The organism is Nonomuraea antri (assembly GCF_013283785.1).
Lineage (GTDB): Bacteria > Actinomycetota > Actinomycetes > Streptosporangiales > Streptosporangiaceae > Nonomuraea > Nonomuraea antri.
Window position 1 is genome coordinate 1 of the sequence record NZ_JABCPZ010000006.1, and the last position, 56,335, is coordinate 56,335.

Below are 56,335 nucleotides of genomic sequence, written 5' to 3' on the forward strand. Positions count from 1 at the left end.
GGGCGGGTCGCCGAGCTGGCCGCCGTCGAGACGCTGCTGGACGACGTCGCCGCGGGCGCGCCCGGCTTCGTGCTGATCACCGGCGAGCCGGGCATCGGCAAGACCCGGCTGGCCGAGGAGGCCGTCGCGCGCGCCCAGGCCCGCGGCTTCCTGGTCGCCGTCGGCCGGTGCGCCGCCGTCGAGGGCGCGCCCGCGTTCTGGCCGTGGACCACGCTCATGGAACGCCTGCTCGGCGAGCTGCCCGAGCTGCCCGCCGAGCTGCGGGAGGACCTGCCGGGCTCGGGCGCGGGCGCCGTGGCCGACCCGGCGGGCGCGCGTTTTCGCGCCTACCAGGCGACCGCCCGGGTGCTGGCGGCCGCCGCAGCGCGCGGTCCCGTCGTGCTCGTGCTCGACGACCTGCACTGGGCCGACCGCTCGTCGCTGCGCCTGCTCGGCTACCTCGCCGAGACGCTGGCCGAGGGCCCGATCCTGATCCTGGGGACGGCCAGGGAGACGTCCGCGGACAGCGCGCTGGCCGACGCCTTCGCCGCCCTGTCGCGCCGCCACGCGCTGCGGCTGGCGCTGACCGGTCTCGACCTGGCGGAACTGGTGGCGCTCGTCCCGGCCGAGATGGCCGCGCCGGAGATCCTGCGGGTGCTGCGCGACCGTACCGACGGCAACCCGTTCTTCGTGGCGGAGCTGGTCCGCTTCATGGCGGCGGGCGCCGACCCGCGCGGCGCGCTGCCGCTGGGCGTCAGGGACGTGGTGCTCGGCCGGGTGGCCCGCCTGCCCGACGTCACCGGCGAGGTGCTGCGCGCGGCGGCGGTGGCCGGGCGCGAGTTCGAGGCCGCCGTGATCGCCGAGGCGGCGGGACTGTCGCTGGACGACACGCTCGACCGGCTCGAACCCGCCCTTCGTGCCTCGATCCTGGCCGAAGGCCGTCCTGGACGGCTGCGCTTCACGCACGCCCTGGTGCAGGAGGCGCTGGCCGACGCCGTCGCGCCGATGCGCAGGGCCAGGCTGCACGCCGCGGTCGCGGCGGCGGTGGAGGGACGCGGCGCGGGACCCGCGTCCGACCGGCTGGCCACCGCCGCGCACCACTGGCTGCTCGCCGTGCCGGCGGGACACGCGCGGCGCGCCTGGCAGGCCGCCGCGGCCGCGGCCAGGCAGGCCGGCCGGCTGCGCGCCCACGACGTCGCCGCCGGGCTGCTGACCAGCGCGGTCGAGGTCGCCGACGGCGATCCGGACCTGAGCCGCGCCGAACGCGCCGACCTGCTGCTCGCGCTGGCCGACGCGCTGCTCGGCGCGGGCGACCCGGCCGGGCAGGTGCGGGCGCTGGAACAGGCCAGGCTGGTGGCACGCGAGGCGGGCGACCGGCGCAGGCTGATCGCCGCCGCCACCGGGTACGGCGGCAGGATCGTCCACCCCTGGTCACCGCTCGGACACTACGACCCCGAGCTGACCCGCGACCTGCGCGACCTGGCCGCGCGGCCCGATCTCGGCGACGCGGAACGCGCCAGGGTGCTCGGCCGCCTGGCCACCGCGGCCTACCACCGCCCAGGCGACACCTCGGCCGACTGTGAGCGGCTGAGCCGCGAGTCCGTCGAGCACGCCAGGCGCTGCGCGGACCCCGAACTGCTCGGCTGGGCGCTGAGCACGCGCTACGTCGCCCTGCTCGGCCCCGACACGCTCGGCGAACGGGTGACGGCGGCCGAGGAGATGGTGCGGGTCGGCCGCGAGTCCGGCGACGACGAGATCCTCACCGTGGGCCTGACCTACCTGGGCGCCGCGCTGCTCGAAGCCGACCCGTCCCCGCGCGCGCCCGCCCTGCTGGACGAGGCGGGCACGCTGGCGGAACGGCTGCGCGTGCCGTTCGTGGGCGTGATGATCGGCTGGCTCAGGCTCGGCGTCGCCCTGCTCACCGGCGACAGGCCGGCGGCCGAGCGGCTGTTCCGCACCACCGCCGAGCAGCACCGGCTGACCTCGATGTGGGGCGCGGAGGAGAACGTCCTGGGCGGGCTGCTGCTGATGGCCCTGTACGACCTGCGGCACGGCAGGCTGGACCCGGAGGTGGTCGCCGGCTTCCAGTCCTACGGCGGCGACGCGGGCAGCAGCCGGTGGGCGGCGCCGTTCCTGGTCGCGCTGGGCCGCGAGGAGGAGGCGCTCGCGCTGATCGGCCCGTGGCCCGGCCCGGACTCGGTGCCGCGCGACTTCCTCTGGCCGCACCAGGTGGCCCTGCTCGCCGACATCTGGTCGGGCCTGGGCGACCGGCGCGCCTGCGCCGACCTGTACGCCATGATCCTCCCGTACGCCGGCCGCATGTCCCTGGCGGGGCTCGGCTTCCCGCTGTGGCCGCTCAGCCGTTCGCTGGCCGGGCTGGCCAAGGCGCTCGGCGACCTGGACGCGGCCGTGGAGCACGGCGAGCACGCGCTCGCCTCGTGCGTCGCGCTCGGCGCGGACAGCCTGATCACGCTGGTCGCCGCGGAGACCGCCGAGTCCAGACGGCTGCGCGGCGGCCCGGACGACGCCGCCCGCGCCGCCGCGCTGGACCTGCTGTCCGCCGAGGCCGCCGCCCGGGTGGCGGCCAGGTCCGCTCACTCGGGGTGGTTGCCCGAGGCCGCGCCCGCGTCGAACGGCGTCGTGACGCCCTCGTAGGCCAGGTGGAAGGTCATGCCCAGCGCGGCGTGGCCCAGGTCGTGGCAGTGCGACATCCACAGGCCGGGATTGTCCGCCCGCAGCGCGACCACCCACACCTCGCCGGGTGCGACGTCGAAGGTGTCCATCCAGAGCGGCCCGGTGGCGGGCCGGCCGTCGCGTGAGAGCACCAGCACGTGGTGGCCGTGCGGGTGCATCGGGTGGGTGTCCTTGCCCCGGTTCACCACGGTGATCTTGATGAGCTCGCCCTCGCGTACGACGGGGGTGACGATGTCCGGCCACACCTGACCGTTGACCGTGTGCGCCAGCCTGGGGACGCCGTCGAGCAGGGTGAGCCGACGGTCGAGCACCCAGGTGATCTCCCGGTCGAAGTCGGCGGGCTGCGGCTGCGGCTTCCCTCCGTAGGCGGTGATGTCGAGCAGCGGCCCGGTGGCGGGCGGCGGCGTCGCGGGCGGCGGCGCGGCGGACGCCGGACCCGGTGACAGCAGCAGGCCGGGGGCGGCGCGGCCGTCCACCGACAGCAGCACGGGACCGGGCGGCATGGTGAAGGTCAGGTCGTAGCGGCCGCCCGCGGCCAGCCGCAGCCGCTGGCCGCTCAGCGGGCCGGGGTCGCTCAGCTCACCGCCGTCCACCGCCGCCAGCCGGTACGTCACCCCGCTCAGCCCCAGCGTGGCGGGCACGTTGTCGGTGGCTGCGATCCGCAGCCTGACCGGGGTGCCCGGGGCCACCTGGAGCCCGGCCTGGCCGTCGGCGGGCGGACGGTCGTCCACGGCGAGAGTGGGCACGCCGCCGAGCGTGTGCAGGGCGACCGTGTGATCGGCGCCCGGCGGCCGGCCGGTGGGCGGATCGACGACCAGCATCCCGAACAGCCCCATCCGCACCGCCGGGTCGGACATGTCGTGACTGTGGTACCAGTAGCTGCCCTGCTGCGCAGCCCGGAAGCGGTAGACGTGCTCGCCGCCCGGCCGTACGGCGTCCTGGGTCACCCCGGCCACGCCGTCGTCGCCCGCCGGGACGTGGTAGCCGTGCCAGTGCAGGGTGACGGCCAGGCCGGGCATGCGGTTGCGCAGGCGTACCTCGATCAGCTCGCCCTGCCTGACGCGGAGCGTGGGGCCGGGGACCCGGCCGTCGAACGTCCAGGCGGGCACCGCGCGTCCTGAGGTCAGCGTGACGGTGGCGGGCCTGGCGGTCAGCGTGAAGCGGCGCACCGGGCCGCCGGACGCGGGCTCGCGCAGCGCGGTCACCGGCACCTGCCGTCCCTGGGCGGCGGCCGGGGTCGCGTGGTGTGTGCCCAGGTTGAGCCGGTCGGGCAGGCGGCTCGACCACATGGACACACCTGCCCAGACCACACCGAAGCAGAGCAGAAACGTCCCACCGGCGACAGCCAACCGCCGGGAACCCGGGACGCGGCCGGTCAAGACGGGCCCGGTGAGCACGGCGGCCACGGCGACCAGCCCGACGACCACGCCCACCGGCAGCGGGCTGATCGGATAGGTCCCGATCAGCGACAGCGACACGCCGCCCAGCCCGCCGTAACCGGCGACCAGCACCGGCCAAGCCATGACGGGACCGACCGCGGGTCGTCCGGGCGCACCCACCTCGGCCGGCGCGGGCCGTCCGGGCAGGCTAGTCCTGACCAGCGCGGGCAGGGTGATCGCCGCCGCGACCAGCCCCGGCAGCGCCACCAGCGGCACGGCCACCAGCAGCCGGTCGGCGGCGAACCACCAGCCGTGGCCGGCCAGGGCCACGCCCAGCGCCACCCGGGCCGCCGTCACCAGCACGGCGGCCCCGACCAGCGCCGCCGCCACCCGCGCGGTCCGCGGCGCGTGGTCGCGTGCCGCGCGGAAGGCGGCCACCCCCGCCGCCGGCCAGCAGCAGGCCACCCCGGCGAGCGCCAGGTTGTCCAGCGTCAGCAACCGGGCGACGACCTGGCTCAACGCCCCGACCCCAGCCGATCGCCCGCCACCGGCCCGGCATCCGCCACCGGCCCGGCATCCGCCGTCCTGACCAGGGCCCCAGCCGCGCGGAACGCGGCGATCACCGCCCACAGCAGCACCAGCCCGAGCAGCGCGTGGAACCCGAAGACCACGTTGCTGCCCGTCGTGGTCACCCCGGGAACGTCGGCCAGCAGGTCGGCCAGCGGGAACACCGCGAAGAGCTGCGCCACCACCACCCCGAGCGGGACGAGCGCGAGCCCGACGAGCCTGCCGCCCGCCCTGGCCAGGCCCGCGACGACGGCGACCACCACGGACAGGATCGGGATCACCATGGTCCCGTTGATGATGTGCGGCACGATGGGGCCGGTCATGGGCGCCGGCTGCGGCCGGTGGAACGCGCCGAACGTGGCCAGGTAGAACTGCACCACGACCGCCGCGACCTGCAGGGCGGCGAGTACGTACAGGGTCTTGCGCACCGGAGTTCCCTCCTTCTCGGGACAGGGCGTTCACGATGCGCCTGCGGGCTTGGCGCGGGCTTGGAACGGCCGCCAAGCGAAACCCAAACGGGCGCGGCGAGTGTGGGGGCGAAGGAAAGGAGGGGACCTGCGATGGCAGACGTCCCGCAGATCCGGCTTCCCGGCCAGGCCGCCGCCGCCCCCGGGCCGCTGGACATGACCAACATGTACTTGGCACACCACGGCTTCCGCCGCGACCTCGGCCGCCTGGTCACCGCCGTGTGCGAGGTGAGCCCGCGCGACCGCGACAGGATCGACCGGCTCAGGAAGCAACTCGCCTGGGTGCTGTTCGTCCTGCACCATCACCACCGGGCCGAGGACCTGACGGTCTGGCCGCTGCTGCGGGCGCGGGCCGCCGAGGCCGCCGAGGTCATGGACGCGATGGAGGCCGAGCACGCCGAGGCGGCCAAGTGGATCGCGGAGTGCGAGAGCGCGTTCGCGGCCTTCGCCCGGGAGCCGTCGGAGCCGGGCCGGGCCGAGCTGGCCACCGCGCTGCGCGCGCTCGCCGACACGGTCGGAGCGCACCTGGCCCACGAGGAGACGATGGCGATCCCGCTCATGCAGGCCCACATCTCCGCCGCCGAGGACGCGCGGGGCCACCGCGACATCCAGCGCCAGTACGGCCCCAGGCAGATGTTCACGCTGCTCGGCTGGCTGATCGACGGCCTGCCCGACGACGCCGCCGACCGCCTGCGCAGCCAGGCCCCGCCCCCGATGCGGCTGCTGGCCGCCGTCGCCGGGTTCTGCTACCGGCGGCGTACGTCCGGGCTGTGGTCCTGACCCGGCCCCCGATCGGACGGGTCAGGACCAGGCGGGTCAGGACCAGTTGGTGATGCGGCGCAGCCCGTACTCGACCGGGCCGTGGCGGTGGCGGCGCAGCCACAGCGCGCTGAACGTCGCCAGCACCGCGTAGATCACCGCCGCCACCCCCATCACCGCGATCGGCGAGAGCCGGCCCGCCAGCGCCAGCCCGTACCCGGTGAAGACCAGGCAGGAGAGCACCGACTGCCCGATGTAGTTGGAGGCGGCCATGTGCCCGGCGGGGGCGAGCACGCGCGCCACCGCGGGGACGCGCCTGACCAGCCGCACCAGCGTCGCCACGTACGCGGCGGCCAGCAGCAGCGAGGTGAGCGTGTTCACGGCCAGTCCGAGCGTTTCCAGCGCGCCGGAGGAGCCCGACGTCCAGGCGAAGAAGATCCCGCTGGGGATGCCGACGCCGAACCCCACCCACTGCACCCTGGACAGCGACCGCGGCTCCTCCAGCAGCCGCGACTTGCCCGCCGCCAGGCCGAACAGGAACATGGCCAGCGCCGTCGGACCCTGGAAGAGCCAGATCATGGCCACGAGCTGCGGATAGAGCTCCGTCTGCAGTCGCAGGAAGTCCAGCGGGCCGGCCGTGGCCAGGTCGAGTGCCCTGGCGGCGGCCGCGGTGTCGACCGGCGGGACCTGTCCGGCGGCCGGGTCGAGCAGGCTCAGCCCGGCCAGCGCCAGCCAGAGCAGCGTCAGCAGGCCGATGATCACCGATCCGACGATGACGGCCGTGCGCGGCTTGATGTTCCTGAACAGCAGCAGCACCAGGCCGAGCGCCGCGTACAGGGTCAGGATGTCGCCGATCCAGAACAGGAACCCGTGCAGCAGGCCGATCGCGAGCAGCGCCAGGCAGCGGCGCACGGTACGCGCCCGCACGCTCGCCCCGGCCCGCTCGGCGGCCCGCATCTGCAGCGTGAACGAGTAACCGAACAGGAAGGAGAAGATGACGTAGAACTTGGTCAGCACGAAAGCCGTGATGCCGAACGCGACGGGGCCGTCCGAGATGGGCGACTGGCCCACCACGGCGTGCCCGGGGTCGGCGAGGAACCCGATGTTGGCGACGAGGATGCCCGCCAGCGCGAACCCGCGAACCGCGTCGACCTCCACGACACGGGCCGTGGAAGGGGGCGGGGAGACCGTCAGTGACATGTCTCCGACGCTAGGCAGCGGCCCGGTGACGCCACATCGAACCTTGGTCTATCCGGGCTCGACCAAAGGCCCGTCAAAGCCTCGTGCTGCCTACGCGTGCAGGGTTTGGGCGTGCCGGAACACGCCGCCGGGGTCGTGGGCCGCCTTCAGCCGCCGCAGTCTCGGCAGGTTGCCGCCGTAGTAGGCGCGCGCCCAGTCGGTCAGGTCGGCGTCCGGGTAGTTGGGGTAGACGCCGCCGGCCCACGGCGACAGGTGTGCCCAGGAGCGGCGCAGCCACGCGTGCGCGTCCAGCCTGCGCTCGTCGGCGGCCCGGAATCCCACCTGCACGGACTGCTTGAGCAGGAAGCGCGGCCCGCGATGGACGAACGCTGTCGCGTCGGGCGCGACCCGGCCGATGGCACCGCCCCACGGGACGAACTCCAGGTCCCTGATCTCGCCGTAGACGCGGTCGGCGGCCAGCCGGTGCAGCAGGTCCTCGATCGCCGCGCGGGGCAGCGGCCGGTCGAAGAAGGCCGACTTGTTCAGCCGCAGCCCGGGCCGCTCGCCCGGCGGCAGCTCCGTAACCGCGCCCGCGCCGCCGTCGGCGTAGTCGTGGTGACAGGCGGCCGCGGCGCCCTCCAGCCGGGTGAACTCGAGCCTGTCCCGGCCGAGCCCGGCCAGGTCGGCGAGCTCGGCCACCAGCTTCGCCGCCGCCTCCGCCGGGCCGGCGACGACGCCGAAGAGCACCGCGTAGGGCGGTTCGTCCGGTTCGTCGCCGACGACGACCGCGATCTCCAGGTTGACCTCGTCCGGCGCGTCCGGGGCCCAGTGCTGCCAGGCGTCGACGAGATCGGCGGCCCGGTCGTACCCGCAGATCGCCCGCACGGCCGTGATCGGCACGACGGGCCTGGTACGCAGGGTGATCTCGGTGACCACGCCGAAGTTGCCCGCGCCCGCGCCGCGCAGCGCCCACAGCAGGTCGTCGTCCGCGTCCGCGCACCTGCCGTCGGCCAGGACCACCCGGGCGGCGAGCAGGTGGTCGGCGCCGAGCCCGTACAGGCGGCTGAGCACGCCGTATCCGCCGCCGAGCACCGCGCCGGTGACCCCGACCGTCGGGCACCAGCCGCAGGGGACCAGGCGTCCTTGCTCGGCCAGGCGCGCGGCCAGCTCGCCGACCCGCACACCGGGGCCCACCCGGACGCTGTCCCGGCCGATCTCGATCGTCCTCATCGCGCCGAGGTCCACGAGCAGTCCGGAGGTGGAGGAGTGCTCGGCGAAGCTGTGGCCGCCGCCGCGCAGGGCGAACGGCAGGCAGCGGGCGCCCGCCAGCGCCAGCGCGCCGACCACGTCCGCCTCCGAGTCGCAGCACGCCACGGCGACGGGCAGCTCCTCGACGAGCGTGCCGCGAAAGGCCTTGCGCCGCTCCTGGTAGCCCGGCTCGCCCGGTCGGATCAGCTTCATCGGCGCTCCGATTCGCCGGTCTGCAGTGCGTACAGCTCGGCGTAGCGGCCGCGCAGCGCCAGCAACTCCTCGTGGGTGCCTTCCTCGGCGATGCGCCCGCGATGCAGCAGGCAGATGCGGTCGGCGTGCCTGACGCTGGTCAGCCGGTGGGTGATGAGCAGCACCGTACGCTCTCCGGCGATCTTCCGCAGCGTCTCGTAGACGGCGTACTCGGCCTTGGCGTCCAGCGGGGCGGTCGGCTCGTCCCAGATCAGCACCGGGCCGTCGCGGAAGAGGCCGCGGGCCACGGCCAGGCGCTGCCACTGGCCCGCCGACAGCTCGTGGCCGCCTCTGAACTGCTTGGACAGCAGCGTCTGCCAGCCCGAAGGCAGGTCGGCGACCAGATCGTCGGCCGCCGCCAGCACCGCCGCCGCGCGCAGCGCCCGATCCTCCGGGTCGTGCCGGTCGTGACGCCCCATGCGGACGTTGGTCCTGGCGTCGTGCGGCCAGCGGACCGGGTGCTGCGGCACCAGGACCACCCGGTCGGCCAGCGAGTCGGGGTCGAGCTCGCCGGTGTCCAGGCCGTCCCAGCGGACGCTGCCGCTGGTCGGCCGGTAGAGCCCGGCCAGCACCCTGGCCAGGGTGGTCTTGCCCGAGCCGTTCTCGCCGACCAGCGCGATCGTCTGGCCCGCGTGGATGGTCAGGTCGATCTCCCGCAGCGCCGGGCCGGGGCTGCCGGGGTAGGTGAAGGTCACGCCGTGCAGGGTGATGCGTTCCGGGGAGCGCGGCGCCGCCGTCCCGCCGGCCGGTCGGCCCCTGGACGCGGCGTCGGCCAGGAAGTCGTGGTAGTCGGCCACGTACAGGGACTGCTCGAACAGCTGGTTGGCGGCCTGGGCGAGCTGACGCAGCGCCGCCGCGGCGACCCGGACGGCGATCACCGCGGTGCCCGCCGCGGCCGCCGCGATCCAGCCGGCGTGCAGCATCAGCCCGAGCACGGTGAGCACCCCGGTCAGGGCCAGGCCGCCGGCCGCGCGCCCGGCGAGGCCGACGCGTGCCATGGACAGCCCGACCCTGGTCTCCTCACGCCGCAGCACGTCGGCCGCCTGGCGGTACTCGGCCAGCACGTACGGCTCGGCCTGGCAGGCCCGCAGCTCGCCGGCCGGTTCGCGTTCTGTGGCCAGCCCGCCGAGCAGGTCCACCCGCCGGTTCAGCGTGACCATGCTGCGCATGCCCGCGTAGCCGAGCCTGGCCGCCTTCAGCACCGCCCACGCCTCCGGCACCACCCCGGCCAGCAGCAACGGGACGAGCAGCGGATGCAGCACGGCCAGCCCGGCGGCCGCCGCAATCACCCCGCAGGCCGCGCCGAGCAGGTCGATGACGTTGCCGACCGCGCGGTCGAGGTGGAACAGGCCCCGGTCGCGGGCCCGGTGCAGGCCGTCGTAGAAGTCCACGTCGTCGAAGTCGGCCAGTTGCACGCCGAGCGCGGCGGCGAACAGCCGTTCCTCGGCCGCCCGGCGCAACGCCGGCTCAAGCCGGGCCCTGGCCAGCTCCACCGCCCCGGTGGCCGCGCCGCGCACCGCCACGATCGCGGCCAGCAGCACCAGGTCGGGCAGCGCCGCCACGAGCTGTTCCGGCGCCGCGCCCGAGGCCAGCAGCTCGTCCAGCACCGACGTGGTGGCCAGCAGCCCACCGGCGGTGGCCAGGCCCGCCGCGACCTGGAGCGCCAGGACGGTCAGCGCCGACCACCGCCCGCACTCCCACACCAGCCGCAACACCGGCGCCATCAGCGCGGGCAACCGCCGCAGCGAGCGCCGGGGACCGTCCTGCCTGTCCAGATGCCAGTACGGAGTGGCCAGCTCCTCCTCCGCCTCCACGTCGCTCACTCCAGGTCCGGCAGCAGGACGGAAGGCAGCCGGCAGTCCGGGTGCATGCGCAGCAACTGGTAGGCCACGCCGCCCAGGCCGGGCAGCAGGCCGGGGGCGAAGGCGTCCCTGGCCAGGCCGCTGACCGGGCCGTTGGCTTCGAGGCTGCCCAGGATGTGCGCGGCCATCCGGTCATGCTCGACCGGTGCGACCCCGGCCGCGCGGGCGTGCTCGATCACCTCCCAGGAGCCGAGGTCGCCGTGGCAGAGCGTGTGGTTCCAGCCGGTGCCGTCGGCCCAGCAGGACGCGGCGGCCCGCTTCAGCCTGTCGCGCCAGACCTTGCCGTCTTCCGCGTGGGCCAGCTGGTCGGCGGCGACGATCCCGACCCCGCCGGCGCCGTGGCACCAGGCGGCGGCGGTCAAGCCGTCGCCGCGCAGGTCCACCCAGCCGTGCTGGTCCTGGTCGTAGAGCGTGTCCTCGTAGGCGAACGCCGACTCGGCCAGCCGCCGGAACTCCGGTCGAGCCGAAGCCGGGGTCGCGGTCTGTTCCGCGGCTGCCAGCCGTGACAGCGCCCAGCCGATGCCGGTCGCGCCGTGCGCCAGCCCGCCGAGGCCCTGCGGGAAACGCGGGCTGGGCCAGCAGACCCCGCCGGGCCGGTACTCGGCCAGCCCCGCCAGCCGGGTGCCGATCGAGCCCGCCAGCTCGGCCCACCGCGCTTCGCCGGCGCACTCGCCCAGCCGCAGCAGCGGGACGATCGCCCCGGCCATGCCGGAGAGCAGGTCGTAGCCGTCGTCGGCGTCGATCGCGTCGGGGAGCAGCCCGGCCAGCGCGCGGGCGCGTTCCAGCGCCTCGTCCCCGGCCGCGCCGAGCGCCCGCAGTTGCAGCCAGCCCCACACCTGGGAGGCGATCCCGAGGTAGGCGCCGGGCGGTTCAGGCCGCGTCCTGATGTCCTCGCGCCGCTTGTCCGCGTCGCTGTCCTCCATGCGGCGGATGGTGGTCAGTACCGCCCGCAGGAGTCCGGGCAGCTCGTCGATCGGCTCGGCCCGGCCCGCCTCGACCTCCTGGAGGTAGCCGGTCAGCAGGATCGCCACGCCGTGCGCGCCGCCGTACAGGTCGGCGGCCAGCGGTTGCACGGCCCAGCCGGTCGGACTCAGCACCGGGGTGATCCAGGTGACCGTGCCGTCCGCGCCGCGTACCGCGCTGTCCAGCACGCCGCGCAGGACCCCGGCCGCCGCCGCCCGCCGCCGGGGCTCCAGATCCTCGGTCCGGATCAGCCCGGGGGAGAGCTGCGCGTCCTCCGGCATCCAGCCCTCGTTGAGGTACGCGCTGACCAGGGCAGCCTGCGCCACCCGGCGATCCAGGCCGTGGTCACGGGCGCGCCAGCGCGACACCGCGTCGGCGATCAGGTCGAGCTCGGGCCCGCACCGCGTGTCGCCCGGGCCGCGCAGCACGCCGACGCGCGGCGTGGTGTCGAACATCGGGATGTCGCCGTGGCACAGCTCGTCCACCTCGGCGGCGATGACGGCCGCGTCGCCGGGCGCGCCCGGCACGTTCTGCGACATCCTGGCCAGCAGCGCGGCGGCCTTCGCCCGGGCCGGCGCCTCGTCGTGCAGCGCGACCGGGTGCCAGAGCATGCGGCTCAGCTCGGCGTACGACTCGGTGGAGCGCAGCACCGCGCGCACCGGGCAGTCGGCGAACGGCGCGAGCAGCGGCTCCAGCTTGCCCGACCGGTCCAGCTCGGTCAGGCGGCCGTCGAGCTCGTCGAACCCGGCGATGATCACGTCCCAGTAGCTGCCGAGCACCGGCTCGGGGCTGGGATGGTTGGCGGCGGGCGGCAGTTCCACCCGTTCGGTGCCCATGCGCGGGCTGTCGGTGCCCGCGTCGAGCACCACCGGCAGCTCCACCTCCGGCTGCTGGCCGGGCAGCGCGCCGACGGCCGAGACGTCCACGCCCCGCCAGCCCAGCGCCACCCCGCGCCCGGGGAGCAGCCCGGTACGCATCACGGACGTGTCCACCAGCTCCACCGCCAGGTCGACGGCCTGGCCGTAGCCGGAGGGCCGCGCGGTGGCGTGCGGGGTGAACAGGCTCTCGCAGTCGACGACCACCGGGTGCGGCCCGGCCGCGATGAGGTTCTCCGCGTGCAGGTCGCTGCCGCCGAGCAGGCGCATCAGCGCCAGCCAGTGGCCCATGCCCCGGTAGAACGCGCGCAGCTCTGTGGCGTCGGCGCAGTGGCGGTGCTCGATGTGCTCGGCCCAGCCGTAGCCGTCCCTGGTCACCACGGCGGGCACGCGCATGGTGGATTCGCCCAGGTGGGGCAGCAGTTCGGTGAGCGCGGCGTCCACGGCCAGCGAGCGCGGCTTGTAGACGACCCGGCCGTCGGCGGCGTGCAGCGAGATGACGGTCTGCCCGCCCCGGTGACTGTCCCCTGCGCCGAACTCGACGCGTTCGAGCTCGCCTTCGGGAGCTCCGGGCAGGACGGTCATCGCCCGCCGATCGGCGGCGAACCGCTCGGCGAAGTGGCCGGCGGCCGTGCAGCGGTGGGCGATCAGCGTCGTGAGCCTGTCCACCATGCCCGGGTACGGCCCGTTCATGGCGTCCCAGAAGGCGGGCTCCGCCACGCTCCGCTTCCACTCCTCCCACCGGGCGGCGGGGTCGGCGGCGGTCAGGCGGCCGGAGATCCTGGCGGCGTTCAGTTCTAGCACCAGCACTCTGGTGATCTTGCGGCGGACGTCCTCGTCGACGGATCGGGCGGCGCCGGCCAATATCACGGCGCGCTCGGCCGCGGCGAGGCCGGTGAGCGCCCCCAGCCGGGCCTCCAGGTCGGCCAGGGCCGGTCCGATCAGTGGGTCCAGCGGAGGGTCGAACTCACCGGCCATGTGCTTCCGTCCCGGCTCAGCAGCAGTAACGGGTGCGGGAGGCCGAGCAGGCGGTTCCGCACTTGCCTGAGTAGCCGGGTCCGGTCATCGTGATCTCGGACTCGATGTACATGCCGGGCAGCAGCGGGCCCACCGGGCTGTCCGGCTCGTCGCCGGCCCTCCAGGCGGCGATGATCTCCTCGGCCCTCTCGAGGGTGACGGTCATGCTTGCTCCCTTCTCGGACTTGGCGTCATCGTGCGATGGGGGCTTCATGACCGGTAGCCGCCATAACTGCGCACTTGACAGGACATTCCGGATATGAGACAGACAGGCGTGATCACCCTTTCTGTAGTCGACGATGACCGGATGCTCATCGAAGGCCTGGCCGCCTGGCTGGCCGGGGTACCCGACATCCGGCTGACCGGCCGCGCCGCCACCGTCGCCGAACTGCTCGAAACCGAGCGGTCACCGGCCGACGTGGTGCTGCTCGACCTGCTGCTCGCCGACCGCTCCGACCCCGTGCAGAACGTCCGCACCCTGGTCGGACGAGGCCGGCGCGTACTGGTCGTGAGCGTGGTGACCTCGGGCGACGTGGCCAGGCAGATGATCGACGCGGGCGCCGGCGGATACCTCACCAAGGACCACGACCTGGCCGCGCTCGTGGCCAAGGTGCGGGAGGTGGCGAAGGAGGAAGTGGCCATCTCCCGCGAACTGGCGCTCGGCTGGCTGGCCGACCGCGACGGCGACCGTCCCGTCCTGTCCCCGCAGGAGCGGGCGGTGCTGCTCGCCTACGCCTCCGGCATGACGCTCACCGCGGCCGCCCGCAGCGCCGGGGTGCAGCCGGGAACCGCCAAGAACTACCTCGAACGGGTCAAGGACAAGTACCGCAAGGCGGGACGTCCGGCGTACACGAAGCTGGAGCTCGCCACCCGTGTCAGAGAGGACGGCCTGGCCACGTGAGCTCCACGCACACGCCTTCACCCGGCGCCGTGATGACCTCCGCGCCGCCGCCCACCTCGCGCAGCCGACCGACCACGGAGGAGCGCAGCCCGTAGCCCGGCTCGACCCGGGCGGGGTCGAAGCCCTTGCCGCGGTCGACCACCCGGACGGTGATCACGCCGTCCACGGCGACGGCGGTCAGCCAGGCCTCCCGCTCACCGGAGTGCCTGGCCACGTTGTTGAGCGCCTCCGCGCAGGCCTCGGCCATGGCCATCGCCACCTCGGCGGGCGGGCCGCCGTGCCTTGCCCCGTGCGAGGCTTCGGGCGGATCGGCGGTCGAGACCGCGGGCGAGTCTTCGCCCGGGAGTGCCTCGGCGGCGTAGTGCACGCACAGGCCCAGCCCGGCCGCCCTGGCCACGGCCCTGGCCAGGCCGTTGCTCAGCCCGGTCGCCGGGCCTGCCGCGTCCTGCCTGATCAGCGTGCGCACGTAGGCCGCGTCGGCCGCGCACCTGCGCCGGACCTCCTCCGTATGGTGATCGAGCCCGCCGCGCGCGATCGCGGTCAGCGTGGCCAGCACGGTGTCGTGCAACTGCCGGTAGTGCGCCAGCCTGGCCTGCTCGGCGACGCGCTCGGCGACCCGTTCCGCCTCGGCCGCCAGCCGCTGCTCGGCCAGCCGGTCCAGGCGCGTGGCCTGGGCGGCCAGGTAGCGGCGGATGAAGAACACGATCACCGCGAACCACACGTAGCTGTTGAGCCGCACGGCCAGCTCCAGCCCGGCGGGGAAGCGCTCGCCCAGGTCGCCGGCGTGCGCGATCGCGTAGACCCCGACGGGCGGCAGCAGCGCGGTGATCTGGATCGGCCGCTCGCACACCGCGCCGATCAACGCCCCGGTCGCCAGCAGGGCGTGCGAGGACCAGTTCGTTATGCACGAGGTCGACGCGGGCACGCAGACGTCGGTCACCCCGATCATGAACACGCAGGTGGCCAGGACGTCGATCAACACGGCCCTGATGGGGAACCAGCCGCGCCGCGCGACCCAGTGGAACAGCACCACGTTCCAGGCCAGGGCCAGCGTGAGCAGCACCGCGTTGCGCGCCGGGGAGGAGAAGAGCACTTCGTGCGAGAACAGGCTCGCGCACGCCGGCAGCAGGTAGCTGAGCCGCTGCAACAGCAGCAGCATGGCGACGAATCTGCGTACCCGCTCGCCGCTCGGCATGGAGGCCAGGAACAGCGGATCGCGCCACCCGAGCGAGCCCCGCCCGCGCGGTGCGGGCTGCTCGGCGGGGTTGTGCCCGGGTGATGGCTGCATGTGAAGCGACGCCCTTCTACGGAGCCGGCTTCAAAGATCCACCGTGGCCGGTGGGGATCTCAAGGGCAGGCCGGATACGGACGTCCGAGTTCCCGCAATAGCGTCCGCTCCCTGCCCCCGGCATGCCGCCGTTCGATCAGGACGTGATCAGTGCGCTCAGGATGTGATCAGTGCACTCCGGACGCGATCAGTGCTCAGTGCACTCCGGTGAGCGCGAAGAACTCCTGCCTGGTGGCCGGGTCGTCGCGGTGCAGGCCGAGCAGCGCGGAGGTGACCGTACGGGCGCCGGCGGCCCGTACCCCGCGCAGCGACATGCACAGGTGCTCGGCCTCGAGCACCACCGCGACGCCCTTGGCGTGCAGGTTGCGCTGCAGGCAGTCGGCGACCTGCTGGGTCAGCCGCTCCTGGACGTGCAGGCCGCGCGCGTAGTGCTCGACCACCCTGGCCAGCTTCGACAGCCCGACGATCCGCTCGGCCGGCAAATAGCCGATGTGCGCCACGCCGTGGAACGGCAGCAGGTGGTGCTCGCACAGCGAGCGGAACGGCACGTCGCGGACGAGGACCAACTCGTCGTAGCCGCCCTCGTTCGGGAAGGTGGTGAGGGTGAACGGTTCGGGTTCGAGCAGTTCGGCGAACGCGCCGGCGACCCGTCTTGGGGTGTCGCGCAGGTGCGGGGACTCCACGTCCTGCCCGAGCGCGGCCAGCAGGCGGCGTACGGCGTCGGCGGCGGCGTCCAGGTCGATCGGCGCGACCTCGCGCGCCAGCCGCAGATGCGGCACCCGATGGGCTTCCGCATGAGCCACCCGATCGGCCGCCACCCGATCGGCCGCCACCCGATCGGCCGCCACCCGATCGGCCGCCGCCAGTTCGGCGGCGATCAGGTGGTGGTCCGCTTCCGCGCGCGGGTTCGCCGTGTCCACGTGCCGGTTCACCGCGATCCCGGACGGTGGGCGGCGGCGGCCAGACGCGCCAGGCAGAGCGCGCCGAGCAGCAGCCCGAAGTCGCGCAGCGCCACGTCGTAGAAGTTCCCGAGCAGCAGCAGGTTGACGATGATGCCGCCGAGCCAGGCGGCCACGAGGTAGCCGCCGAACCTGGGCAGCACCGCCACCACCAGCCCGGCGACGATCTCGATGACCCCGACGGCCAGCATGGCCTGGTGCGCGGTGCCGGGGACGATGCCGTCGATGGCCGGGGCGAGGTACTGGTCCCAGTCGGTGAGCATCCCGGCGAACTTGTCGAGCCCGAACAGGATCGGGGCGACGGTGAACCCGATGCGCAGGAGCCAGAACCCCTGCAGGGCCGGGTCGGCCTTCACCTGCTCCAGCGACGGGACGGATCTTGATACGGCGTTTCCTGCCATGACGACTCCTTCTAACGGATACAAATCTTGACGTTAGAACTGAGGTCGCATTTCGTCAATACATGTGTCCGTTAGAATGGGAGCGTCATCAGGAACCGGGAGGCAAGCGATGTCCGAGGCGTCCGACGACCGCGACGCGTCCGCCGCCGACGCTTGTGCCACCGATGCGTTCGCCGCCGACGTGGCGAGCGTCGCGGCGCTGAGCGAGCCCGTGCGCCAGGCGCTCTACGCCTACGTGGTGGCTCAGGAATACCCGGTGAGCAGGGAGAACGCGGCCGAGGGCGTAGGGGTCGCGCATCACGTCGCGAAGTTCAACCTCGACAAGCTGGTCGCCGAGGGGCTGCTCGACGTGGAGTACAGCAGGCCGCCCGGCCGGGGCGGGCCAGGCGCCGGGCGTCCGGCCAAGATGTATCGGCGGGCCGCGCGCGACATCGCGGTCACCCTGCCCGAGCGCCGCTACGACCTCGCCGGCCAGGTGCTGGCGGAGGCGGTCACCATCGCCGCCCGCGACGACGTGCCCGTCCAGGCCGCGCTCAGCACGGCCGCCAGGTCCGCAGGCCACCGCATCGGCGAAACCGCCGCCGCCCGCCGGGAGGCCGCTCCTGATCGCGAGGTCGGTACGCGGCAGGCCGTGGCCGACACGCTGGCCCGTCACGGTTACGAGCCGCGCGCCGGACACGAGGGTCTCGTCCTGGCCAACTGCCCCTTCCACCGGCTGGCCCAGAGCTACACCGAACTCGTCTGCGGCATGAACCTCGACCTGATCGACGGCGTCATCGAGCGCCTGTGCCCGGGCAGTCTGCGCGCCCGGCTGAACCCCGGCCCAGGCCGATGCTGCGTCACCATCGACGGCGAGGTCTCAAGCCCGAACGCACCCGGTGCCCTCGAACTCGGCCTCCAGGGGAGCGTAGGTGACCCGCAGGCAGACGTAGTTTCCGGCGGCAGGTCCCGACCAGACGAGCACCGGCACGTCGACGAACCCTGAGCCGGTGCAGCCGGGGCTCGACAACGTGTACCCGGCGCCGCTCGGCACGGCCGTGGCGATGAGGCAGAGATAGCCTGGCGCCGCCTGCGCGGGCGACGCCAGGACCGAGCCGGCCAGCAGGGCCGCACCGGCGATCGCGGCGAAGCGTTTGACGGTCATGTGCTGGACGGTACGAGCCGCCCCCGCCTGCTCCTAGATGCCGCCTGTCACCACCGGCTGTGGATTTCCCACACCGGTGTCACCGCCTACGGCAGGTTCAGCTCGTAGACCTTGACGGCCATCGGCCCCGCCGGGTCGTAGACGACCCGGACCGCCAGCCGGCCCTTGCCCAGCAGCTTCCACAGGTCGATGGGGTAGCACTTGACCGCGCCGAAGCCCTTCTTGGTGTACTTGTCGTGCGGGTAGCCGGCCGCCCGCTTGCCGCACTTCTTGTTGATCTGGCGGAAGTCGAGCCCCTCCGTGTAGTCGATCTTGATGGGCTTGCCGGTCTTCTTGCCCAGGTCCCAGCCCGGCAGCCCGCTCTCGCCGATCTCGCCGAGCGTCGCCTTGTGCGGGGTGAGGATCATCGCGGAGTTGCCGGACTTCTTTGCCCATCCGTACACCGTCTTGAGCCCGGCGGTGGCGTGCGTGCTCGCGGCGGTGGCGTGCGTGCCCGCGGCGGTGCCGGTGGTCGCCTGGGCGGCGGGAGCGAGGGCCGAGGCCGCCAGGAGGGTGGCGGAGGCCATTCCGATCAGTTTGCGGATCATAGATCCGGATCGTCCCATGAACCGTGCTTCCGAGGGGATCACGGATGGAACGTTCCCCGCCTCGGGCGCACCCGGGGGCTCAGCTCGCCCGGCAGTACACGTGCGTACCGGGTTCCCGTTCCGCGCGAGCCAGGTCGGCGAGACTCCGCAGGATGAGCGCGGCGGCGTCCGGCTCGATCGCGATTCCGTCGGCGGACTTCTCCTCGGCCCACCACGACGCCAGCGCGCGCACCTCGGGATCGGTCGCCGCGGCGAGGGCCTCCACCAGGGCGTCGGAGAGCAGGAAGACCGCCGCCCCCGCGTCGTTCTCCGCGACGACCTCGGGGAGATCGCGCTCCACGAGCGACTCGAACGACACCCCCGTGAGGCGGGCCTGCCAGTCCAGCAGCGCCTCCTCGGCGTCGAAGTTCCCGAAGGAGAGTGCGCGCGAGGACGCGTCAGGGTCGTGGGTGAGCGCGTCGGCGGCCCGCTCGTCCCGTGCTGCGAAGAACGTGACGATACTGCTCATCCGGCTCTCCATCTGGACGTGAGCACACCTGCCGCGGATCTCGATCTTATTGGGCGTTCTGATCCGTGGACTGGTCCATGACGTAGATGGTCGCGCCGCCCGGGTCCTGGTAGGTGGCCTGGAAGCCGCCGGGGATCTCCGTGGGGGCTTCGAGCACGGCCAGTGCCTGCGGGCGAGCGGCGTGGAAGTCCTCGACGCTGTCGACGATGAACACCGGCCCGACCGGCGCCTCGGGGTCGTGGGCGTCGAGCATGATCTGCACGTCGGTGCCCGGAAGTGCGAGCGCGACGGTCGTGTCACCCTCGCGCCAGTTCTCGGTGAAGCCGAGGCCGTCGCGGTAGAGAGCGAGCGAGGCCTTCAGGTCGGAGGTGGGGACGAACAGGAACTCGAGCTTCACGGCACATCCTTCCGGTCGTAACTGGATTTACCCAGAGCATAACGGCATTATGTACGGGTGCGCGAATGGATTCCGGTTTCGACATCCCCAAGAGGCAGGCTCGTGCTCGCCGCGGCCAAGGAGTTCGGGGCACGCCCGTTCGACGAGGTGACGGTCGCCGAGCTGGCGGCGGCCGCGAAGGTCACCACGGGGGCGCTCTACCACCACTTCGGCAGCAAGCTCGGGCTGTACACCGTCGTGCGCGAGGACGTCGAACGGCGGCTGCTGGACCGGATGGAAGGCGCCATGGCCGCCACGGGACCGGGGCCGGACCACTCGGCGGCCGTGACGTCCGCCCTGCTGGTCGGGCTGGACTTCGCGGTGCGCGAGAACTTCCTGCGCATCCTGGGAGAGCCGCCGCAGGACACCGAGCCCGACCGGCTGGCCGAGCTGCTCGAACGCAGCGCCGCCCCGTCCTCGGCTTCGACGCCGCCGCTGCTCGGGCGGCTGCTCGCGGCGGCCTGGCGCGCGGCGTTGACGGCGGTGGCGGAAGGCGCGGAGCCGGCACACGCCCGCGCCGCCCTCGCCGCCTTCCGCCTCCACACGCTCTGACCTGCCCGATACCGCCGCGCGTCGTCCCACGCCGGTTCGTCCGGGCGGCCGGTCACGTCCTGTGCGGCGGCGGGGGTCGCCGCCCCGGTCAGCAGCGCGGCCGCCGGCGCCGCGACTCCGACGCGCCGTATGGCCCTGGGGTACAGGTGTTCATGATTCCTCGATTCGCTGTCGTGCTCGGGTCGGGGCGTCTCGGGTCAGGCGGCGTCGATGGCTTCAGTGATTTTGCGTGCCATCTCGGTGGCGGTGGGGTTGGGGTTGCCCTGGCCGGCGGCTTCGATGGCGATGAGGATGGTGCGGCGGAAGTTGTCGGCCTCGTCCGGGGCCTGCTGCTTGAGCAGGCCCACGGACTCGGTCAGGGCCGGCAGCACCAGGTCGGCCAGCTCGGCGACCGTCTTGCCCCACTTCACGCCCTTGGGCGCCTTGGCCAGCACGTGCCCGACCGCGCCGGTCGCGGACATCAGCGCGATGGAGCCCTCGGTGGCGGCCTTGTGGGCCGAGTTCCCGGCGCTGGCGGCGGAGATCAGGGAGACGGCGCCCCACGCGGCGGTGCGGAGGGTGAGCTTGTCCTGGTCGGTGAGGGCGATGGCGGTGATCATGTGATGCTCTCCTTCGATCGTCATGACGAGCGGTCGCCCGGCCGGCCTCGTGGCCGCCTTCGTTCAACCGCTCACATCACTTACGATCTCCGGGCGCTCTGATACGCGGCCGTCGCCGTACTGACGCGGCCGCTGACACGAGTGGCGTGACATCAGCGCGCGAGGGAGTCGGGTTCCGGGCGGGCATCACGTCGAACGGCGCCGCGCGCCCAGGTGCGAGCCCGACTGACGGCCGCCCCGGTGGACGCCGCGTCAGCGGGACTCGCCGGCTCCGCGACCCGCCGCCCGGCGTCGGCGGCGGTGTCGGATCACGATCGCGGCCACGGTGAACAGCACCAGGATCGCGAGCAGCGCCCAGGAGAACCGTCCCAGAAGCCGCTCCAGATGAGTGGCCGACGCCCCGGCGAACGCGCCCAGGCCGACGTACACCCCCGACCACAACAACGAGCCCGTCAGCGAGGCGGGGAGGAACCGCCGGTACGGCACCCGCGCCGCCCCGGCGGCGGCGGGCGTGAGCGTGCGGACGATCGGAATCAGCCGGGTGACGAACACCGCCGCCGCGCCGTGTCGGTGGAGCGCGGCGGTCGCGCGATCCCAGTGACGCACGCCGAGCCGGCGCACCACCCGGGTGTCGCGCATGCGACCGGCGTACCTGCGGCCGAGGCCGTAGCCGACGTGGTCGCCGGCCGTCACCCCCAGCGCCACGATCAGCAGCATGGCGGCGAACCGCACGGGGGTCGTGGCGGCGACCCCGAGCAGCAGCACCCCGGTCTCTCCCGGGACGACCGAGCCCACCCCCAACCCGGACTCGGCGAACGCCATGACCCCGGCCACCAGCCCGAGCAGGGGGAAGGGCAGGTCGCCCAAGGCCCGAACGCCGTCAATGATCCAGTCCACCCCGTACCCCCCGGCTTCACATGATCCCAGCAGCCTGGCGGAACCGGGACAAATGTCAGTTACGTGGTCCGAGGAACAGGCCGCCACTGGCGTCGACGACCTGGCCGGTGATCCAGCGGGCGGCGTCGGAGGCGAGGAACGCGACCACGTCGGCGACGTCGCCGTCCTCGCCGAGGCGGTCGAGCGCCGTCGATCCGGCGATGAAGTCGGCCAGGCCCGGCGCCTCGAAGACGGCGGCGTTGGCGGGAGTCCGGGTGGCGCCGGGGGCGACCGCGTTCACCGTGATCCCCCTGACCCCGAGCTCGTTGGCCAGGGTCAGGCTCATGGTCTCGATCGCGCCCTTGGTCATGGCGAAGGACGTCTGGGCGGGGTTGGCCATGCGGGTCGCGACGGACGAGATCGTGATGATCCGGCCGCCGTCGCGCAGCAGCGGCAACGCTCGCTGGATGATGAAGTACGGCGCCCGCACGTTCACCGCGAAGAGGTGGTCGAACTCGGCCCGGGTCGTGACTCCCAGCGGGCCGGCGGGCTGCGCGGCCGCGTTGTTGACGACGATGTCGAGCGGCCGTCCGGCCAGGCCCGACTCGACGCCCGCGAAGAGCTTCTCGACGTCGCCGTCCGTGCCCAGCTCCGCCTGGACGGCGAAGGCGGTTCCGCCGCCGCGCTCGATCTCGGCGACCGTGGAAGCCGCGCCGTCCTCGTCCGTGCCGAAGTGCACGATCACCGTCGCCCCCGCAGCTGCCAGCCGGGTCGCGATCGCCCGGCCGATGCCGCGCGACGCGCCGGTCACCAGGGCCGTCCTGCCGATCAGATCGCTCATGTCGCCTGCTCCCATCTGTTAGTGACTACCAACTTGGTAGTCTCTATCAAGGTGGTAGTGTCTACCACATGCCTGATCAGCACTCAACCCTGCGAGCGCGCCGACGAGCCCAGACACAGCGGGCGATCCAGGCGCACGCGATACGGCTGTTCAGCGAGCGCGGTTACGACACCACGACCATGAACGACGTCGCCGAGGCCGCCGGGGTGTCACCCATGACCGTCTACCGGCACTTCCCCACCAAGGAGGACCTCGTCCTGGTCGATCAGGTCGGTGCGCTCATCGCCGAGCGGATCGCCGCCTCGCCCGCGGATCGGCCCCTGGTCCGGCGCATCGGCGGCGCGCTCGTCGACGTGGCAGCCGCTCTGACCGGCGACGGCATGGCGGCGGATCGGGAGTTCCTGCTCGTCCGCCTGCGGCTCATGATCTCGACGCCCGCCCTGCGCGCCAAGCACCTGGACAACCAGTACGCACTCCAGCAGGCCATCGTCGGCGCCCTGGGGGACGAGGCCGCCGATCCCGATACGGCGTTCCAGGCCGAGGCGGCGGCCAGCGCCTGCCTGGCCGCCCTGCACACGGCGCTGGTGCGCTGGGCCGCGGACGACGGGCGGAGCGACCTGCCGCACCTGATCGGCACGGCGCTCATGGCCGTCTTCGGCGACGACGTCGTCGGCCGCCCGTGATGTCGGTAATGACCATGGAATGCCGGTGCGCTTCGCTAAGCTCTCCAACGGCAAGGCTGTAGCGCAGAGGTCGTCGCGCCTTACAGCGGGTTGGAGGACGTCGGTTCGAATCCGACCAGCCTTGCCCCGAATCGTGGGGGTGTGGATGCCGTTCGTCGAGCCCGGCCCGGCCGTGGCGCCGCCGGCCGGCTCGGGAGCCCGCCCCGACCTGGCCGAGATCGAGACGTGCCTGCGGGTGCTGGCCCAGGCCCGCGCGGCCGATCCGGCCGACGCCCGATGGGCCGACGTGCACGAGGCGGCGGCGCAGCTGTACCGGGCGGGGAAGAAGACCAGGAAGGCGGCGCGGCACGCCGAGCGCAGGCGGCACGACCACGAGGCCACGGCGGCGTCGGCGCGTTACCGGGAGCAGGACCCGGCCCCCGTCCCGGAGGCGGCGTCCACGGACCGCCGGGATCCGGCGGGTGTCGCGGAGGCGGCATCGACGGGCCTGCTGATGGGCACGCGACGCTGTTACGTCTGCAAGTCCGCCTACCAGCGGGTCCATCCGGACTACCACCTGCTGTGCCCGGAGTGCGCCGAGGAGAACCTGGCCCGCCGGCACGCCCGCTGCGATCTGCGCGGCCGCCGTGCGGTCGTGACCGGAGGGCGGGTGAAGATCGGCTTCCAGCTCGCGCTGAAGCTGCTGCGCGACGGTGCGGACGTCCTGGTCACCACCCGCTTCCCCCGGGATGCCGCCCGCCGGCTCGCGGCCGTGCCCGACGCCGGGGACTGGCTGGACCGGGTGCACGTCCACGGGGTCGACCTGCTCGACCTGGCGGCCGTCGCGGGGCTGCTGGAGTCCGTCCAGCGGCGGTTCGGCCATCTCGACATCCTGGTCAACAACGCGGCCCAGACGATCCGCAGGCCCGCCGCCTACCACCGGGAGGTACGCGCCGCCGAGCGCGTGCCGTTGAAAGGCCTGGCGACCCGGATCGACGTATCAGACCTGACGGCCGTGCCCGCCGCCGGCGCGCGGCTGGAGCTCGCGCCCGCGGACGACACCCGCCGGGCCGTCCAGCGGCGGGACGCCGTGGAGGCGCTGTTCCCCGCAGGCCGGACCGACGAGACCGGCCAGCCGCTGGACCTGCGCGACCGCAACAGCTGGAGCCTACGGCTGCACGAGGTCGACCCGGCAGAATGGCTGGAGGTCCAGCTGGTGAACTCGTTCGCGCCGTTCCTGCTGACGTCCAGGCTGCGCGGTTCGCTGGAGGCCTCGCCGTGGCCGGACCGGTACGTCGTGCAGGTCTCGGCGATGGAAGGCAGCTTCTCCCGCGCGCAGAAGACCGTCCGCCACCCGCACACCAACATGGCCAAGGCCGCACTGAACATGCTGACCCGCACCGCCGCCGCCGACTACGCGGCCTCGGGCATCCACATGAACAGCGTCGACACCGGCTGGGTCACCGACGAACGCCCGCATCCCGACAAGAGCGCGCAACGCGAGGCGGGGTTCCGGCCGCCGCTGGACGTCATCGACGGCGCCGCCCGCGTCTACGACCCGATCGTGCGCGGCGTGGGCGGCGACCGGGTGTCCGGCCTGTTCTTGAAGGACTACCGACCGGTGGATTGGTGATGATGGAGCCGACGCCCGTACGCTGCCCCGCGATCGAGCACGCCGACGTGCCGCCGGCCGCTCTCGCGGACCTGGATCCGCTGGTCGCCCGGCTGGCCGCGGCGACCCCGGTGGCGGCCGACGAGACCTTCCCGCTGGGCACCCTGCGGCCGGACGGCCGGGTCGACCTGTGCAAGCAGGGCCTCGGACCGGCCGGCACGGCCCGGCTGCTCCCGGCCGCGGTGGCCTCGCCGCACGCCGTCCACCTGCTGCTGGGCACGAACGCCATCGGGAACGACGGCGCCAGGACCATCGCCGACGCGCTCGTTCCCGGCCACCGCGTGCGGACCCTCTACCTCGGCTGCAACCGCATCGCCGCGGCAGGCGCCGCGGCGCTCGCCGACCGGCTGGCCACGGACACCACCGTGCGCGCCGTGTGGCTCAAACGGAACCCGGTGGGCGACGACGGAGTTCGCGCACTCGCCGCGATGTTGCGCCGCAACACCACGATCCGCACGCTCGACCTGGTCAACACCGGGCTCACGCGGGAAGGGCTGCACGCGCTGCTGACGGTGCTCGCCGAGCGGCCGAACCCGGTAGAACGGCTGTTCCTGGGCGGCAACGGGCTGGGCGCGGAGTCCGGCGACCTGCTGGCCGCGCTGATCAGCGACGCCGGGGTGCGCGAGCTCTACCTCCCGGCCAACCACCTCGGCGACGCCGGTGCGGCCAGGCTCGCGGCCGTGGCCGACCCGGCCCGGCCGGTGCGCCTGGGCCTCGGCGGCAACGGCATCGGACCGGCGGGCGCCCGCGCGCTGGCCGGCGCGCTCGGCGGCATCGAGGCACTCGATCTCGGACGTCCGCCGTCGGAGCGCAGCCTCGGCGCGCCCGCCAACGAAACCGGCGACACGGGCGCGGCCGCGCTGGCCGAGGCCCTGCCCGGCAGCCCGCTCCGACGGCTGGAACTGCGCAGGACCGGGATCACCGGCCGTGGCGCCAAGGCCCTGCTGGCCGCCATCCCCGACGACACCCGGCTGGAATACGTCGGGCTCGGCCCCGGCGTGCCCCGCCGGACGAAGCGGGCGCTGGCGCCGCGGCTCCGTCCCGCCGACCGGACACATCCGGACCTGCACGCGATCGGCAGCCTCTACCGATGAGCGCGACGCCCCCACCGGCTCGACCGGCGTCCGATTCGTACCCGCCGCACGAGGCGGCGCGGTTACGGCGGATCCGGCGGTACGCGGTGCCACCGTGGATGATCGACCGGGCGACCGAGCGACGGCTCGCCGGTGACTGGCGTGGCGCCTGCGCCGCCGCGAACGTCGACGTCACCTTCGACCTGGCCGACCTCGCGAACAGCCATGGCGACGCCGTCGCCGCGGCGATCGAGGACGACCTGCGCCACTTCGCCCCGGACCTGCTGCGCTGGCACCTGCCCCGGCTGGACCGGGGACGCATCACGATCGTGCCCGACCAGGTGATTCTCCTGGGACGGCCGGGCGACGATCCGGACGCGCCCTGCCTGTACCTCCGGACGCCCCGCTGGATGGCCCACGGCCCGCAGCGGCTGCGGCTGCAGGTGGGAGAGGTCCATCGCCAGGAGATCTATCTGGAGACCGACTGGACCTACAGCGCGTTCTGGCGCAACGTCGTCCAGGACTGGAGTTCCTCGCGTCACCTGTGGGACGCGCGCCATACCGGTGAGCTGCGAGAACGCTGCGGCGGAGACAAGGCGCGGGCGCCGTTCCTGCACGGCGACGGCACCCCGCGCGGTGCGGGCGAGCTGCCCGCGGCCGACCCGGGACACGGCGACCCGGCGGCGTTCGCCGAGTGGGTCACGCTGCTGCACGAACGCGGCGAGGTCGAAGCGGCGTTCGCGGCCGCCGGCATCGAGCTGGACACCGCGCTCGTCGCGGTCGAGCCCTACTACGAGCTGGAACCCCTCGATCCGCGCGACGTGCTCGCGCGGATGCCCATCGACGTGGCCCGGCTGGCGTCGGAGGTCCGCCGCCTCGCGGCCGCGACGGGAACCGGCCGTTTCTGGCTGCCCTACCGGCAGTACGCGGCGATCCTCTTCGAGACCGACGGCCCCGATTCCGAGACCGGCGGGCCCGGTTTCGAGCCCGGCGGCCCCGATGCGGGGTTGCGCGTGCGGTTCGTCGAGTTCGAGATGGGCACGGAGCCGGCGGACCTGGTGCTCCCCGAGGCGTGCTGGCGCCGCCTGCCCGACCTCGACCTGCTGCGCGACGGCCACCCGCCGGAGCGGCTGCATCCGCTCGTCCACGAGGCGCTGTTCCCGGACCGGGCCCTGGACGAGGCTCCCCCGGACGAACCGGAACCCCCGCGGCCGGTCCGGGTCCGCTGCCGCGGCGAGTGGCACGAGGTGTCCTTCCGCGACGGCGTCCTGCACATTCCGCACAGCGAGCAGGAGCAGCAGCGGGAGAGCGCCATGCGGGTGTTCGGCGGCGCGATCGCCGGTTGCTTCGCCGCGCGGCACGCCTGGACGTCAGGAACAGGACGGCTGCCCAAAGCCCTGCGCCAGCAGCGAAGCGAGCTGTTCACCCGGGCGCAGCACGGCGACCTGCCCGGAGTCCTGCGGCTGCTGGACGCCGGCCTGGACCCGCGCGTCCGTGACGACCGGCAGCGCACCCTGCTCCACCTGCTGCACCTGCTCGACCCCGGCGTCGACCCGAGCGTGCGCGGCACTCTGCGGCAGGAGGCGGCGCACCGGCTGCGCCACCTCGGCCACGACGGCCTGCTCGGCCGGCTGCTGGCGGCGGGCCTGGACATCGACGCCACGGACGAGAGCCGGCGCACGCCGCTGTTCGCCGCGATCTGCGGAGACGGCTCGGTGGCGCTCATCGAGGCGCTGCTCACCGCGGGGGCCAGGATCGACCTCTGCGGTGAGATCCACGACGAGCCCGTCTCGCTGCACCGCCTGATCAGCTGGCTCGAACGCGACGACCTGCACTTCATCGTCGACCGGATCGAACGCGAGCATCCGGAGCTCGCCGAGGAAGAGTGAACGCCGCCGGCGCGCCCGCTGAACGAAACGCCGTCAGCGCACCCGCTGCGCGACGGGGAAGGACGAGCGACACGTGAACATCACCGACGAGGACTCCGCGCCGGATCCGCTGGCGACGGCCGACGAGCTGGTGCGGCGGCTCGCCGCCCAGCGAGCCGAGCCGGCCGCGAACCCGCAGCTGGAGGCGCTGTCGCTCGCGGTGTCCGCGAACCTGCCCGTGTTGTTGTGGGGCGAGCCGGGCATCGGCAAGTCCGCCGCGCTCCAGCAACTGGCCGCCGGGCTCCGCGTCCCGCTGGAGACGGTGATCGCGAGCGTGCACGAGCCGTCCGACTTCGCCGGCCTGCCGATCATCGGCGACGACCCGGCCACCACCGGGGTGCCGATGGCCCCGCCGGACTGGGCGGTGCGGCTGACCTCGGCCGGGCGCGGCGTGGTGTTCTTCGACGAGCTGTCCTCCGCTCCGCCCGCCGTCCAGGCGGCGCTGCTGCGGGTCGTGCTCGAACGCCGGGTCGGCAGCCTGCCGCTCCCCGAGCAGGTGCGGGTGGTCGCCGCCGCCAACCCGCCGTCCAGCGCCGCCGACGGCTGGCACCTCAGCCCGCCGCTCGCGAACCGGTTCGTCCACCTGCAGTGGACGCACGACCCGCGGACGGTCGCCCGCGGCATGGCGGGAACCTGGCCGGCCGTGCGGTTGCCGCTGATCGACCCGGCCCGGATGTCCAGCGCGGTCGCCCGGGCCCGCGGGGTGGTCTCCGGGTTCCTCACCGCCCGGCCCGGCCTGGCCCACCACCTGCCCGGCGACGCGGAGGGCCGGGGTCGCGCCTGGCCGTCGCCGCGTACCTGGGAGATGGCGCTGCGCCTGCTGGCGGTCGGGTACGCCGCCGACGCCGACCAGAAGGCGGTCGCCGCGGCGGTGATCGGCGCGGTGGGCGACGGCGCGGGGCTCGAACTGCTGAACTACCTCGAACAGCTCGACCTGCCCGACCCGGACCGGGTGCTGGCCAACCCGGACGCCTTCGCCCTGCCGAAGCGCGGCGACCGGCAGCTCGCCTTCCTGACGGCCGTCGTCTCGGCGGTGCAGAGCGACCCCACCAGGCGGCGCTGGGAGGCCGGCTGGACGGTGCTGGCCAAGGCGGTCGACGCGGGCGTACCCGACGTCGCGGCCCGGGCCGCCGCGGATCTCGCGGCGCTGCGCGACACCGACTGGCCGGTGCCGAGCGGCATCGACGCGTTCCTCGACCTGCTCCAGCTCTCCGGCGCGCTGCCCGGCGCCCACTGATCGCTCATGGCCGAATTCGACCAGGTCAAGCTGCTCGCTGCGCGGTACCGGGCGGCGAGCGACCGGCCGTACCTGGCCGCGGCGCTCTACTCCCTGACGGTCGTGCCGACCGGCGCCGTGTCGACGATGGCGGTCGACCGGCACTGGCGGTGCTACGTGTCACCGGAGTTCGTCGCCGCGACGTCCGTGCCGGAGCTCGCGGGCGTGTGGATCCACGAGCTGGCTCACGTGCTGCGCGACCACCACGGACGCGCCGACCGGCTCACGGCCGCCGACCAGCGCGACCGGTTGCGCGTGAACGTCGCCCAGGACTGCGAGATCAACGACGACCTGCTCGCCGACGGGCTGACCCTGCCGGAAGGCCGGGTGGAGCCGGCTGCCTTCGGGCTGGCGACCGGACGGCTGTTCGAGGAGTATCTCCTGGGACTGCCGCCGTTCACCCGCGGCTCCGACTGCGGCTCTGGCGCGCACGGCGTACCTGGCGATTGGGAGATCGCCGGAGAGCGCGGGCCGGGCGGCGTCAGCACGGTCGAGGCCGAGGCGCTGCGCCGGCACACCGCCGAGGCGATGCGCGCGCACCGGCGCAACCGCGGCAGCCTCCCGGCCGGCTGGCAACGCTGGGCGGAGCAGATCCTGGAGCCCACGGTCGACTGGCGTCGCGTGCTCGCCGGCGCCGTGCGTGAGGCGGTCGCCTGGGCCGCAGGGGCGGTCGACTACACCTACCACCGCCCGTCGCGCCGCACCGGCGCGCTGCGCGGCGTCGTGCTGCCCAGCCTGCGCCGTCCGGTGCCGGCCGTCGCGATCGTCGTCGACACCTCGGGCTCCATGGGCGAGGACGACCTCGCCGAGGCGCTCGCCGAGGTCACCGGGGTGCTGCGGGCCGTGGGCGTCGGCGGCAACCGGGTCAGCGTGCTGGCCTGCGACGCGGACGTGCACACCGCCGCCCGGGTGACGTCCGCGCAGCAGGTGAACCTGGCCGGCGGGGGCGGCACCGACATGCGGGTCGGCATCAGGGCCGCACTCGCCCTGCCGGAACGGCCCGGCGTGGTGATCGTGCTGACCGACGGCCACACGCCGTGGCCGGAGGCGCCGTCGTCGGCCCGCGTCATCGCCGCGCTCATCGGCACCGCCCCGCCGGCCCCGCCCGCCTGGGTCGAGGCCGTCAGGGTGGGCGCCGGGTGACCGCCGTACGTCAGGCCAGGTCGAGAACCGGGATCAGCTGCTCCTCCTCGTACGTCAGATGCGCTTCCAGCTCGTCGACCAGCCGTTCGACCTCGGCCCGCACCTTCAGTGGATCGTCACCGGACAGGGCCTGCCGCAACTCGTCCAGGAGCACGGTGATGCGCTCGTGCTCCTCGGCCAGCCGGCGCAGGGTGGGCGCGAGCGCGGGATGCCGCTCGGCCAGGTCGGGGAACAGCATGACGTCCTCGCCCGTGTGGTGATGGTGCAGCCCCTGGCAGACGGTCAGGCAGTTGATCCTGAGCTGCGCGCCCAGGCCCGGCCGTCCGGAATCGGACAGCTCCTTGCGGATCAGCGCGAGCTCGCGGCGGAAGCCGTCGTGCACCAGCTTGAGGTACGCGCCGCCGGACGGCGCGTTGTCACGGGGCGGACCTGTGACGCGAAGCGCGACGACCGGGGTGGTGCCGGCCCGGTGGTCGTCCCGGTAGTCGGCCCGGTCGGGGTCGCCTTCCGCGGCGCGGGCGAGCACCGCGTCACGCTCGGCGCCGGCCAGGACCTCGGCCTCGACGTCGAAGACGAGGACGCCGGTCTCGACGGTGGCCTGCGGCTCGGCCCGCAGATCGTGGTACCAGGCCGGCGCTTGCGCCGCTTCGGAGATGACCAGCATGCGCTCGACGCCGTCGGGCAGGTAGGCGAGCGCGGTCGTGCGCGGCTCGCCCGAGGCGGCGTCCGTGGTGGTGAGCAGGAGCAGTCTCGTGCCCTCGAACCGGCCGCCGACCTGGCCGTGGCCGGCGCGGAACTCCTCGATGACGTGCTGGGTGAAATCCATTCTTCTCCATGGGTGGGTTCCTGCATTTCGGTACCGAATGGAGAAGAAGACGGCGGGCCGCGGGCCCGCTCGGCGATCAAGCGCCGGCCGGGTGACTCTCTCGTGCGTGGCCCAAGGCCGACCCGGCAGTCACGCAGGTGACGCTACTTCATCACGATATTCACCGTAAAGGGCTTGCGGAATCGCGGCTTCGACCCGCCGTCGAGCTGCTGATCGGCGGACCCGCGCGGCCAGGGACGAGCCCGGCTCCCGGCAAGGGTGCCTGCCGGGCATCTTCGTGTCGCGCAAGCCCACGCCGCTGCAGGAGGGCGAGAGTCGGCTGCGCTGGGCGGCCGAGGCGGGCGACGCCGAGGCCGCGCGGTCACTGCGCGGCGCTCCCGACGATCCCGGCGCTCCCGACGAGCCCGGCGCCCCGGGATGGCGGTGGCGGCTCGGACAACGGCGGCTCGCCCGATCCGGCCGGCCGGGCGCCCGGCAGCTGGTGACACACCGCCGCCCCCCGAAAGCAGCGGTTACGGTCGATTCATGAGGATCATCGCCGTAGAGGACCATTGGCCCGAGTACGGAACGATCGTCGTCAGGGACACTTCCGACGTCGATCCGGCCTCCAGATCCCTGCCCGGGCTGCCCCTGCTCGACGAGCACGCCGTGGAAACGCAGCCCGCAGGAACGATCGCCAAGGCAGGCGACGGATGGTTACAGGCGTCGGCTCGCGACGCGCGCCATCAGGTGCGCCTGGAACTGCACAACGGCCCTCCCGCTCAGGACGAGCCCTGGCACGACGTGGTCGAGACCCCGTATCACGCAAACACCGGCTCCGTGATGCTGACCACCGTGGACCACAGCGAAAGCTACGCCGATCGGCCGCTCCGGCTCGGCGCACCGGGCATGTACCGGGTCCGCGTCTCCTGCCGCAGGACCCCGCCGGAGACTTTCGGGTTCGAGGCGTCGGCGGGCGACCTCTGGCGGATGCAGTTCTGGGCGGCCCCCGGCCCCCCTCGGCCGCCCCGGTGGCTCGCGCGGAGCAGGCCCGCGGTCCAGCCTGGACGCACCGGTTGGGAGTCCGTTCTCGGGCTCGCGGGCAAGGAGGTGCTGCATGCCGTACTGGTCGCGGCGGCCGCCGGTGACGCCACCGAGGAACGGATCGCCGCCACCTATCAGCCCTGGTCCAGCAGTTCCGGCGACTGGAGCGCCCCGCTCTTCGAGGACGTCTCGGAATACGCCCGCCAACTGGGCGTGCCCGCACCGGCCACGCGGCGGGACCTGCTCCCGCTCCTGGCGGCGGCCGGCCTCGTGATCGCCGAGACCACCGAGGACGTGACCCGCTACCGCCCCGCAGAAAATCCCCCGCGGGTGGAGGAGGTGTTGCGCCTGCCGGACGAGCAGGTGACCATGATCCGGCGTCAGGACGCGTTCAGCCGCTACACCTCATTCACCGCCGACCTGGCCGCCGTGGCGGCGTGGAGCCCGGGCTGCACCGTCTCGGCGACGCCGGAAGAGCTCGCCCAGCAGCTCCTGGCGACGGAGGAGGAGATTCACGGGGCGATCCGCTACGGCGTCGAACGTGGACTACTGCGCAGCGACTCCGGTGATGAGGGCACGTTCACGGTGCTGCCACGTCTTCCGCCGCAACCCGAGGTGGGCAGGAGAGTCTGAAGCCGGGCAGATCATAGCCGGAGATTTCGAGCGGCATCGGCTTCCAGGGCCGCCAGGCGGGCGCGAGCGCCGGTCAGCAGGTCGGCGTGCTCGATGTCGTCAGGACGTTCGGCGGCGACGGCCTCGTACAGCGCGACCTTGCGGCGGGCCAGGCCCAGCTCGGCGGCGCGCCGCTGGTACTCGGCTGGCTGCGCGCCTTCCTGAGCGCGCAGCAGGTCGGTGGCCTCGGCGACGAGCGCGGCCTGTTCGGCGATGGTCGGCTCCGCGTGGCCGGGCGGCGGCTGGCCGGGCTCGGCGGTCCGGCGGGGGCCGGGGGTCCGCGGGGATCCGGCGGAGGGCCGGTCGCCCGGCTCGGGCGGCGGGTGCAGGAAGCGGTTCAGGCGGGCCAGGGCGGCGTCCGGATCGGCGAGCTCGCCGATCTGGTCGAAGGCGCGTTCGGGGATCAGCCAGGCCATCAGCGCCGCCCGGCGGAAGACGGTCTCGGCCGCGCCGTAGCGTTCGTGCGCGGCCTGCTTGCTGATCTCGCCGAGCTGTTCGCCGATCATCTCCCAGGACGTGCCGGCGAGACGTTCGGCGATGACGGCGTTGCGGAGAATGCCACGGGCCTGTTCGAGCAGCCGCCAGGCCGCCCCGGCCAGCTCGCCCGGCCGGTGGGCGGCCGGCTCGCCCGGCTGGTGGATGGCCTGTTCGCCTGGCTGGTGGGCGGCCAGCCTGCCGCGCGCGACCAGGGCGCGGTAGCCGTCTGAGGCGTCGGCGGCCTCGTGGGCGACTGCCAGCCGGGCCAGCGCGGCCCGGGACAGGGTGTGCTTTCCGGCCTCACTCATGCGTCAAGCGTCCCCTGACGACTCCGGGCCGTCAAGGAAATCCTGACGACTCGGACCGGCGTGTGCGTGCCCTGCGCGCCCCTGAGCGCAGGGACCGCGCGGCTCGTTGACCAGGGAGATGCCGGGGGTGTCCGCGTCGCGAGGACGGCGGTGCCGAGCGACGTGCCGGCTAGCTCTTCTTCACCGAAGGAAGCAGGTCCGTCCATTCAGTGGTCACGGAGATGTACTCGTCGGACCACGCCACGTCTCCGTCGCCGGCCAGAACCAGGTTCGCGCGGACCACCCGGGCGGTGTCGGGATCGACGACCAGCTCGATGGGCTTGCTCCCGCCGTCGGGGTCGGGCAGGCGCAGGTGCTGGCCGCCGTCGACCGGGCCCTCGTTCTCCACTCCGGGCGTCGCGGCGAGCGCCTTGAACGCCGCCGCACGGACGTCCGAGGGCGCCGGCAGCTCCGTGATCAGCGCGAGCAGGGGATGGGTGGGGACACCTCGCTGCTCGGAGGTGGTCATGTCCCTCTTGTCGCCCTTGCGGTCGATGATCCACTTCTTCAGCGCCTCCGGATCCGTCGGCAGCTTTTCGAGCTCTTCGAAGCTGACCTTGGCGCCCTTGAGACGGAGCGTCTTCCAGTCCGCCACGACGGCGTCCGGGGCGTCCCCCGGCTCGCCCCTGGACCAGCGCTTGCCGTCGCGCCTGGTCCAGCTCTCGATCGGGGGGATCTCCGTCTTCGACCACCGGGTGGTGACGTGCCAGTACGTCCCCGAGCCCTGGGGCGTGCGTTCCGCGCTGACGGCGGCCATGAGCAGGACCTCCTTGCCCGTGAACCGCTCCGTCGCGGCAGGCGCGCGGTCGTTCGCGGGCATCCCGGTGGCGAGCACGACCGCGGCGGCGGCCCCCGCGGCGATCAGGGCGCCTGCCGGGATGAACCAGTGCATTCGAGACCGCGACCGCGACCGGGCCCGGTGCAGGAGTCGGGCCCTGCTGCGCTCGGCCGCCCCTGCGGACGGACCCGGCTTGGCCAGCAGGGCGGCGATGTCGTCGAGGTCGTTCATCGGGTCGTCTCCTTGTCGATGATGGCGTGGATCTTGGCGCGGGCCCGGCTGAGCCGCGAGCCCACCGTGCCGATGGAGATGCCGAGTGCCTGGGCGATCTCCTCGTAGCTGAGCTGGCCCAGGGCCAGAAGCAGCAGCACGTCGCGCTCGCCGCCGTTCAGCGAGGCGAGGGCCCTGGCCAGGTGCGGCTGCATGCGCTGGGCGGCCACGGACGTGACCACCCGGTTCTCGTGTCCTTCCACGACCGGGACGGGATCCAGCCGGGCCAGCGCCTTGTAGTGGCGGGCCTCCTTGCGGCGATGCCTGGCGACCAGGTTCGTGGCGAAGCCGAACAGCCAGGGCCGCAGACCTCCCCTCTCCGGGTCGAACCGGTCGCGACGGTCGAACGCCAGCAGGAACGTCTCCGCGGTGATGTCCTCGGCCACCTGCGTGTCCAGGCGACCCTCCACATACCGGTAAATGTCGTGGAAATACCGGTCATGCACGGCGGTGAACAGCTCAGGGTCGCGCCGGTAGCCGGCGACCAGCTCGGCATCGGTCACCCGCTCGCTCACGTCGGCGGTCACGTGGCCGTCTCCGTCATGAGTGCGCCTTCCTCGTGGTCAGTGCTTTCTCCCATACTTCGCCGAAGGCCCGGCCCTTCTTCCCGGCGTCACGCCACGGCCCGGCTCGCGTCTCCTACGACGGGAAATGTCATGGTGTAGTACGGCGTTTACTCAGCGTGGCGGCTCGGGTAGGGCAGTCATCGACTGCCGAGGCGGGTTCATGACCAGGGGTGATGGTGGCCGCTCAACGGGGTGCGCCGCCGTCCCTACCTGGTGCGCCGGACGATGAGAGGAAACCGCATGCTCGATCGGCTCGCCGGTCTCGGCGCCACCGTACCTGAGCCGCCGGATCATGATCTGCCCGCCTCGGTGAGGATGAGCTGATGCCGTCCGCGGAACGCCCCGAAGGCGGCCTGCGCAGCCAGGCCTGGTGGGACAACGCGGGCAATCCGGAGATGACGGCGCTCTACCTCGAACGTTTTCTCAACTTCGGGCTGACCCCGTCCGAACTCCGGTCCGGCCGGCCGATCATCGGCATCGCCCAGACGGGCAGCGACCTCGTCCCCTGCAACCGTCACCACCTCGCACTCGCCGACCGGGTCAGGGACGGCATCCGCGACGCCGGCGGCGTCCCCATGGAGTTCCCCGTCCACCCGTTGCAGGAGACCGGCAAGCGGCCGACCGCCGCGCTGGACCGCAACCTCGCCTACCTCGGCCTGGTCGAGGTGCTCTACGGGTATCCGCTCGACGGGGTCGTCCTGACGACGGGCTGCGACAAGACCACCCCGGCGTGCCTGGCCGCGGCGGCGACGGTGAACATCCCGGCGATCGTCCTGTCCGGCGGGCCCATGCTCAACGGCTACCACCAGGGCGAGCGGATGGCCGCCTCGGGCTCGGGGCTGGTGATCTGGCAGTCGAAGCGGCTGCTGGCCACCGGGAAGATCGACTACAACGAGTTCATGGCGCGCGTGTGCGCCTCCGCGCCCAGCATCGGCCACTGCAACACCATGGGCACCGCGCTGTCGATGAACTGCCTGGCCGAAGCGCTGGGCATGTCGCTGCCCGGCTGCGCGGCGATTCCCGCCCCGTACCGCAGGCGGGCGCAACTGGCCTACGAGACGGGCCGCCGCGCGGTGGAACTCGTCGACGAGGGCCTCACGCCGCGCGCGATCATGACGATGCGGGCCTTCGAGAACGCGATCGTGGTCGCCTCGGCCATCGCCGCGTCCACCAACGTGCCCATCCACGTCAACGCCATCGCCAGGCACGCCGGGGTGCCGCTGACCATCCAGGACTGGCAGCGGGCCGGAGCCGACGTCCCGGTGCTGACCGACGTCGCCCCGGCCGGGAAGTTCCTCGGCGAGGACTTCTACCGCGCCGGCGGCGTGCCCGCCGTCATGCGGTCGCTGCTGGCGGCGGGGCGGCTGCACGGCGACGTCGTGACCGTCTCCGGCCGCACCGTGGCCGAGAACTTGGCCGACGCACCGCCCGCGGACCCGGAGGTCATCCGTCCCTACGACGACCCCGTGGCCGCGCGCGGCGGGCTGCTCATCATGACGGGCAACCTGTTCGACTCCGCGGTCATGAAGACCTCCGTGCTCACCGACGACGTCCGCGGCGTCGCGGACTACCGCGCCGTCGTCTTCGACGGGCCCGAGGACTACCACGCCCGCATCAACGATCCCGACCTCGGCCTGGACGAGGACTGCATCCTCGTCATCCGCTACACCGGGCCGATCGGCTACCCGGGATCGGCCGAGGTGGTGAACATGGAGGTGCCCGCCTCGCTGCTCCGGCTGGGCATCACGACGTTGCCCACGCTCGGCGACGGCCGCCAGAGCGGCACCTCGGACGCGCCGTCCATTCTCAACGCCAGCCCGGAGGCCGCGGCCGGCGGCAATCTCGCCATCCTGCGCACCGGTGACCGCATCCGCATCGACCTCGACCAGGCGCGCGTCGACGTCCTGCTGCCGGAGGAGGAGATCGCCGCGCGCTGGGCCCGGCACACGCCGCAGGTCTTCGATAACCAGACGCCGTGGCAGGAGATCTACTGCGCCACGGTCGGCCAGCTGGACAGCGGCGGCTGCCTGGAACTCGCCCTGGCATACCAGGACATCGTGCACACCAAAGGGATGCCCCGTGACTCGCACTGACCCCAGAGGCGTCATCATGATCGCCGATTCCGACTTCGGCGAGGTGGACCTCGAACGCGAGATCGTCGAGGACGCCGGATTCGAGCTGCTCGCCGCCCAGTGCAAGAGCGAGGACGAGGTGATCGAGAAGGGCCGGGACGTCGACGGCGTCCTGACCCAGTACGCCCGGATCGGCTCACGCGCCATCGACGCGTTCACCCGGTGCCGGGTGATCGCCCGCTACGGCACGGGCGTGGACATCGTCGACGTCGAGGCCGCGACCAGGCGGGGCATCCAGGTCACGAACGCGCCGAACGAGTGGTGCGCCGAGGAGGTGGCCGACCACGCCGTCGCGCTCTGGCTGGCCGCCGCACGCAAGATCTGCGCCTACGACCGGGCGACCCGGCAGGGCGTGTGGCGGTGGCAGAGCGGCGAGCCGATCCAGCGGCTGCGCGGGCGGGTGTTCGGGCTGCTGTCGTTCGGCGCCATCGCCCAGCTCATCGCCGAACGGGTACGGGCGTTCGGCGTCGAGGTGTGGGCGCACGACCCGTTCCTCGACGAGTCCGAGCTGCGGTCGCGCGACGTGCTGCCGGTCTCCTTCGACCGGCTCGTGGAAGGCGCCGACTACCTGGTGATCCAGGCGCCGCTCACCCCCGAGACCCACCACACCTTCGACCGGGCGACGCTGCGCAGGATGAAGCCGTCCGCCGTCCTCGTCAATACCGCGCGCGGCCCGATCGTGGCGGACGCGGCGCTGCACGAGGCGCTCACCGAGGGCTGGATCGCCGGCGCCGCACTGGACGACCTGGAAGAGGAGCCCGCGAAGCAGCGCGACTGGCGCCCGCGCAACCCGCTGTTCACGCTGCCCAACGTGATCGTCACCCCGCACGCCGCCTACTACTCCGAGGAGGCGGTCGCGACGGTGCGGCGCGTCGCGGCGGAGGAGGCCGTCCGGGTCCTGACCGGGCAGGGCGCCCGGTACCCGGTCAATTCCGTACCGCCGCGCTGACCGCCGAGGTCGGCGTGGGCGGCGTCGGCGGTCAGGTAGCCGGATCGCCGTCGTGGTGGCGGCAATCGGCTTCCCAGCGAGCGAGCCGTTCCGCGATCCAGGCGTCGTCGTGCACCTGACGTCCGGTGCCGCCATGCCGTACGACGCCGGGTCTCTCCGGATCATGTGTCAGGTCGAACCCGTGGAGATGTTGCAGAGCCGCGCGGACCATCGGTTCGCGGCCGTCGGCCAGCGCCTGCCGGCGTTCCCGCACGTCCGGACGAGTCGGGGGGACGGCGGCGGCGTGCCCGGCTCGGCCGGCGCCGGTCTCTGCCCGGTCCATCACACTCCGATCATGCCTCACCTGCGGTGAACCGCTCCCGATAGGCCGCGGGCGTGACGCCGAAACGTTCCCTGAACAGCCGGTGGAACGTCTCGACCGAGCCGAGCCCGACCGCGTTCGCGATGGCCTTGAGCCCGTTGCCGGTGTGGACGAGCTGCCGCGCGGCGGCGTCGAGCCGGACCGACTCCACGTACTGCGCGGGCGTCACCCCGACCTGCTGACGGAACAGCCGCGAGAAGTGCCGGACGCTGAGGTTCGTCCGGCGGGCGAGCGCGTCGTTGGACAGGTCCTCGGTGAGATGTCCGGGAATCCACGCCTGCAGGCGGGCGACCTGGGCGTCCGTGGCCGACGGGTACGCCAGGAGCTCGCTGAACTGGCTCTGGCCACCCGGCCGCCGCATGTACATGACGAGCCACCGGGCGACCCGGCGGGCCAGCTCGGCATGGTGGTCGTGGGCGACCAGGGCGAGCGCGAGGTCTATCCCGGTGGACACGCCCGCCGACGTCCAGACGTGCTCGTCCCGCACGTAGATCGCGTCGGGCTCGACGCGCACCTCGGGATGCTCGGCGGCGAGCTGGGCCGCCGTGGCCCAGTGCGTCGTCGCCCGGCGTCCGTCGAGCAGCCCGGCGGCGGCCAGCAGGTGCGCTCCCGCGCAGACCGATGCGATGCGCGCCGCGTCCCGCGCGGCGCGGGCGGCCAGCCACCCCACGAGCGGCTCGGCGACCAGCGCCTGCACCCCGCCCGCGCCGAACCTCAGGCCACCCGGCACGACGAGGGTCCCGATCTCGCGCGGCAGGTCCTCCCACGCGACGTCGGCCGCGATCGAGGCGCCCCCGGCGCAACGAACGAGCCCGGCCCGGGGACCGGCGACCAGGGTCCTGTAGCCGGGCGGGTCGCCGTTGAGCAGGCGGTCGGCGGTGGAGAACACCTCGAGCGGACCGGCGACGTCGAGGAGCTCCACGCCGTCGTAGACGGTGATCACGACGAGGTGCGCGGCGGCCATGCCGCCCACCTTCGCAGGACCGCTGACCTGTCCGCAACGACAGGAACATGTCAGATCCGGACGCGACTGCCAGCCATGGGCTGGATGCGACTGCGATGCCGCAGCCATGCGCTGGACGTGATGGCGCAGCCATGGCCGGACGTGATGGCGGTGCCGCAGCCGTGGGTGGACGTGACTGCGGTGCCGCAGCCATGGGCTGGACGTGACTGTGGTTCCGCAGTCGCGTCCGGACATGATGGCGGTGCCCCGGCCATGGCCGGATCTGACATACCCGCGTCCTTGCAGACACAATTCGTGCCGCCGACGATGGTGACCGTTCAACTCCTCCGAAGAACGGACCCACCGATGATCCCCGCGATCCCGCAGACGCCCACGAGCCGGGCGGCCGCCGACCTCGCCGCCGAGGCCGCCCCCGGCTACCTGCTCAACCACAGCTACCGCACCTACCTGTTCGGCCGATGCCTCGTCCCCGAGCCCGACGTCGACGAGGATGCGGCCTTCGTCGCCGCAATGATCCACGACCTCGGCCTCACCGACGCCCACGCCGGCGAGAGCGAGTTCGACCGCGTCGGCGCCGACCTCGCCTGCCGCTTCCTCGAAGGACGCGGATGGGACCGCGAACGCATCCACCTGGTCGAGGAGGCGATCCTGCGGCACACCAACCTGGTGGCCGAGCAGGTGCCGCTGTTCCGGCTGATCCAGGCGGGCGCGGCCGTCGACGTCGCCGGACTCGGCCGGGAAGGGCTCGCGCCGGACGATCTCGCCGGAATCTTGAACGCCTACCCGCGGCTCGACTTCGTGTCGAGGATGCGCAAGAGCTTCCTCGACGAGGTCCACCGGCATCCGGACGGCGCCTTCGCCCACCTCGAACGGGTCGCCGCGCTCTCCGACCGGTTCGCCGGCAACCCGATCGACGCTCCGACCTCTTGAGCCCTCACCGGTTGGGGCGCGTCAGTACTGACTCAGACGTCATCGATAGGGGTCGAGATGATCGCAGGGACCGATCAGGGCGGCCCCGGCATAACGGGCAGGGGACAGGTGGACGCCCGTGACCCGTTCGGCAAGCGCGAGAGCCCGGGAGACGGCGTCGCCGGGTAACTCGGGCAGTTCGCCGTCGACATCCATGCCGAGGACTTCGATCTCCGCCTGCAGCCGGTCGGGATCGGAACCACTCCGCTCGGGATAGCCGTAGAGATCGAACGTCGTGATCAGCTCGCCGTCGACGCAGTAGGTGAAACCGTCGTCGTCCGAGGTCGCGAACACCGAGGCCGCGACCGTGCCCACGGACAGCCGGTCGGCCTGGTCGTGGACGATCCCCGCCCAGCCGACTTCGATCAGCACGGTCCCCGCATCGGTGCCGTAGGCGGCGACACCGAACCCGGACTCACCCAGCGGGCCAGGGGTGATGCCGAGCCGCCGCAGCGCGTCCTCGGGGGACAGGCCCCGTACGAAGCCGACGTAAAGCCACGTGTCATCGGCATCATCGGTGAACTCCCGGTAGAGCCACTCGTAGGTCGTCGCCGTCGCGCCGCTCATCCACGTGCCTTCCCTGTCGGTCTCCTTGGTGATCCTGACAGAAAGGACCGACAACGCCGCCCGATGTGGCAGCGGCGAAAGCCACACCAGGACCAGTCAGCCGGTGCGGCGAGCAGCCACCTTCCGGGATGAGTCCGACGGACCAGCGACGAACAGCGGCGGCAGCAGTACCTGGCAGGGTGGTGGTGCGTGGGAAATGGGCGGATTGCGGCGCATGTGGGCTAGTCGTTCTGCGTGGCCTCGCGGAGTCGCGCCACGGCGAGCTGGGCCGCGGTCCTGGTCAGCGTGGGGTCGAATTCACCCACGTTGCCATCGTGCTCCAGCGCGATCACGACGTTCCCGACCCGGATGATCACGATGTCGATCGCGACCATCATGCCCGACATGTCGGCATCCGGCTCCAGCTTGCTGCTCGCGAGCCCGCTGCGGAACTTGATGCCATAAGCACCGTCACCGAGCCCACCGATCGACAGCTTGCGAATGATCTCCCTGGAAGCGCTGGTCTTGATCGTTGTCTTGCGGCAATGCCGGACCACGGCCTTGGCCGCACGTTCCAGGGCGGCGAGCTCCCGTGAGGTGCCGCTCACGATGTACTCGCTGATCCCCTCCCATCTGTCCGTGTGCTTCAGCGCCGTCGAGACCTTGGTCCGATAGACCGGGACGAGATCCTTGACGGCCCTGGCACAGGGTTTCGTGTGGGCGAATTCAGGGCGCTGAAGCCCTCTGGTGCGAAATCCGCGGCGGGCGAACTCTTCTCCGAGGTCATCGGGTGCGAGAAGGGCCCAAAAAGATCTACAAAATTTCCTGTCACACCTTTTCGCTTCGGGACTCTTGGCATTCGTACGGGCCAGTCGACGACTGCCCGACCGAGCCCGGAACAGGCGAAAAGGAGACATTCATGACCATTGGGTCAGTAGTCGAGGCGTTAACCGCTAGCCTCATTTCGGACATTCTTCTTTCGGTTCTCTGGTGGTTCGCCAGCCGGCAGACAGATTTCCGTAGAAGCCGCCGTAAAAGGCGATCCTCCTGCATGCTGAAGCGAGGGAGGCGAAACGATGTCTGAATCGGAGATCTTCGACCGCCGCGACGAAGGAATCGACGAACTGCAGCGATACGTGCAGAAGATCATCCGGCGCAGGCTCCCGGACTTCCCGGACGACATCGACGACCTCGCGCGCGAGGTGCTGGTCGCCGTCCGCGCCCGCCTCGCGGCCGGCGCCACGATCGTTAACGTACGAGGCTACGCTGCGGCGAGCGCGCGGAACGAGTGTGCTTCGTTCCTGAAAAAGAAGGAACAAGAACGAAAGGCGCGGCCCGTCTCCGCCTGGCCCCCTGTCGCGACAGAGGGCTCCGATGCCCTCGACGTCCTCGACCGTGCCATCGATCCAGGAGAGCGGGTGCATGCCGGCCACACGCGGAAACGGACGGAAGAGGCGCTGCTCCTCCTGCCGGAGGACGTCGAGAAGGAGGCTCGGGCGGCGTTCGCGAAGGAGCTCGAGGGTCTGTCGTCCGCGCCGCGGCGCACGGTCAACGAGCGCCAGGCCCGAAGCCGGCTGAAATGGCCGATCAGGGCCGCTGCGCGCGTTCTGCTTCACGTCGAGCTGGACGGCAAGGTCAGCGTCGACGGCGAGACCACCTGCGCTGGATTCAAGAAGATCGTCTCCTGCGCACACGGTCAGCGCCTCGCCGCTCAGGACGGCCGCCTGTCAGTCGATCACTTGAAGGAGGTCGTCAAGCACTTCCGGCAGTGTCCGTGCTCGGCGCTGGAAGTGAAACGCATCCGCGAGGGCATGCGGGACAGCACGTTCCTGGTCATAGCCGGTGCCGCCGACGAGATCACCGACGAGTTCGAACTGGTCAGCTCCGAAGGACGCCTGCCGCGGCCCCGGCCGCCGCGTTCTCGTCCTGCTCGACATCCGGCTCGCGCCACTCAGCGGCGGCTGGGTACCCGGCCGGTGCGCGGGCGCTCGTACAAGGGGCAAGCCCTGACGTTTTGGACGCTGCTGTTCATGCTGGCTGCCGTGCTGCTGACGGTTCAGCCGCAGGCGAGGGAACTGGCGTCCGCGCTGTTCCCCTCCCTGCCCGGTGAGCGACCTGCGGCGGCCGGGCAGGAGGGGCAGAAGAGGAAGACCGGGCCGGGGAGATCTCGTAAGAAAGGCGACCCTCCCGTTGCGACCAAGCGGCCAGGGAAGTCGAGTGTCAAGCGGCCCAAGGATCGGCAGCCGGCCGCGAACGTCCATGAACAGCCCGAACAGGCACAACCCGAACTAGCACAGCCTGAACAGGCGCAACCCGAGCTAGCACAGCCTGAACAGGCGCAACCCGAGGAGGCGCAGCCTGAACAGGCACAGCCCGAGCAGGCGCAGCCCGAAAAGAAGCCCGAAGTGGTGGAGGCCCAGCCGGTGCTGCCGGAGCAACAACCGCAAAGCCAGCCGGTGGTCGCCACCCCCACCTACACGCTGACCACCCGTGTGACCGGCACCGACGCCTACCTCGTCGTCAGGGCCGATGGCAAGAAGCTGGGCATCTGCGCACAATCCGGCAACGCCGTCCAGGAATGCTCGTGGCAGGTGGCCAAGGACACGAAGGTGACGCTGACCGCCCCCGCCCACACCACGGAGTGGAGGCAGGGCCCCTGCTCAGGGCAAGCCTTGACGTGCGGCTTCACCATGAGCGTGGCGACGCTGGCCGAGGTGTACCTCTCCGTCCCGGGCTGAGCACCTGCCGAGGACGTCACGGCCCTGGCTCTCCCGTCCGAGGGCTAGGGCCTGCAGAAGCCCACTGACCAGCAGAAACCATGCCGACCGTGGCGCCGTGACCAAGGTGCCCGCGGTGTGACGTCACTTGACACGATCATCTGGACAAGATCTTCTGGCGAGTACTCTTGGGGGTACGGCAGGCTTTGCCCGCCGTACCCCCTTGGAGGCGGTCAACGCCCAGTTGCGCCGAAGTTTCCTGGAACACAAGCGATTCCCGCGACGGTCCTTGAAGTTCGAAGGACGCGTTCGGCCGATGAGCGATTCGCGTGATGGGAGAGCGGATGATCGCGTTGGTGACCGGCGCCAATCAAGGTCTGGGCCTGGCCCTGGTGCGTGGCCTGTGCCAGAGCTTCCCTGACGGGACGATCTATCTGGGCGCCCGCGACGAGGGACGCGGATCGGCGGCGGTGGAGTCACTGCGCGCCGAAGGACTCGCGCCGGAGCCGGTCTTGATCGACGTACAGGACGACCGGTCCGTGCGTGAGGCCGCACAGCTGGTCGCGGACCGGCACGGCGGGATCGACGTGGTCATCTCGAACGCGGCCGCTCGCATCTCTCCCGATGTGCCCGACTCCGAGCAGGTGCGGGCATTCGTCGACACCAACAATCACGGCGCGCATCGAATGATCGAGGCTTTCGGCCCCCTGCTCAATGACGCCGCCCGGTTCCTCGTGGTGGCCAGTTCGTTCGGCACGCTGGACAGCCTGTCGCCACGGCTGTGGCATCACTTCGACGTCGACCACATGACCCTGCGGGATCTGGCCCAGGTCATGGACGACTACGCGACCGAGGTCGAGGCGGGCCGGGCGGGCGAGGCGGGCTGGCCGAGCTGGATCAACCCGCCGTCCAAGATCGGGCAGGTGGCGGCGGTGAAGATCGCGGCACGTGAATGGGATCGCCGTCGCGGCATCTTGATCAATGCGGTCTGTCCGGGGTTGGTGGACACCGAGGCGTCACGCCCGTGGTTCACCGATTGGACCGGAGTGCTCACCCCTGACGAGGCCGCCGTGGACGTCCTCTGGCTGGCCACGCTTCCAGCCGGCACGCAGGGGCCGTACGGGGAACTGGTCCAGCGCAGGAAGGTGCTGCCGTTCCGCCCTGAGCATGGACCCGATGCCAAGGATTCATGACGATCCCCCGCGCGGAGGGACCGCACGACCGGTACGCGGATACGACCCCGCGCGCGCCGCTCCACAGCGACTCGCCCGGGGGCCGGACGGAAGCAGCAACGCTCGCGCCGGACGGAAGCAGCAACGCCCTCGCCCCCATGACGGGTCGCCGAGCAGACCGAGGACGAGCGGCCGCCGTGCGCACGATGACATCGGAGCGCAGTGCGCGCGTGCTGAACCGGGTGTTTCGCCGCCACAAGCCGGTCCAAGGATGACCACGGGGGATGAGTGAGCCGATGAGCGTCGCACCTGCCCGTCCTGGAGACGTCAGCTCTCGACGTCGAATTCGAGTTCGTCGTACCGGCGCGCCGCGATCTGCTCCGGGGTCCCCGAGACGAGGGTGATGCAGCCGTCCCCGAAGTCCGTGCTCTCCGGAATGGAGAGGAACAACGTCCTTCCGCGGCCTTCCACCGGGTTGTGAAAGGCACGGGAGTAGCCGCCGAGCTGGATGTCGTATCTCCACCGGACGTCGGGAACCTCCCCGATCGCGTCGATCAGCTTGGTCACGAGGCGGGCCCGCTCGGCGTCGCCCCCGGCGTAGTCGGCCGCTTCCGCGACCTGAGCCCAGCGGAGATCGACGGGCCTGGTGAGGCCAGGCACCGCGTAGAGCGGGAACGGCTCGTGAGAAGTCTGCTGCGAGTGTCGTTCGACGGTCTCGGTACCCGGCGGCAGATGGATGACGACGCCGTCCTCCGGATCGTCGGTGATTTCGGCGAGAACGATCAGGTGGCCGTCGGCGGGAAAGTCGATGTCGAGGACGCCCGCGGGTAAGGCGGCGCAGTCGATGGTCACCACGTGCGGCCGGTACGAGGGCACGTCCACGTCCTCGGGCAGATGGGGAACCCCCAGGGCCCGGGCGGCCGGACGGGCGTCCTTCTTCAGCTCTTCCGGCAGTTCGCCGAAGGGGGAGAGGTAGACGCAGGGCCGCAGGAGGCGGATGAACGCCTCGGTCACCGACTCGGGCAGTGCAAGGGCCCGGCCGGCGTCGAGGACGGCTTCACGCACGCGCGAATTCATGGACGCCACCCTGCCATGCGCCACTGACATCCCCCGCGTCCCGGTCGGCCATGATCGACGCTGCTCCGCGAGCGCACCCCGGCCGGGTCACGCCGATCGTGGACGGATCTCGTCATACGGCCTGACCCCGGATGCCCTGGATCGCGATGTCCAGCAGCCGATCCGCCTGCTCGCCGTCGTCGTGATGCTCGGTGGCCAGCGAGATGGCGTTGATGAGCGCGAGCAGGTCCTCGGCGCGAATCCCGGGCCGGACGGCGCCTGCCTGTTGTGCTCGTCGCAGCAGGCCGCGCACCGCATTGGTGATCATCGCCTGGCAGCCTTCGTTCTGCTCCAGCAGGTCGGCGTCCCGGCCGTCCTGCAGCAGTGAGGCGGCCAGGCCGCGACTGGCGCTCGCGTAGGCGTTGAGGTCGCCCAGCCAGGCCAGGAGCGCGGGGCCCGGCTCGTTCTCCGCGGCGCGTCGGGCCGCCATGGCGCACAGGTCCTCGACGCGGTCGTGGAAGACGGCTTCGAGCAGGGTCCGGCGGGAGGGGAAGAGGCGATGCAGCGTCGCCGATCCCGTCCCGGCTTGGCGAGCGATCTCCTTCAGAGCGGCGCCGGCGCCGTCACGCGCGAAGACGTCCCGGGCCGCGCTGACGATGCGGTCGTAGTTGCGCTGGGCGTCCGCACGCAGGGGCCGTCGCTGTGCGGCGTGGGGCATGGCCTCCTCCAGGTTTTGACAAGTGGGCTGGCGCTCCGGTTAGAGTAGCCGAGTCATAAGTGGGCTGCGAGCCCACTTATGTTCCGACCGACTGGGAGAGATCATGCGCGCCGTCCAATACACCCGTTTCGGCCCTCCCGAGGTGCTGGACGTCCACGATGTGCCCACGCCCCGGCCTGGGCCGGGAGAGGTGCTCGTCGAGGTCCGCGCCGCGAGCGTGGACGCCGGAGAGGCCGCCTTCCGCGCCGGCAGAATGCGCGCCGTCGCCCGCGCCCGATTCCCCCGCGGCCTGGGAGTCGACTTCACCGGCCGCGTCGCCGCCGTGGGTTCCGGGGTGCACGCCTGGCGGGAGGGAGAGGAGGTGTGGGGGCTGATGCCGCACCTCGTCTTCGGCGCCATCGCCGACTACGTCGCCGTCCCCGAACAGCGGCTCGCCCGCGCGCCCAAGAACCTGAGCCTGCTGGAGGCCGCCGCCCTGCCCTCGTCGGGTACCACCGCACTGACCGCCCTGACCGACAAGGCCGGCCTCACCAGCGGCGAACGGCTCCTGGTCCGCGGCGCCGCGGGCGGCGTCGGCAGCATCGCCGTACAACTGGGCAAGGCGCTCGGCGCCCACGTCACGGCGCTCGCCGGCGCCCGCAACCTCGACTGGGTCACCGAACTCGGCGCCGACGCGGCCCTGGACTACCGCACCACCCGGCCGCAGGACCTCGGACAGTACGACGTGATCCTCGACCTCGTGGGCACCGACCTCGGGGCCTACCAGGCCCGGCTCACCCGGCGCGGCCGCATGGTCGCGCTCGCCTTCGACCACGACCGCATCCTGACCTCCCTGGTCACCACTGGGCTGCGGGCCGCACTCTCGCCCCGGCGCATGAAGATCTTCAGCAACAACCCCTCGCCCGAGCGGATGGCCGAGCTCACCGCCTCCGCCGAGGCGGGCAACATCCGTCCGGTGATCGACACCGTCTACCCGATGGACGAGGTCGCAGAGGCGCACCGACGACTCGAAGCCGGCGGCGTCCGCGGAAAGCTCATCATCGACCTGCAGCGCTGACCCCTGCGCGAACCCCGCAGGACAAGCAGTTCGGTACCGAAGCCCGGACGCGAGCCCCACGACCGGGCCCTGCGCGACCTCGTCGGTGAGTCGTCCACGCTCAGCACCGAGTTCCGCACCCAGTGAGCTGTCCACGACGGCAGCAAGCGGCTGTGGCATCCGCAGGTCGGTGACCTGGAACTGGCCTGCCCAGGTCCAACCGGACGGTGTACGGTCGCACCAGCTACGTCGTCAGCCGTTCCTTCCCCTGGACGACCAGTTCGACACGATCGATGATGGCCGGATCTGGCCGTCGCGCGCGGCCCGCCGCAGCAGAGGGACGGTGGGCACCAGGCAGATCAGCAGGGCGAGCAGGCTGGCCTCGGGTCCGAACGCGCCGCCGGTCAGCGCGGACGGGCCGGACAGCGTGACGTTCAGCAGGCCATCGGGCGGCATGGCCGACCCGGAGATCGTGACGCCGAAGATCCCGGTCTGGGTGAAGTTCCAGGCGAAGTGCAGGCCGATCGGCAGCCACAGGGACCGAGTGGCGACGTACGCGGCGGTCATCAGGAACCCGCCCGTCAAGGCGATCGAGAGCGCACCCCACAATGTGGCGTTGGGGTTGACCAGGTGCAGCGCGCCGAACAGCAGCGTGGATACGACCAGCGCGCTCACCGTGCCGATGCGTTCCTCCATGATGCGGAACAGAACCCCGCGGAACAGCAGTTCCTCGGCGACCGCGACGCCCGACATCATGCCGGCGGCGCCGATGAGCCCGCCGACGGAACCCCAGGACACCTCCTGCCAGCCCCCGAACATCGCGATCAGCGCCATCAATCCGGCGAACAGGCCGAACCCGAGCAGCGTCCCGCGCCACAGCTGCGCCCGGCTGCCCGGCTTCTGCAGTTCGGGGATGTCGGAGCGGAGTTCGACGGTTCGGCAGAGCCATCGGTAGCAGGCCACGGCGGCGACGGCCAGGCCGATCCCCACCGGCAGGGCGAGGATCGGGATGGGCGAGACGACCTGGTTGATCCCGGCGATCGCGGTCATCACCCCGAACATGGCGACCAGCAGGACGGGAAGGCGGAACCGGCGCAACCGGCGCCGGCCCGCCGAAGGGGCGGCCTGCGGGAGGGGGTCTGCCGGGTGATCCGTGGACGCCATGATCACGTTCCTCTCGATCGAGTCGCCGCGGCGATTTCCGCGACCTCAGCGAGACTAGGAAGCGGCGCGGGGCATGCCATCCCACCGGAACGGACATTCGCTGTAGCTCTCACGGGGGATGGCAGCACGGCGGAACCAGCCTGCGCCGTAAACTTGCCCGGTGTTCGCGAACGTCGTCCGTTCTGTCCGCTCCTGGCGAGACTTCTGGCGAACTCGCTCCGCCTTCGCCAAAGACAGCGTGCTCGCGGCGTCGCTCACACTGCTGGGATTCGTACCGACACTGTCGGCCATCGCGGCGCGGATCGGCGATCTCGCCGAGCGGCCGTCCGACGCGTCGGCCCTGGTGCTGACCGTGGCGCAGTCCGCACCACTGGCCGTACGCAGCCGATGGCCGGCGGTCTGCCTGGCGGTCACCGGCACCGCCTTCGCACTGCACCAGGCGCTGTCCTACCCGCCGACCTTCGCCAGCATCGGGCTCTATCTGGCGGTGTACGCGGCCGGAGCCCATCAGGTGCGGTTCCGTCACGGCCTCGCCGCGGCGTCGACCGCCGGCTATGCCGTGCTGGCGGTGGTGCTGCACAGCCTGGGATCGCCCAGCCGGGTTCAGGATTTCGTGGCGTTCTACCTGACCTTGGCGGTGGTCTGGACGGCCGGCGGGGTGATGCGCCGATGGCGGGCGGAGGAGGCCGAGCGCCGACGGCTCAGCGCGGACGTGGCCAGGGCCGCGGAGCGGGCACGCATCGCCCGCGAACTGCACGACGTGGTCACGCATCACGTGACCGCCATGGTCGTCCAGGCGGACGCGGCACAGTTGACGACCGGCACGACGGCGGGGTTAGCCGCGATCAGCGACAGCGGACGGCGGGCGCTGACGGAACTGCGCCACCTGCTCGGCGTACTGGAAGCCACCGGCGAGCCGGGCACCGCGAACGACGCCAGAGGTGAGTGGGACAGCGCGAACGACGCCAGAGGTGAGTCGGGCAGCGCGACCATAGCCACAGGCGGGTCGGGCAGCACGGCCATGGCCGCCGGCGGGCCGGGCGGCGCGGACCGCGCGCCGACGCTGGCCGGAATCGCCGGCCTGGTGGAGAACGCCCGCCTGTCCGGCCAGCCCGCCGAGCTGGCCGAGCACGGCGAGCGGCGGCCACACGCCGGGGACGTCGAGCTGGCCGCCTACCGGGTGGTGCAGGAAGCGCTCACCAACGCGATGAAGCACGCGCCAGGCCGCCGCACCACGGTCACGCTGCACCACCATCCCGATCACCTCGCCATCGAAGTGACCAACGACGGACCCGCCGCACCCGACGGACCTGCCGTGGCCGCCGTACCTGCCATGCCCGCTGTGCCGTCGGGCGGGCGCGGGCTGGACGGGCTGCGCCGGAGGGTGCGTCTGCTCGACGGCGAACTGGTCACCGGGCAGCGGCCCGACGGCGGGTTCGGCGTACGTGCCCGCATCCCCGCCAGGAGTGAGACATGACCGACACCCCGATCAAGGTTCTCGTCTGCGAGGACCAGGAGCTGGTGCGAGCCGGCTACACCGCCATTTTCTCCGCCCAGCCCGACATCGACGTGGTCGGCGAGGCCGCGGACGGCCGGGCAGCGATCGAGGCGGCGCGACGGCTGAGCCCGGACGTCATCGTGATGGACATCCGGATGCCCATCCTGAACGGCATCGAGGCCACCCGGCAACTGGCCGGCCCCGGCAACGCCGTTCCGGCGAAGGTGCTGGTCGTCACCACGTTCAACGTCGACGAGTACGTGTACGAAGCGCTCAAGGCTGGGGCCAGCGGCTTCCTGCTCAAGGACACGCCGCCGGCGGAGCTGATCAAGGGCGTGCGCACCATCGCACGTGGCGAGTCGCTGCTGGCTCCCGCCGTCACCCGCTCGCTCATCGGCCACTTCGCCGACCGCCTCCGTCCCGCCGACACCTCCAGACCGGCCAGGGAGGAGGTCGTACGGGCGCTGACCCCGCGCGAGCTGGAGGTGCTCGAACAGGTCGCCGCCGGACTGTCGAACGCGGAGATCGCCGCGAAACTGTTCATCACTTCCGAGACCGTGAAGACGTACGTGTCACGCATCCTGGCGAAACTGCACTTGCGTGACCGCGTACAGGCGGTTGTACTCGCCTACCGGGTGGGACTTGTCTCGAACACGTACTGAACGGTGCGGAAGGGCGACAAGAGAGCCTTGAAGAGGGCGGTCCACGACTCTTTGCAGCCCTAGGTTGGACGTCTTGGAAAGTCCTCCGTGATCAGCGGTTGACGTGTTGGATGTCGTCGCTGATTTTCAGAGGATGCGCAGGCGGTGGCACCACTGCGGCAGAGCGATCGCCTGCTCGATATAAGGGCTTCGGATGGCAGGTCGGGCACTTCGCCGAGAAGGCGACGGCCGCCGGGGGCCTGAGTGGGGTGAATCCCAAGGGCAACGGTGCGCAGAATCCGGTCCTGGCGCGAAGGGGCAATACCCGCAACGCCTCTGCCCAGGGCCAGATTCGCAGGGATGTCGTGATCGCGGCCGGTGGGCGAGTTGCCAAGCCCGCCAACGCGGGCCCGGCTTCGACTGCTTCCGCTCCGCAGCGCCCCGACGAGGGTGCAGAGGCGCCATCGGGAACGCGGAAGTGATGCTCGTAGATGGCGTCCGGTCCGATTATCGAGTCGGCGTGTTGCAGAAGACTTCCTTGACGAGCTCGTCCAGCAGTTTCTGGAAGTCCTTGACGGGGCCGCGGGTGGCGGAGTCGATCCAGGTCACTGAGCCGGTCAGGGTGGTTTTGCCGTCGGGGGTGCTGTACATGAGGGCGCCGTAGCCGTGGGGTGGGCTGCCGTTGTGCTGATAGACGGTGCCGCAGCCGGGGCCGAGGTCTTGTGCGAACACTCCGAGCCCGTAGTTGAGCTTCCCGGACGGTTCGCGCATCTCCGCCAGCAGCGCGGGTGGCAGGAGTTTGCCGCTGTTCAGTGCGGTGAAGAAGGTGGTCAGGTCGTGGGTGGTGGAGATCAGGTCGCCGGCGCCGGCGAGCAGGGACAGGTTCTGCCGGGAGATGTCGTAGGTCTTGCCTTGGTAGCTGTAGTAGGCGTGCGCGTAGGGGCCGGGGAGTTGTGTGCGGTTGCCTGCCTGCCGGGTGGCCGTCATGCCGAGCGGTCGCAGGATCCGCAGTTCCAACTGCTCGGCGTACGACCGGCCGGTGAGTTTTTCGATCAGGAGCAGGGCGAGGGTGTAGTTGGTGTTGGAGTAGTTCTGGTCGGTGCCGGGTTCGAACCTGGCCGGCTTGGACAGCGCCAGGCGCACCAGCTCTTCCGGCTGGTAGGTGTGGAAGCGGTTGTTCAGCCAGGCGTCACCGGTGGCGGGGATGCCGGGGGCGACGGTGCCGTCGTCGTAGTATTCGCCGGTGTAGTTGAACAGGCCGCTGGTGTGCTGGAGCAGCATTCTCACGGTGATGCGCGGGTCCAGGCCGAGGTCGGGCAGGTGGCCGGCGACCGGGTCGTCCAGTGCGATCTTGCCGTCGGCGACGAGCTGGAGGACGAGGGTGGCGGTGAAGGGTTTGATGACGCTGCCGGTCCAGAACCGGCCGTTCGTCGATGGTTTGGCGGGGTGGCCGAGTTTGCTCACTCCGGCGCTGTCGGCCCACTCGCCCCGCTGGTCGTTCACGCGTAGTTGCACTCCGGTGAAGCCGGCGTCGATGAAGGCTTGCATGGCCTGACGCAGTTCGGGCCGGTCCGGCGCGGTGGCGGTGGCGGGGGTCGCCGCCCCGGTGAGCAGGGCGGCGGTGAGCGTGGCGGCGCTGAGGATCTTGGTGGTTTTCATGGGTGCTCGTTCCGGTGTTCTGGGGGTCAGGCGGCGTCGATGGCTTCGGTGATCTTGCGTGCCATCTCGGTGGCGGTGGGGTTGGGGTTGCCGTGGCCGGCGGCTTCGATGGCGACGAGGATGGTGCGGCGGAAGTTGTCGGCCTCGTCCGGGGCCTGCTGCTTGAGCAGGGCGGCGGAGGCGGTCAGCGCGGGGAGGACGTGGTCGGCCAGCTCGGCGACGGTCTTGCCCCAGTTCACGCCCTTGGGTGCCTTGGCCAGGACGTGTCCGATCAGGCCGGTGGCCGAGGTGAGCGCGATGGAGGCTTCGGTGGCGGCCTTGTGGGCCGAGTTCCCGGCGCTGGCGGCGGAGATCAGGGAGACGGCGCCCCATGCGGCGGTGCGGAGGGTGAGCTTGTCCTGGTCGGTGAGGTTGATGGTCATGATGGTGAACTCCCGTTTCGGATTGGTTTGTCGTGCTGTCGAGGTCAAAGGTCGCGGATCATGCTGATACGGGCCGGTCACCGTACTGACGCGAGTTCTGACACGGCCTCAGGGCGCGACGGCGAGCTGACCGCGCGACCGCGCAGGAGGAACAGCGCCAGTACGGCGGCGCCGAGCACCCCGGCGGCGGCCCCGAGGAACGCGGTGGACATGGCCGCGTCGTAGGCGTGACGTGCGGCGTCGGCCAGCGACGGGTCGGCCACGGCGGCGGCGACGGAGCGGCGAGCCGCCTCCGGCGCGGTGGCCGGCATCGCCGAGGAGAAACTGCTGGTGGCCAGGCTGCCCAGGATGGCGACGCCGAGCGCGGCGCCGGCCTGCTGGATGGTGTCGTTCAGGGCCGAACCGACCCCGGCCTGCTCGGTCGGGACCGCGCCCATCAGCGCGGCGATCGCCGTCGGCCCGGCCAGGCCGCTGCCCGCGCCCAGCACCACCTGGGCGACGGCCAGGCCCACGAAGCTGTCGGGAGTCGAGAGACCGAGCACGGCGAACCCGCCGGCCATCACCAGCATGCCGAGCACGGCGGTGGTGCGGTTGCCGAGCTTGCCCCCGAGGGCCGCGCCGAGGCCGTTGAAGGCCACCGAGGCGATGACCATCGGGATGAAGGCCAGTCCGGCCTGGGCGGGCGTGTAACCGAGGACGAACTGCATGTACTGCGTCAGCACCAGCAGCATGCCGCCGCTGCCGATCTGGACCAGCGTGAGCGACAGGCTGCCGCCCGAGAAGTCACGGTCGCGGAAGAGCTTGAGCGGGACCATCGGGTGCTCGGTACGCAGTTCCCAGCCGATGAAGGCGGCCAGGGCGACGACAGCGACGATCAGCGGGATCCAGGCGATGCCGTGCGCGAGTTCATTGATCGTCCAGACCAGGGCGGACATGCCGATCACGGACAGGACGGCGCCGACCGGGTCGGGCTTGGCGGCGGAGCCCTTGGATTCGGGCATGAGGGTCAGAGCGGCCACGATGGCCAGCAGCGCGACGGGGACGTTGATCCAGAAGACCGCCTCCCAGCCGAGCGAGGCGATCAGCGCGCCACCGGCGACCGGCCCGCCGATCAGGCCGAGGACGGCGAAGGCGGCCCCGGCGGCCATGGCCTTGCGGCGTTCGGCCTCGTCGGGGAAGACGACCATCAGGATCGACAGGGTGTTGGGCATGATCATCGCGCCGCCGACGCCCATCGCGACACGGGCCGCGATCAGCTGCCCGGGATCGGCGGCGAAGGTGGCGGCCAGCGACGCGGCCCCGAAGAGCACCAGGCCGATGACCATGAGCTTGCGCCGGCCGTACCGGTCGGACAGGGATCCGGCGGTCAGCAGCAGGCCGGCGAAGACCAGCATGTAGGACTCCAGGATCCACTGGATGTCCTGCGAGGTGGCGCCGAGATCGCCCGCCAGGGCGGGCACGGCGACGGTGAGCGCCATGTTGTCGATGACCAGGACCAGCGTGCTCAGGCAGAGCACGATCAGGATCAGCCAGCGACGGGGATGTGGTTGCATACGTTCGGCTTTCTCTGCGTGACGGGGAGTGATCGAATGTGACCCGGCGACGTCCCATGGAGGGGGAATCAGGCGTCAGGTCGGCCACGGTGGGCCTCGGCTCTCCCCGGGTGGCGGCCAGGACGGCGCGGCGGAAGACGCCGGTCTCGCCGGGGCCTGCTTCTCGAACAGCCTCATGAAGGCGTTCACGGCAGGCGGCACCCGGTCGGCGAATTCGGCCACGGTGCGGGCGTCCCGGTGGTCAAGCGTGATGGACATGACGGTGTTCTCCTTGAGATCAGTCATGAAAGGTCATGCGCGCAGGCGGTGACGATCGCCGTAATGGCGCTTCAGCCAGGCGGCCTTCCGTCAGGTGGCGAACGCTTTCGCCGCTTCCGCGCCCTTCGCCTGGTTCTCGGCGATGTACGGACGCAGTTCGCGCTCGTACGCGGGAAACGCCGCCGTATGGTCGCCCGCCGTCTCCATCAGACGGGCCGCCAGCAGATGGGCACCGATCAGCGCCTGGGAGGCGCCCATGCCCGTCGTCGGCGCCGCGCAGTACGCGGCGTCCCCGACCAGGACGACGCGGCCGCATGACCAGCGGTCCATGATGATCTGGCAGGCGGAGGAGAAGGAGAAGTCGGGAGCCAGCCGCATCTCCTTCAGCAGCCGCGGCACCTCCCAGCCCACGCCGGCGAAGCGCTCGCGGACCAGGCGTTCCTGCGTGTCGCGGTCGAGCCTGTCGACGTCGGGGGAGTGGGTGGCGACCCACAGGCTCACGGTCATCCTGTTCGGGTTGCCGGCGCTGAACAGGTGGACGCACCTGCCCGGCGCGCGGTACAGCAGGCTCTCGCGGTCGAGTCCCAGCCGGTTGGCCGTGGTGAAGCCGACGCCCGACATGCCCAGGTGCCGCACGAAGTCGCGATGGGGACCGAAGACGTGGCGGCGCACGTTGGAGTAGACGCCGTCGGCTCCGATCACCAGGTCGAACCTGCGCCCGGCCGCCCTGGCGAAGGCGACGCCGACGCCGTCCTCGTCGTGGTAGATCGCGGTGATCGAGTCGTCGAAGACGTAGGAGACGTCGTCGGCGGTGCTGCTGTGCAGGATGCGCGTCACATCGGCCTTGAGCACCTCCAGGTCGCCGGCGACCGTCCTGACGGGCAGCTCACCGGCCGGCTTCCCGTCGGCGTCGATCAGCGCGATCGCGCCCATCTCCGTGGCGTGGTCACGCATCTGCGACAACAGGCCCATGCCGTCCAGGACGCCGATCGCGGCGCCGCGGAAGCCGGCCGCGTGGCCGGCGCCGCGCAGCGCGGCGGCGCTCTCCACCACGGTCACCGCGTAGCCCTGCCGATGGAGCCAGTACGCCAGCGACATGCCCGCGACACCCGCGCCCGAGATCAGCACCTCTCCGCTCATGTGCGCTCCTGTCCTGTACGTCATGAGACCTGGGGAAATACTGAATGAGGGCGTTGATACATTCGCCCATATGACCTCTATGCGTTTTTCACTCCTGGGCCCGGTGGAGGTCAGCACCGAAGAGCACACGCTGGGGGGAGCGCCTCGGCATCGCGCGATGCTCGCCTACCTGCTGCTGCACGCGGGACGCACGGTGAGCACGGACCAGCTGATCGAGGCGATGTGGGGCCCGACTCCACCGGACACGGCCAAGGCCCAGGTCCAGGCGTCGGTGATGGTGATACGCCGGATGTTGCGCGCGGCGCAGGCCGAGGACGTCGTGCGGACGCGTCCC

General features: G+C 72.1%; 53 protein-coding genes and 1 tRNA gene (1 of these 54 cut by a window edge). 22 read left to right on the plus strand and 32 right to left on the minus strand.

The features are described from left to right. A partial coding sequence (locus HII36_RS03160) for an ATP-binding protein (RefSeq protein ID WP_173521497.1) occupies window positions 1-2,634 on the plus strand: 2,634 nt, incomplete at its 5' end. On the opposite strand, the gene HII36_RS03165 is transcribed toward HII36_RS03160, so the two are convergent. Continuing rightward, a complete protein-coding gene (locus HII36_RS03165; protein ID WP_173521498.1) occupies window positions 2,574-4,571 on the minus strand; it encodes a multicopper oxidase family protein in 1,998 nt (665 codons plus the stop codon). The two genes, HII36_RS03160 and HII36_RS03165, sit on opposite strands and share 61 nt — an antisense overlap. Next, the gene (locus tag HII36_RS03170; protein WP_173521499.1) at window positions 4,568-5,047 is read right to left on the minus strand and encodes a hypothetical protein; all 480 of its coding nucleotides are present in this window, start codon (window positions 5,045-5,047) and stop codon (window positions 4,568-4,570) included. Before HII36_RS03170 ends, HII36_RS03165 begins: the two co-directional genes overlap by 4 nt. A gap of 132 nt (window positions 5,048-5,179) precedes the next feature. Between HII36_RS03170 and HII36_RS03175 the strand changes: the two genes are divergently transcribed. Continuing rightward, window positions 5,180-5,866 (plus strand): hemerythrin domain-containing protein, encoded by a 687-nt coding sequence (locus HII36_RS03175; RefSeq protein ID WP_173521500.1) that lies wholly within the window; start codon window positions 5,180-5,182, stop codon window positions 5,864-5,866. 36 nt (window positions 5,867-5,902) lie between these two features. On the opposite strand, the gene HII36_RS03180 is transcribed toward HII36_RS03175, so the two are convergent. The 5 genes from HII36_RS03180 to HII36_RS03200 form a co-directional block, all read right to left on the minus strand. Next, window positions 5,903-7,045, minus strand: coding sequence for a DUF418 domain-containing protein (locus HII36_RS03180; RefSeq protein WP_173521501.1), 1,143 nt, complete (start codon window positions 7,043-7,045; stop codon window positions 5,903-5,905). A gap of 90 nt (window positions 7,046-7,135) precedes the next feature. Next, window positions 7,136-8,485: an FAD-binding oxidoreductase gene (locus HII36_RS03185; RefSeq protein ID WP_173521502.1), complete on the minus strand. Its 1,350-nt coding sequence runs from the start codon at window positions 8,483-8,485 to the stop codon at window positions 7,136-7,138. Continuing rightward, window positions 8,482-10,347 carry an ABC transporter ATP-binding protein gene (locus HII36_RS58520; protein ID WP_217369110.1) on the minus strand — a complete coding sequence of 622 codons (1,866 nt, stop codon included), beginning with the start codon at window positions 10,345-10,347 and terminating at the stop codon, window positions 8,482-8,484. The genes HII36_RS03185 and HII36_RS58520 overlap by 4 nt, the downstream gene beginning before the upstream one ends. After that, the gene (locus tag HII36_RS03195) at window positions 10,344-13,202 is read right to left on the minus strand and encodes a type 2 lanthipeptide synthetase LanM family protein (protein WP_173521503.1); all 2,859 of its coding nucleotides are present in this window, start codon (window positions 13,200-13,202) and stop codon (window positions 10,344-10,346) included. Before HII36_RS03195 ends, HII36_RS58520 begins: the two co-directional genes overlap by 4 nt. A 16-nt stretch (window positions 13,203-13,218) precedes the next feature. Beyond that, complete coding sequence (locus HII36_RS03200; protein ID WP_173521504.1) at window positions 13,219-13,407, minus strand: DUF6229 family protein; 189 nt, start codon at window positions 13,405-13,407, stop codon at window positions 13,219-13,221. Window positions 13,408-13,500: 93 nt separating this feature from the next. On the opposite strand from HII36_RS03200, the gene HII36_RS03205 reads away from it, so the two are divergent. Beyond that, window positions 13,501-14,142 (plus strand): response regulator, encoded by a 642-nt coding sequence (locus tag HII36_RS03205; protein ID WP_268959436.1) that lies wholly within the window; start codon window positions 13,501-13,503, stop codon window positions 14,140-14,142. Here HII36_RS03205 and HII36_RS03210 read toward each other — a convergent pair. From HII36_RS03210 to HII36_RS03220, 3 genes are all read right to left on the minus strand, one after another. Next, entirely contained in the window at window positions 14,117-15,430 is a 1,314-nt protein-coding gene (locus tag HII36_RS03210; protein ID WP_173521505.1) for a sensor histidine kinase, read from the minus strand. The two genes, HII36_RS03205 and HII36_RS03210, sit on opposite strands and share 26 nt — an antisense overlap. Window positions 15,431-15,624: 194 nt before the next feature. Further along, window positions 15,625-16,362 (minus strand): GTP cyclohydrolase I FolE, encoded by a 738-nt coding sequence (folE, locus tag HII36_RS03215; RefSeq protein ID WP_328807569.1) that lies wholly within the window; start codon window positions 16,360-16,362, stop codon window positions 15,625-15,627. Continuing rightward, a complete protein-coding gene (locus HII36_RS03220; protein ID WP_173521506.1) occupies window positions 16,359-16,790 on the minus strand; it encodes a hypothetical protein in 432 nt (143 codons plus the stop codon). Before HII36_RS03220 ends, folE begins: the two co-directional genes overlap by 4 nt. A gap of 109 nt (window positions 16,791-16,899) precedes the next feature. On the opposite strand from HII36_RS03220, the gene HII36_RS03225 reads away from it, so the two are divergent. Continuing rightward, complete coding sequence (locus HII36_RS03225) at window positions 16,900-17,775, plus strand: helix-turn-helix transcriptional regulator (protein WP_217369112.1); 876 nt, start codon at window positions 16,900-16,902, stop codon at window positions 17,773-17,775. Between the two features lie 245 nt (window positions 17,776-18,020). On the opposite strand, the gene HII36_RS03230 is transcribed toward HII36_RS03225, so the two are convergent. The 3 genes from HII36_RS03230 to HII36_RS03240 all read right to left on the minus strand — a co-directional run bounded on the left by HII36_RS03230 (window position 18,021) and on the right by HII36_RS03240 (window position 19,426). Beyond that, on the minus strand, window positions 18,021-18,521 hold the full coding sequence (locus HII36_RS03230) for a hypothetical protein (protein ID WP_173521507.1): 501 nt from the start codon (window positions 18,519-18,521) through the stop codon (window positions 18,021-18,023). 79 nt (window positions 18,522-18,600) lie between these two features. Further along, window positions 18,601-19,029, minus strand: a complete 429-nt coding sequence (locus HII36_RS03235; RefSeq protein WP_173521508.1) for a hypothetical protein — start codon at window positions 19,027-19,029, stop codon at window positions 18,601-18,603. Window positions 19,030-19,075: 46 nt separating this feature from the next. Next, window positions 19,076-19,426 carry a VOC family protein gene (locus tag HII36_RS03240; RefSeq protein ID WP_173521509.1) on the minus strand — a complete coding sequence of 117 codons (351 nt, stop codon included), beginning with the start codon at window positions 19,424-19,426 and terminating at the stop codon, window positions 19,076-19,078. A 57-nt stretch (window positions 19,427-19,483) separates the two neighbouring features. Here HII36_RS03240 and HII36_RS03245 point away from each other — a divergent pair, with 57 nt between their 5' ends. Continuing rightward, a complete protein-coding gene (locus HII36_RS03245; RefSeq protein ID WP_173521510.1) occupies window positions 19,484-20,017 on the plus strand; it encodes a TetR/AcrR family transcriptional regulator in 534 nt (177 codons plus the stop codon). A gap of 197 nt (window positions 20,018-20,214) precedes the next feature. Here HII36_RS03245 and HII36_RS03250 read toward each other — a convergent pair whose 3' ends face one another. The 3 genes from HII36_RS03250 to HII36_RS03260 form a co-directional block, all read right to left on the minus strand. Continuing rightward, complete coding sequence (locus HII36_RS03250) at window positions 20,215-20,616, minus strand: hypothetical protein (RefSeq protein WP_173521511.1); 402 nt, start codon at window positions 20,614-20,616, stop codon at window positions 20,215-20,217. A gap of 252 nt (window positions 20,617-20,868) precedes the next feature. Further along, window positions 20,869-21,513 (minus strand): DedA family protein, encoded by a 645-nt coding sequence (locus tag HII36_RS03255; protein WP_328807570.1) that lies wholly within the window; start codon window positions 21,511-21,513, stop codon window positions 20,869-20,871. Between the two features lie 55 nt (window positions 21,514-21,568). Next, entirely contained in the window at window positions 21,569-22,333 is a 765-nt protein-coding gene (locus HII36_RS03260; protein WP_173521512.1) for an SDR family oxidoreductase, read from the minus strand. A gap of 68 nt (window positions 22,334-22,401) precedes the next feature. Between HII36_RS03260 and HII36_RS03265 the strand changes: the two genes are divergently transcribed. The 7 genes from HII36_RS03265 to HII36_RS03295 all read left to right on the plus strand — a co-directional run bounded on the left by HII36_RS03265 (window position 22,402) and on the right by HII36_RS03295 (window position 30,087). After that, on the plus strand, window positions 22,402-23,016 hold the full coding sequence (locus tag HII36_RS03265) for a TetR/AcrR family transcriptional regulator (RefSeq protein WP_173521513.1): 615 nt from the start codon (window positions 22,402-22,404) through the stop codon (window positions 23,014-23,016). A 52-nt stretch (window positions 23,017-23,068) separates the two neighbouring features. Next, a tRNA-OTHER gene (locus tag HII36_RS03270) sits at window positions 23,069-23,140 on the plus strand. Between the two features lie 21 nt (window positions 23,141-23,161). Next, window positions 23,162-24,628: an SDR family NAD(P)-dependent oxidoreductase gene (locus HII36_RS03275; RefSeq protein ID WP_173521514.1), complete on the plus strand. Its 1,467-nt coding sequence runs from the start codon at window positions 23,162-23,164 to the stop codon at window positions 24,626-24,628. Continuing rightward, window positions 24,628-25,761, plus strand: a complete 1,134-nt coding sequence (locus HII36_RS03280; RefSeq protein ID WP_173521515.1) for a leucine-rich repeat domain-containing protein — start codon at window positions 24,628-24,630, stop codon at window positions 25,759-25,761. Before HII36_RS03275 ends, HII36_RS03280 begins: the two co-directional genes overlap by 1 nt. Then, window positions 25,758-27,629 (plus strand): ankyrin repeat domain-containing protein, encoded by a 1,872-nt coding sequence (locus HII36_RS03285; protein WP_173521516.1) that lies wholly within the window; start codon window positions 25,758-25,760, stop codon window positions 27,627-27,629. The genes HII36_RS03280 and HII36_RS03285 overlap by 4 nt, the downstream gene beginning before the upstream one ends. Window positions 27,630-27,702: 73 nt before the next feature. Continuing rightward, window positions 27,703-28,905 (plus strand): AAA family ATPase, encoded by a 1,203-nt coding sequence (locus HII36_RS03290; RefSeq protein ID WP_173521517.1) that lies wholly within the window; start codon window positions 27,703-27,705, stop codon window positions 28,903-28,905. A gap of 6 nt (window positions 28,906-28,911) precedes the next feature. Then, window positions 28,912-30,087 (plus strand): vWA domain-containing protein, encoded by a 1,176-nt coding sequence (locus HII36_RS03295; protein WP_173521518.1) that lies wholly within the window; start codon window positions 28,912-28,914, stop codon window positions 30,085-30,087. A gap of 10 nt (window positions 30,088-30,097) precedes the next feature. Here the strand turns inward: HII36_RS03295 and HII36_RS03300 are convergent, their stop codons facing one another. After that, window positions 30,098-30,913: a nitroreductase/quinone reductase family protein gene (locus HII36_RS03300; protein ID WP_173521519.1), complete on the minus strand. Its 816-nt coding sequence runs from the start codon at window positions 30,911-30,913 to the stop codon at window positions 30,098-30,100. 525 nt (window positions 30,914-31,438) lie between these two features. Between HII36_RS03300 and HII36_RS03305 the strand changes: the two genes are divergently transcribed. Beyond that, entirely contained in the window at window positions 31,439-32,569 is a 1,131-nt protein-coding gene (locus HII36_RS03305; protein ID WP_173521520.1) for a DUF6042 family protein, read from the plus strand. An 11-nt stretch (window positions 32,570-32,580) separates the two neighbouring features. Here HII36_RS03305 and HII36_RS03310 read toward each other — a convergent pair whose 3' ends face one another. From HII36_RS03310 to HII36_RS03320, 3 genes are all read right to left on the minus strand, one after another. Next, window positions 32,581-33,393, minus strand: a complete 813-nt coding sequence (locus tag HII36_RS03310; protein ID WP_173521521.1) for a hypothetical protein — start codon at window positions 33,391-33,393, stop codon at window positions 32,581-32,583. 169 nt (window positions 33,394-33,562) lie between these two features. Further along, window positions 33,563-34,441, minus strand: a complete 879-nt coding sequence (locus tag HII36_RS03315; RefSeq protein ID WP_173521522.1) for a CU044_5270 family protein — start codon at window positions 34,439-34,441, stop codon at window positions 33,563-33,565. Beyond that, entirely contained in the window at window positions 34,438-35,007 is a 570-nt protein-coding gene (locus HII36_RS03320; RefSeq protein ID WP_173521523.1) for an RNA polymerase sigma factor, read from the minus strand. Before HII36_RS03320 ends, HII36_RS03315 begins: the two co-directional genes overlap by 4 nt. A gap of 362 nt (window positions 35,008-35,369) precedes the next feature. On the opposite strand from HII36_RS03320, the gene HII36_RS03325 reads away from it, so the two are divergent. Continuing rightward, window positions 35,370-37,139, plus strand: coding sequence for an IlvD/Edd family dehydratase (locus tag HII36_RS03325; RefSeq protein WP_173521524.1), 1,770 nt, complete (start codon window positions 35,370-35,372; stop codon window positions 37,137-37,139). Then, window positions 37,126-38,127, plus strand: a complete 1,002-nt coding sequence (locus HII36_RS03330; protein WP_173521525.1) for a C-terminal binding protein — start codon at window positions 37,126-37,128, stop codon at window positions 38,125-38,127. Before HII36_RS03325 ends, HII36_RS03330 begins: the two co-directional genes overlap by 14 nt. Window positions 38,128-38,158: 31 nt before the next feature. On the opposite strand, the gene HII36_RS03335 is transcribed toward HII36_RS03330, so the two are convergent. Both HII36_RS03335 and HII36_RS03340 read right to left on the minus strand, forming a co-directional pair. Further along, window positions 38,159-38,452, minus strand: a complete 294-nt coding sequence (locus tag HII36_RS03335; RefSeq protein ID WP_173521526.1) for a hypothetical protein — start codon at window positions 38,450-38,452, stop codon at window positions 38,159-38,161. Between the two features lie 7 nt (window positions 38,453-38,459). Beyond that, on the minus strand, window positions 38,460-39,452 hold the full coding sequence (locus tag HII36_RS03340) for a GlxA family transcriptional regulator (RefSeq protein ID WP_173521527.1): 993 nt from the start codon (window positions 39,450-39,452) through the stop codon (window positions 38,460-38,462). A gap of 345 nt (window positions 39,453-39,797) precedes the next feature. Between HII36_RS03340 and HII36_RS03345 the strand changes: the two genes are divergently transcribed. Then, window positions 39,798-40,382, plus strand: coding sequence for an HD domain-containing protein (locus HII36_RS03345; protein WP_173521528.1), 585 nt, complete (start codon window positions 39,798-39,800; stop codon window positions 40,380-40,382). Window positions 40,383-40,421: 39 nt separating this feature from the next. On the opposite strand, the gene HII36_RS03350 is transcribed toward HII36_RS03345, so the two are convergent. Then, window positions 40,422-40,988, minus strand: coding sequence for a DUF6461 domain-containing protein (locus tag HII36_RS03350; RefSeq protein ID WP_173521529.1), 567 nt, complete (start codon window positions 40,986-40,988; stop codon window positions 40,422-40,424). Between the two features lie 221 nt (window positions 40,989-41,209). Continuing rightward, a complete protein-coding gene (locus HII36_RS03355) occupies window positions 41,210-41,575 on the minus strand; it encodes a hypothetical protein (protein WP_173521530.1) in 366 nt (121 codons plus the stop codon). Window positions 41,576-42,043: 468 nt separating this feature from the next. Here HII36_RS03355 and HII36_RS03360 point away from each other — a divergent pair, with 468 nt between their 5' ends. Both HII36_RS03360 and HII36_RS03365 read left to right on the plus strand, forming a co-directional pair. Continuing rightward, entirely contained in the window at window positions 42,044-43,705 is a 1,662-nt protein-coding gene (locus HII36_RS03360; RefSeq protein ID WP_173521531.1) for an RNA polymerase sigma factor, read from the plus strand. Window positions 43,706-44,028: 323 nt separating this feature from the next. Then, entirely contained in the window at window positions 44,029-44,877 is an 849-nt protein-coding gene (locus HII36_RS03365) for an SDR family NAD(P)-dependent oxidoreductase (RefSeq protein ID WP_217369113.1), read from the plus strand. Between the two features lie 306 nt (window positions 44,878-45,183). Here HII36_RS03365 and HII36_RS03370 read toward each other — a convergent pair whose 3' ends face one another. Continuing rightward, window positions 45,184-45,933 carry a hypothetical protein gene (locus HII36_RS03370; protein WP_173521532.1) on the minus strand — a complete coding sequence of 250 codons (750 nt, stop codon included), beginning with the start codon at window positions 45,931-45,933 and terminating at the stop codon, window positions 45,184-45,186. 112 nt (window positions 45,934-46,045) lie between these two features. Further along, window positions 46,046-46,630, minus strand: a complete 585-nt coding sequence (locus tag HII36_RS03375; RefSeq protein ID WP_173521533.1) for a TetR/AcrR family transcriptional regulator — start codon at window positions 46,628-46,630, stop codon at window positions 46,046-46,048. Window positions 46,631-46,733: 103 nt separating this feature from the next. On the opposite strand from HII36_RS03375, the gene HII36_RS03380 reads away from it, so the two are divergent. Continuing rightward, window positions 46,734-47,687: an NAD(P)-dependent alcohol dehydrogenase gene (locus HII36_RS03380; RefSeq protein WP_173521534.1), complete on the plus strand. Its 954-nt coding sequence runs from the start codon at window positions 46,734-46,736 to the stop codon at window positions 47,685-47,687. A 231-nt stretch (window positions 47,688-47,918) separates the two neighbouring features. Here HII36_RS03380 and HII36_RS03385 read toward each other — a convergent pair whose 3' ends face one another. Then, window positions 47,919-48,830, minus strand: coding sequence for a CPBP family intramembrane glutamic endopeptidase (locus tag HII36_RS03385; protein WP_173521535.1), 912 nt, complete (start codon window positions 48,828-48,830; stop codon window positions 47,919-47,921). Between the two features lie 160 nt (window positions 48,831-48,990). Here HII36_RS03385 and HII36_RS58525 point away from each other — a divergent pair, with 160 nt between their 5' ends. Both HII36_RS58525 and HII36_RS03395 read left to right on the plus strand, forming a co-directional pair. Continuing rightward, complete coding sequence (locus HII36_RS58525; protein WP_217369114.1) at window positions 48,991-50,307, plus strand: sensor histidine kinase; 1,317 nt, start codon at window positions 48,991-48,993, stop codon at window positions 50,305-50,307. Next, a complete protein-coding gene (locus HII36_RS03395; protein ID WP_173521536.1) occupies window positions 50,304-50,990 on the plus strand; it encodes a response regulator in 687 nt (228 codons plus the stop codon). Before HII36_RS58525 ends, HII36_RS03395 begins: the two co-directional genes overlap by 4 nt. A gap of 486 nt (window positions 50,991-51,476) precedes the next feature. Here the strand turns inward: HII36_RS03395 and HII36_RS03400 are convergent, their stop codons facing one another. The 5 genes from HII36_RS03400 to HII36_RS03420 form a co-directional block, all read right to left on the minus strand. Continuing rightward, window positions 51,477-52,628 (minus strand): serine hydrolase domain-containing protein, encoded by a 1,152-nt coding sequence (locus HII36_RS03400; protein ID WP_173521537.1) that lies wholly within the window; start codon window positions 52,626-52,628, stop codon window positions 51,477-51,479. A 26-nt stretch (window positions 52,629-52,654) separates the two neighbouring features. After that, a complete protein-coding gene (locus tag HII36_RS03405) occupies window positions 52,655-53,050 on the minus strand; it encodes a hypothetical protein (protein ID WP_173521538.1) in 396 nt (131 codons plus the stop codon). A gap of 77 nt (window positions 53,051-53,127) precedes the next feature. Continuing rightward, a complete protein-coding gene (locus HII36_RS03410) occupies window positions 53,128-54,603 on the minus strand; it encodes an MFS transporter (protein WP_173521539.1) in 1,476 nt (491 codons plus the stop codon). Between the two features lie 75 nt (window positions 54,604-54,678). Then, window positions 54,679-54,861, minus strand: coding sequence for a hypothetical protein (locus HII36_RS03415; protein ID WP_173521540.1), 183 nt, complete (start codon window positions 54,859-54,861; stop codon window positions 54,679-54,681). Between the two features lie 90 nt (window positions 54,862-54,951). Then, complete coding sequence (locus HII36_RS03420) at window positions 54,952-56,001, minus strand: FAD-dependent monooxygenase (protein WP_173521541.1); 1,050 nt, start codon at window positions 55,999-56,001, stop codon at window positions 54,952-54,954. Between the two features lie 79 nt (window positions 56,002-56,080). Here HII36_RS03420 and HII36_RS03425 point away from each other — a divergent pair, with 79 nt between their 5' ends. Continuing rightward, window positions 56,081-56,335 carry the start of an AfsR/SARP family transcriptional regulator gene (locus HII36_RS03425; RefSeq protein WP_173521542.1) on the plus strand. 2,526 nt of this gene lie beyond the right edge of the window, so the window shows 255 of its 2,781 coding nt (coding positions 1-255); its start codon is at window positions 56,081-56,083; the stop codon falls past the right edge of the window.

Excerpts from the sequence above, each read along its gene's own strand:
- HII36_RS03285 (WP_173521516.1), top strand. The coding sequence starts at position 25,758 with ATGAGCGCGACGCCCCCACCGGCTCGACCGGCGTCCGATTCGTACCCG.
- HII36_RS03195 (WP_173521503.1), bottom strand. The coding sequence starts at position 13,202 with ATGGCCGGTGAGTTCGACCCTCCGCTGGACCCACTGATCGGACCGGCC.
- HII36_RS03205 (WP_268959436.1), top strand. The coding sequence starts at position 13,501 with ATGAGACAGACAGGCGTGATCACCCTTTCTGTAGTCGACGATGACCGG.
- HII36_RS03315 (WP_173521522.1), bottom strand. The coding sequence starts at position 34,441 with ATGAACGACCTCGACGACATCGCCGCCCTGCTGGCCAAGCCGGGTCCG.
- HII36_RS03175 (WP_173521500.1), top strand. The coding sequence starts at position 5,180 with ATGGCAGACGTCCCGCAGATCCGGCTTCCCGGCCAGGCCGCCGCCGCC.
- HII36_RS03295 (WP_173521518.1), top strand. The coding sequence starts at position 28,912 with ATGGCCGAATTCGACCAGGTCAAGCTGCTCGCTGCGCGGTACCGGGCG.
- HII36_RS03420 (WP_173521541.1), bottom strand. The coding sequence starts at position 56,001 with ATGAGCGGAGAGGTGCTGATCTCGGGCGCGGGTGTCGCGGGCATGTCG.
- HII36_RS03305 (WP_173521520.1), top strand. The coding sequence starts at position 31,439 with ATGAGGATCATCGCCGTAGAGGACCATTGGCCCGAGTACGGAACGATC.
- HII36_RS03385 (WP_173521535.1), bottom strand. The coding sequence starts at position 48,830 with ATGGCGTCCACGGATCACCCGGCAGACCCCCTCCCGCAGGCCGCCCCT.
- HII36_RS03260 (WP_173521512.1), bottom strand. The coding sequence starts at position 22,333 with ATGAGCGATCTGATCGGCAGGACGGCCCTGGTGACCGGCGCGTCGCGC.
- HII36_RS03250 (WP_173521511.1), bottom strand. The coding sequence starts at position 20,616 with ATGATCACCGCCATCGCCCTCACCGACCAGGACAAGCTCACCCTCCGC.
- HII36_RS03400 (WP_173521537.1), bottom strand. The coding sequence starts at position 52,628 with ATGAAAACCACCAAGATCCTCAGCGCCGCCACGCTCACCGCCGCCCTG.
- HII36_RS03220 (WP_173521506.1), bottom strand. The coding sequence starts at position 16,790 with ATGGCAGGAAACGCCGTATCAAGATCCGTCCCGTCGCTGGAGCAGGTG.
- HII36_RS03395 (WP_173521536.1), top strand. The coding sequence starts at position 50,304 with ATGACCGACACCCCGATCAAGGTTCTCGTCTGCGAGGACCAGGAGCTG.
- HII36_RS03310 (WP_173521521.1), bottom strand. The coding sequence starts at position 33,393 with ATGAGTGAGGCCGGAAAGCACACCCTGTCCCGGGCCGCGCTGGCCCGG.
- HII36_RS03180 (WP_173521501.1), bottom strand. The coding sequence starts at position 7,045 with ATGTCACTGACGGTCTCCCCGCCCCCTTCCACGGCCCGTGTCGTGGAG.
- HII36_RS03210 (WP_173521505.1), bottom strand. The coding sequence starts at position 15,430 with ATGCAGCCATCACCCGGGCACAACCCCGCCGAGCAGCCCGCACCGCGC.
- HII36_RS03225 (WP_217369112.1), top strand. The coding sequence starts at position 16,900 with ATGTCCGAGGCGTCCGACGACCGCGACGCGTCCGCCGCCGACGCTTGT.
- HII36_RS03275 (WP_173521514.1), top strand. The coding sequence starts at position 23,162 with ATGCCGTTCGTCGAGCCCGGCCCGGCCGTGGCGCCGCCGGCCGGCTCG.
- HII36_RS03200 (WP_173521504.1), bottom strand. The coding sequence starts at position 13,407 with ATGACCGTCACCCTCGAGAGGGCCGAGGAGATCATCGCCGCCTGGAGG.
- HII36_RS03360 (WP_173521531.1), top strand. The coding sequence starts at position 42,044 with ATGTCTGAATCGGAGATCTTCGACCGCCGCGACGAAGGAATCGACGAA.
- HII36_RS03365 (WP_217369113.1), top strand. The coding sequence starts at position 44,029 with ATGATCGCGTTGGTGACCGGCGCCAATCAAGGTCTGGGCCTGGCCCTG.
- HII36_RS03410 (WP_173521539.1), bottom strand. The coding sequence starts at position 54,603 with ATGCAACCACATCCCCGTCGCTGGCTGATCCTGATCGTGCTCTGCCTG.
- HII36_RS03340 (WP_173521527.1), bottom strand. The coding sequence starts at position 39,452 with ATGGCCGCCGCGCACCTCGTCGTGATCACCGTCTACGACGGCGTGGAG.
- HII36_RS03235 (WP_173521508.1), bottom strand. The coding sequence starts at position 19,029 with ATGAGCAGTATCGTCACGTTCTTCGCAGCACGGGACGAGCGGGCCGCC.
- HII36_RS03280 (WP_173521515.1), top strand. The coding sequence starts at position 24,628 with ATGATGGAGCCGACGCCCGTACGCTGCCCCGCGATCGAGCACGCCGAC.
- HII36_RS03380 (WP_173521534.1), top strand. The coding sequence starts at position 46,734 with ATGCGCGCCGTCCAATACACCCGTTTCGGCCCTCCCGAGGTGCTGGAC.
- HII36_RS03415 (WP_173521540.1), bottom strand. The coding sequence starts at position 54,861 with ATGTCCATCACGCTTGACCACCGGGACGCCCGCACCGTGGCCGAATTC.
- HII36_RS03325 (WP_173521524.1), top strand. The coding sequence starts at position 35,370 with ATGCCGTCCGCGGAACGCCCCGAAGGCGGCCTGCGCAGCCAGGCCTGG.
- HII36_RS03370 (WP_173521532.1), bottom strand. The coding sequence starts at position 45,933 with ATGAATTCGCGCGTGCGTGAAGCCGTCCTCGACGCCGGCCGGGCCCTT.
- HII36_RS03350 (WP_173521529.1), bottom strand. The coding sequence starts at position 40,988 with ATGAGCGGCGCGACGGCGACGACCTACGAGTGGCTCTACCGGGAGTTC.
- HII36_RS03265 (WP_173521513.1), top strand. The coding sequence starts at position 22,402 with ATGCCTGATCAGCACTCAACCCTGCGAGCGCGCCGACGAGCCCAGACA.
- HII36_RS03300 (WP_173521519.1), bottom strand. The coding sequence starts at position 30,913 with ATGGATTTCACCCAGCACGTCATCGAGGAGTTCCGCGCCGGCCACGGC.
- HII36_RS03405 (WP_173521538.1), bottom strand. The coding sequence starts at position 53,050 with ATGACCATCAACCTCACCGACCAGGACAAGCTCACCCTCCGCACCGCC.
- HII36_RS03345 (WP_173521528.1), top strand. The coding sequence starts at position 39,798 with ATGATCCCCGCGATCCCGCAGACGCCCACGAGCCGGGCGGCCGCCGAC.
- HII36_RS03185 (WP_173521502.1), bottom strand. The coding sequence starts at position 8,485 with ATGAAGCTGATCCGACCGGGCGAGCCGGGCTACCAGGAGCGGCGCAAG.
- HII36_RS03375 (WP_173521533.1), bottom strand. The coding sequence starts at position 46,630 with ATGCCCCACGCCGCACAGCGACGGCCCCTGCGTGCGGACGCCCAGCGC.
- HII36_RS03230 (WP_173521507.1), bottom strand. The coding sequence starts at position 18,521 with ATGATCCGCAAACTGATCGGAATGGCCTCCGCCACCCTCCTGGCGGCC.